This is a genomic window from Paenibacillus sp. J31R109 (assembly GCF_059692055.1).
The window spans coordinates 1-42,391 of sequence record NZ_JCAUAR010000033.1 but is presented as its reverse complement, the minus strand read 5'-3'; the positions used below and the strand labels follow the sequence as shown (position 1 = coordinate 42,391).

The 42,391-nt window shown below is 45.3% G+C and carries 23 protein-coding genes; 21 read left to right on the top strand and 2 right to left on the bottom strand.

The window, feature by feature from the left end; translation table 11 throughout:
- Positions 1-479: 479 nt before the first annotated feature.
- The 16 genes from AC58QT_RS34775 (at position 480) to AC58QT_RS34700 (ending at position 34,983) form a co-directional block, all read left to right on the top strand.
- Positions 480-1,685 (top strand): glucuronate isomerase, encoded by a 1,206-nt coding sequence (locus tag AC58QT_RS34775; protein ID WP_497412932.1) that lies wholly within the window; start codon positions 480-482, stop codon positions 1,683-1,685.
- Positions 1,686-1,786: 101 nt separating this feature from the next.
- Positions 1,787-2,743, top strand: a complete 957-nt coding sequence (locus AC58QT_RS34770; protein WP_497412931.1) for an ABC transporter permease — start codon at positions 1,787-1,789, stop codon at positions 2,741-2,743.
- A 28-nt stretch (positions 2,744-2,771) separates the two neighbouring features.
- The gene (locus tag AC58QT_RS34765; RefSeq protein ID WP_497281262.1) at positions 2,772-3,641 is read left to right on the top strand and encodes a carbohydrate ABC transporter permease; all 870 of its coding nucleotides are present in this window, start codon (positions 2,772-2,774) and stop codon (positions 3,639-3,641) included.
- 268 nt (positions 3,642-3,909) lie between these two features.
- Positions 3,910-10,743, top strand: a complete 6,834-nt coding sequence (locus AC58QT_RS34760; RefSeq protein WP_497412930.1) for an S-layer homology domain-containing protein — start codon at positions 3,910-3,912, stop codon at positions 10,741-10,743.
- Between the two features lie 514 nt (positions 10,744-11,257).
- Positions 11,258-12,835 (top strand): extracellular solute-binding protein, encoded by a 1,578-nt coding sequence (locus AC58QT_RS34755; RefSeq protein ID WP_497412929.1) that lies wholly within the window; start codon positions 11,258-11,260, stop codon positions 12,833-12,835.
- A gap of 174 nt (positions 12,836-13,009) precedes the next feature.
- Positions 13,010-13,972 carry a Gfo/Idh/MocA family protein gene (locus tag AC58QT_RS34750; protein WP_497412928.1) on the top strand — a complete coding sequence of 321 codons (963 nt, stop codon included), beginning with the start codon at positions 13,010-13,012 and terminating at the stop codon, positions 13,970-13,972.
- A gap of 18 nt (positions 13,973-13,990) precedes the next feature.
- Positions 13,991-16,111 (top strand): glycoside hydrolase family 31 protein, encoded by a 2,121-nt coding sequence (locus AC58QT_RS34745; RefSeq protein ID WP_497412927.1) that lies wholly within the window; start codon positions 13,991-13,993, stop codon positions 16,109-16,111.
- Positions 16,112-16,190: 79 nt separating this feature from the next.
- Positions 16,191-17,210 carry a response regulator transcription factor gene (locus tag AC58QT_RS34740; RefSeq protein WP_497412926.1) on the top strand — a complete coding sequence of 340 codons (1,020 nt, stop codon included), beginning with the start codon at positions 16,191-16,193 and terminating at the stop codon, positions 17,208-17,210.
- Positions 17,207-19,042, top strand: a complete 1,836-nt coding sequence (locus tag AC58QT_RS34735; protein ID WP_497412925.1) for a cache domain-containing sensor histidine kinase — start codon at positions 17,207-17,209, stop codon at positions 19,040-19,042. The genes AC58QT_RS34740 and AC58QT_RS34735 overlap by 4 nt, the downstream gene beginning before the upstream one ends.
- An 11-nt stretch (positions 19,043-19,053) precedes the next feature.
- The gene (locus tag AC58QT_RS34730; RefSeq protein WP_497412924.1) at positions 19,054-21,342 is read left to right on the top strand and encodes a glycoside hydrolase family 95 protein; all 2,289 of its coding nucleotides are present in this window, start codon (positions 19,054-19,056) and stop codon (positions 21,340-21,342) included.
- 175 nt (positions 21,343-21,517) lie between these two features.
- Positions 21,518-23,413, top strand: coding sequence for a PrkA family serine protein kinase (locus tag AC58QT_RS34725; RefSeq protein WP_497412923.1), 1,896 nt, complete (start codon positions 21,518-21,520; stop codon positions 23,411-23,413).
- Between the two features lie 149 nt (positions 23,414-23,562).
- Positions 23,563-23,784 (top strand): hypothetical protein, encoded by a 222-nt coding sequence (locus AC58QT_RS34720; RefSeq protein WP_497412922.1) that lies wholly within the window; start codon positions 23,563-23,565, stop codon positions 23,782-23,784.
- Positions 23,756-24,079 (top strand): hypothetical protein, encoded by a 324-nt coding sequence (locus tag AC58QT_RS34715; RefSeq protein ID WP_497281277.1) that lies wholly within the window; start codon positions 23,756-23,758, stop codon positions 24,077-24,079. The genes AC58QT_RS34720 and AC58QT_RS34715 overlap by 29 nt, the downstream gene beginning before the upstream one ends.
- Positions 24,080-24,557: 478 nt before the next feature.
- Positions 24,558-27,632 (top strand): S-layer homology domain-containing protein, encoded by a 3,075-nt coding sequence (locus AC58QT_RS34710; protein ID WP_497412921.1) that lies wholly within the window; start codon positions 24,558-24,560, stop codon positions 27,630-27,632.
- A 99-nt stretch (positions 27,633-27,731) separates the two neighbouring features.
- On the top strand, positions 27,732-28,148 hold the full coding sequence (locus AC58QT_RS34705; protein WP_497412920.1) for a hypothetical protein: 417 nt from the start codon (positions 27,732-27,734) through the stop codon (positions 28,146-28,148).
- A 337-nt stretch (positions 28,149-28,485) separates the two neighbouring features.
- Complete coding sequence (locus AC58QT_RS34700; protein ID WP_497412919.1) at positions 28,486-34,983, top strand: polysaccharide lyase family 8 super-sandwich domain-containing protein; 6,498 nt, start codon at positions 28,486-28,488, stop codon at positions 34,981-34,983.
- A 220-nt stretch (positions 34,984-35,203) separates the two neighbouring features.
- Here AC58QT_RS34700 and AC58QT_RS34695 read toward each other — a convergent pair whose 3' ends face one another.
- On the bottom strand, positions 35,204-35,749 hold the full coding sequence (locus tag AC58QT_RS34695) for a TetR/AcrR family transcriptional regulator (protein ID WP_497412933.1): 546 nt from the start codon (positions 35,747-35,749) through the stop codon (positions 35,204-35,206).
- 230 nt (positions 35,750-35,979) lie between these two features.
- Between AC58QT_RS34695 and AC58QT_RS34690 the strand changes: the two genes are divergently transcribed.
- The 4 genes from AC58QT_RS34690 (at position 35,980) to AC58QT_RS34675 (ending at position 39,272) form a co-directional block, all read left to right on the top strand.
- Complete coding sequence (locus AC58QT_RS34690; RefSeq protein ID WP_497412918.1) at positions 35,980-36,594, top strand: NmrA/HSCARG family protein; 615 nt, start codon at positions 35,980-35,982, stop codon at positions 36,592-36,594.
- Entirely contained in the window at positions 36,542-36,847 is a 306-nt protein-coding gene (locus tag AC58QT_RS34685) for a hypothetical protein (RefSeq protein WP_497412917.1), read from the top strand. The genes AC58QT_RS34690 and AC58QT_RS34685 overlap by 53 nt, the downstream gene beginning before the upstream one ends.
- Before the next feature lie 156 nt (positions 36,848-37,003).
- On the top strand, positions 37,004-38,098 hold the full coding sequence (locus AC58QT_RS34680; RefSeq protein WP_497412916.1) for an NADH:flavin oxidoreductase: 1,095 nt from the start codon (positions 37,004-37,006) through the stop codon (positions 38,096-38,098).
- Positions 38,099-38,213: 115 nt separating this feature from the next.
- Positions 38,214-39,272: a zinc-dependent alcohol dehydrogenase family protein gene (locus AC58QT_RS34675; protein WP_497412915.1), complete on the top strand. Its 1,059-nt coding sequence runs from the start codon at positions 38,214-38,216 to the stop codon at positions 39,270-39,272.
- 821 nt (positions 39,273-40,093) lie between these two features.
- Here AC58QT_RS34675 and AC58QT_RS34670 read toward each other — a convergent pair.
- Positions 40,094-41,296 (bottom strand): IS110 family RNA-guided transposase, encoded by a 1,203-nt coding sequence (locus AC58QT_RS34670; RefSeq protein WP_497412914.1) that lies wholly within the window; start codon positions 41,294-41,296, stop codon positions 40,094-40,096.
- Between the two features lie 385 nt (positions 41,297-41,681).
- Between AC58QT_RS34670 and AC58QT_RS34665 the strand changes: the two genes are divergently transcribed.
- Positions 41,682-42,242: a group-specific protein gene (locus tag AC58QT_RS34665; RefSeq protein WP_497412913.1), complete on the top strand. Its 561-nt coding sequence runs from the start codon at positions 41,682-41,684 to the stop codon at positions 42,240-42,242.
- Positions 42,243-42,391: the final 149 nt, after the last annotated feature.

Genomic DNA, 42,391 nt, shown 5'->3' with positions numbered 1-42,391 from the left:
ACAAGGTCGAATAGCACAATTGGTTACATATCTCCCGCTCAATTTGAGCAGCTATACTACCAGCAGGTGGCTTAACTTAGTGACGTCCACTTTCTTGACAGAAGAGCAAAAAGGGCCTTAAATCCAAGCGAGCCACGCTCGGTGGTGGAAATAGCGCCCCAAAAGGGCGCTAAAGCCTTGCTTCGCCCACCGAATGGGCGAGACCACAGGATTTAAAGCCCGAAAAGGGCCTTAAATCCAAGCGAGCCACGCTCGGTGGTGGAAATAGCGCCCCAAAAGGGCGCTAAAGCCTTGCTTCGCCGACCGAATGGGCGGGACCACAGGATTTAACGCCCAAAAATCGACCAACTCGCCTGCAGGCAAGTATCCTCGTTTTCAACGATCATAAAAAATCACAACCCAGTGGAAGTTATCCCATGTAACAGATCAGGTAATCCATGTACCATCAGAATATAAGGCTTGTAGAAGGAGGAAGAGAAATGAATAGGCAGATGAAGCAGGGGAAGGAAATCTTAGAGGCGCAGATTATGCAGCTACCCGTTGTGGATACACATACCCACCTAGTGGGGGATCGGCTCTGTGCTGGCGACTTCTGGGAGATTGCTCATTATTTCTGGTTATTTCGTGAGCTGCAGGCTGCCGGTTACCCGGCGAATGCGATGGAGCTCCCTGAAGATGAGCGGATTGCGGCCTTTTTGGAAGCTTATCATGGGTCAAGAAATACGATGATGAATATTGCGATGACGAACATGTTCAAACATTTGTATGGCATCGTCATCGATGACGCGTCTTCGGTTAGAGAAGCTGATGCTGCCGTTAAACAAAGTGCTGGGCGGGAAACGTGGGCGCAAGAGGTAGCAGACCGATTGCATGTTAGCCGATTTGTCGTCAATATCCCCGAACATGCAGCATTTCAAGGTATGCGGGATAACGCCATTCTCATCCCGCGAATTGATGGCAAATTGGGCGGATGGACCAAAGAAATTCAGATGTCTCCTAACCCTGCTGAAGCATTCGTTCAAGTGAGTGAGCAGCTGTCGCAGCTATTGGATAGCTATAAGGAAGCGGGTTACGTGGGCATCATGACCACATTGCCGAGCTATGAAGCGAGCGCTAACCGCAAGGTTGAGATTGGGCCAGACAGCACCAAGGACGAAATATTAATGATGCTGCTGCACGAATTAGGAGCCGCTGCTGAGCAAAGGGGACTTCTCATACAGCTTTTCCTCGGAGTGGAACGTTCCTGGTGTGGAACAGCCACGCCGGTCAATGATCCAGCTCGCATCCTTAAGCTGTCTGCCTTGTTTGACACGTATGCGAGATGCACATTTGAGCTTGTAGTGGCTTCAGAGCTTAACAATTTGGATATTGTACAAGCGGCTTGGAACTTTCCGAATGTGCATGTAGGTGGACATTGGTGGTTTAACTTCCGGACGAGTACCTATCGAGATAGTATGCAGTATCGTCTTGAGGCGCTTCCGGCCATCAAAAGCTCACTCATCGTCTCCGATGCCAGGTGCATAGAGTGGAGCTACGGCAAGATATGGCTTGTTAAAAAAATCGTGAGCGATTTTTTATGGGGACAAATCGAGTCTGGCTGGATCGATTACGATACGGCAATCTATGTGGCAGAGAATTGGCTGTACACTAGTGCAGCAAAGCGTTATGGCATTTCCAAATCGTAAAAAAACACAAAGCGCTATAAGTTTCACCATGTCTACTTTGACATAACCCCAGTAAGATGAAGAAGTCAAATTGATGCAGCATGCAAGAAGGGGAGGACAACATGGCCAGTAAAATACAACCATCCGATCATACCATGTATACGTTTTCATCGCAGGGTCAAAAATGGGCATTTATGCGAAAACATTGGCCGATTTATGTGATCTCATTACCAGGGATTATTTATTTCTTACTATTTAAATATATCCCCTTATTCGGTTCGGTCATCGCGTTTCAAAACTACAACATCTTCAAAGGAATAAAAGGTAGTGATTGGGTAGGTTTAGAACATTTTCAACGGATGTTTGCTTACACCGACTTCCTGCAAATATTAAAGAATACGATCATAATCGGCATTTATGATATCTGTTTCGCATTTCCGGTTCCCATCGTATTGGCGCTTCTCATTAATGAAGTACGCATTATGGCTTACAAACGGATTGTACAGACGGTGGTTTATATGCCACATTTCCTATCCTGGGTCATCGTCGGTGGCGTTGTGGTTGGGGTGTTGTCGCCTTCTACGGGGATCGTCAATCACTTGCTTTCCTTGTTTGGTGTAGAGCCCATTTATTTCTTAGGGGAAAGCAGCTATATTCGGACCATTCTCATTAGTTCGGGGATTTGGAAGGATAGCGGTTGGGGGACGATCATCTATTTAGCAGCGATTGCTGGCATTAATCCTGACCTCTACGAAGCGGCACAAATTGATGGAGCCAGTCGCATTCGTCAAGTGTTCTCCATCACGATACCTAGTATTTTACCAACGATCGTTATTTTATTTTTGCTGCAAATTGGTAATTTTCTAGATTTCGGATTCGAACGCGTCTTCGTATTTCTTAACCCGCTCAATAACGAGAATGGGGAGATTATTGATACGTTTGTGTACCGGGCAGGACTTGTTGATCGGCAATACAGCTACACGACGGCTATTGGGTTGTTCAAGTCGGTTGTGGGTCTTATGTTGATTATGATCAGTAATACGTTTAGTAAGAAAATGACCGGAGAAGGATTGTACTGATACGGAAGGAGACCGGAGGTGAATCGCTATGATTATGACAAGAAGCCATAAAATCTTTAATATATTCAACCTAGTATTGTTAGGTGCACTTGGACTTAGCATGGTGCTGCCGCTTATTCACATTATTGCGCAATCTTTAAGTAATAACGCGGCCATAAATGCGGGTGAGGTTTCCCTGTGGCCTGTAGGTTTTACGCTGGGCAGCTATAAATTAATTTTGCAGGATCCGACGATATGGCTGGGGTTTCGGAATAGTGTCATTATAACGGTTTTTGGAACATTCATTAATTTGTTCATGACGACAACACTTGCTTATCCATTATCGAGACCGGAGTATCTGTATCGTAAATCGGTTCTGCTGTTAGTACTGTTTACTTTGATTTTCAGCGCACCATTAATTCCAAACTATCTATTGATTAAGCAATTAGGGATGCTGAATACCCTATGGGCATTAATGCTTCCTATGGCGATTAGCGCGTTTAACTTGTTCGTTATGCGTTCATTCTTCCTGAACTTGCCTTCAGAACTGTTGGATTCAGCACGAATGGACGGCTGCGGCGAGTTCCGTATACTTTGGAATATTGTCTTGCCGCTCTCTAAACCAGCGATGGCTACAATGGGTATTATGTATGCAGTAGGTCACTGGAACCGATATGCGGAGGCCGTTTTCTATATCGATCATCGTCAATGGATTCCATTGCAAGTACGGTTAAGGGAAATTGTATTTACGGATCAAATGGGGCAATCGGACGTATCTTCGGAGCTCCTGCAGCTTCTGTCACCAGAAGGAATTAAGATGGCTGTCATCGTGGTAGCTACGATTCCAATCCTGTGTGTATATCCGTTCCTGCAAAGGCACTTTATCCAAGGTATGATGGTGGGTTCGGTGAAATCTTAATCATATAAAGTTGAAAAGTTGTGAAATCAGCCATCCCGTCAGCATATGTTGGGGTGGTTTTTTATCACCTCATGAATGACAGCTCATATCGTAAATAAATCAACCTCAATCGTAAATTTTTCCATCTATGGAAATAAGAATGTGATTTACACTTAGTAAGGCAAGGGAAGGAAGGAGATGATTCTTACTTTTGTTATGGAAGCGATTGCATAACAAATGAGAACCCCTTGTTTCAAGTAGGTGTAACTGACACAGAGGAGGCTTTAGAATGTTCAGTAAGATGTTGAAGCAACAAGTACTTAAAAAGGCGGTAAGCGTATTGCTTTCAGTAGCACTTGCTCTTACGTTATTCAACATGAATCCAGTAACAACGGTTCATGCAGCGCCGGAAGACAACTTGGGCATTTTGGACATACACGTGAATAAGCCAGTCAATGCAGTCGTTGATCTTCACAATGCAACAATTGACGTATCCTTGCCCTACGGTACGATCTATCAAATGCTGAATGTAACAACTAACGGAGCAAACGCATTGCTTTACAGAAGTGACGAAACGACGGGGATCTCTTTTGCAACCAGTGGATTGAACAAAGGTGATGCAAAATTGGACCAATTCTCACCAAGTGGAAATACAACTTATTATTTGGTCGTAACCGATATTCAGAATAGCAGTAATAGCAGAAAATATACGATCACGGTTACGGTAAATTCAGTAGTCCCCCCTTTAGCTGGTAATATGGGGCCCAATGATACTTACTCGCCACTGAATATTCAAGCAGGTGAAACCGCCTGGGATGTGATCGGCGCTTCCAAAATAGGCAATGGCAGTGGAACGGGCTCTATCGAGGGTCCTGGCGTCCCTTCCTCCTACAGTGGAAAACCATGGGCGGAGTCGGTATATGACCGTTCAGGGGACTATCCCGTGGCTTCGACTGTGAATGAAACATGGTTAGGAGACAATATGTATTTGCAAACGATTGGGCGCAATGATGTGAATACGCTTACCAAATATGGTATTGCAGGCGTGCCCGGTACATCCAAGCTCAACTCGGATATTTTGCGGTTTCATGAATTTAAACCTTTTGTTACGCCAGCAGGTGTAAGTCGGGATGACGGTGATCGTGGAGCCGTGGACAGCGACAGGCAGCGCTTGGAGATTAAGAGCAACACCAGTGCAGCTAACATCACTGCCAATAGTGTAGGCGGCGACATTATGACCCACCACTGGAGACTCATGCTCCCTTCGGAAACATTAAGATTCCAACAAGATGTTGGTGAGAACAAAGCCGGCGATTTTATTAACCCTCATCGGTTTTTTCACATCTTTCAGTTAAAAGAAATAGCAGGCAACGCAGCTGGTCAGCCAGTGACTACGCTGACTTTGGTTTCCAGCGAAGGCAAAGGTCAGCTTGAATTTAGAAACAATCCAGATGGCAGTGCTGCGGATCGCATTAAGCCCTTATTCACAATTCCATTCGATCAGATTGCGGATCGCTGGCTTGATATGGAAGTGACTATTTTAACAGCGGATAAAGGTTATGTATATGGGAAGCTTGTCGATCTGGAGTCAGGTGACGTGTTGTTTGAAGGCGGGATGACAGCGGAAACGTATCGAAGACCTGAAGTGACCAACCCGTCTACGGGCCGATTAGAAAGAGGTGATCTACCAGTTGAAGCGGGTCAACAAAACCGGTCCAAATGGGGGCTATACCGGGGGATGTATAATGGCGAGGCCGATGCAGCCTATGCAGATGAATGGCAATCGGCAACGATGTATCTGTCAGATGTACATTTAGTCAAAAGGGATAAAAACAGCTATATTTTCCCTAATGGCTGGAACCCCCGTGCACAATCGAAAGATGCTGTTGCATGGGCAAGACCAGCAGCAGTGTCAGCTGCCCAGGGCACGGCATTCGGTAGTTTAACTTTACCTTCACAGCTTGATGTAACGCTAAGTACGGGTGCAACTGAGCCTGTGAACGTAACATGGAGCTCAACTGGCTATCATCCAGATCAAACCGGAATTCAAAAGATTAATGGGGAATTCAACAGCCCAGGAATAACGAACACAGCTCATATTCAGCCTTATGTGGAAGTGAATCTTTCCAGTTATAAGAACTGGGCGGTAACGCCGGGGGCTGCAATTAAAGTCGTTTCCAGCAGCGGCAACAGCAAAGGCAGTTTTATTGATGATAATGCGACAACTGCTTGGCAGGCGAACAGTTCGTTAACGAAAACGGACGGTTACCAGTACTGGGCAGCTGTAAAGCTGGAGCATAAAATAGATGTGAGTAAAATTCAAATTGAATGGACGAGTAACAGTAAGTTTTTGAAAAACTATCAGGTTTACTATGCGAATGATGCGGCAGCTTATGATGAGCTAAAAGAGGGCAACGCCCTGTCGGCTACTTCAGATGCAACGCGTAAACCACTTGAGACCGCAAATGGTTCCCTCTGGCAGCCAATCCCTGATGTAGGGAAAACGACAGCATTAGAAAATAACGAAAAGGCTAGTCATACATTGGCTGTACCCGTTGCAGCCCAGTATATATTGCTTGTATCCGATGTCACGCTCGATAATAGTGCTGGCGGAATTAAAGCGAATGTATTCAATGTATATGGCGAACCTTCGGTAACGGAAGTTCCAGTTATTCCTACAAACTCTGTGAACTTGTTAGATCCATCACGCTTTACACCGCAAGCCGGCGTCAATTTCAAAGTAAGCTCGGAAGCTGTTGATCATCCGGGGATAGATGCTTTGCGTTCGGGAGGCAGCGGCTATTGGCAAAATGCAAATTCAACTGTCTATAAGGGTGACTATTCGCCATCCTCACTTGCCTTAACTCTTGACCTAGGCGCGCCTAAAGTCATTGATAAACTGTATCTTGAGATTCCCAACACCATAGCGAATATCCAAAGTAATGCAACCAGATTTGAGGTGTATTACACGAATAATCCTGCATCTTGGGCGAGTGCGCCTACGGCTGTTGATGGTGCGCAACAGTATGATTGGCAAGCTAATGGCTGGACATTAGCGGGGGGCACGGAGACCGAAGGTTTGTGGTCCTATGTGACGTACAATGGTCAACAATGGGGCTATGATACGAAGACGTTCTTATACCCGTTTACTGCTCGTTATGTCATGGTTAACACGGTATTAGTTGGCCCTAACGATCGGCGGGCAAATGAGGCTAATTCCATGATGGGGTTATCTGGTTTGACGATATACGGCAAAGACGTCGTAACGAACGCAACTGCTTTAGTACCGGCAAAAGATACTTACAGTACATGGGATCAAGTTGCACCGATAGCCACCACGATGAACCTTGGAGGGAAAGTGCTGACGAGCATCACCAAAGGGGATCATACACTTCTACTAAACACGGATTACACGTTATCCGGCAACACGATTACTTTTATACCTTCCTATCTGGCTAAATTACCGCTGGGCACGAATGAATGGTGGTTCCATTTCAACAGTGGTGCTTCTTCACTATTTGCAGTGGATGTCATTGCTCGAGGATATGGTGGAAATGACAAGACGATTAAGATGAACGCAATTGAAGGTGTATCTCCCTATAACGTGTTAGGCGGAGCCATGGGTACCGACGAACCTGTAGAAGGTATCACGAAAAGAATAAGAGATGGCTACCATGAATTTTATGGAAATCAACCACAAGCAACGGCTGCCGACGATCATATTAAGAGCGTGTGGGATAGCACCTTACAAAAGAATATATTCAAAATTACAGCCAACGGCAGAGGTCTGAATAACGAATTCCTGGATAAGGTCCGCGATGGTGAGTATGGGCACAAAGGTGTATTCGACAAAACCTTAGGTTATGTTGTTGACGGTGCGGCATTTACGGACAGACAACGTATTGAAATTCGCCCTAGCGAAGATTCCAATCGCGATTTTGTAGCGTACGAAGGTGATGTGGTTTCCTATTCGTGGCTGTGGAACATTCCAGATGGCATCCAATGGAATCAGTCAAACTTCAGGCACATCTTCCAGTTGAAGGCTACGAATCGCCAATTAGCTGATACATTACAGGGCGGGAACAGCGGTGGTGAAAACGGCGCGTATATTCTTGCGATGTCCATTTCCGGTACGACGAACAGGAATCTAGTTGTCAATCATAACCGTTATGACGGCGATAAGAACCTGATGACAATTCCATTAAAAGAAATCGATGGACACTGGATAAAAGTTGAACTGGGCGCTCTCATCTCGGATAGCGGCTGGATCACAATTAAAATTACGGATCAAGTCACGGGCAAGGTATACACCTTTGACAGCCCTGATGTGTATCAAGTATTCGGGAATCAAGGTACAGGCGATGGCGTTAAAGACTTATGGCGTAGACCAGAACGTGCTGGCGGCTTTGAGACGGAGTATCCGGCTGCTTTTGATCAATATTTGCGACCAAAGTGGGGGATTTACCGCAGCTCTGCTAACGGGACCAACTCTGCCTATGACGCTGAGCTCGGGCTATCCGACATTACCATAAGCAAAGTGTCATCTGGGATGTCATCTGTCAACCTTGCGTTGAATAAGAAGGCGTACAATGTTGGGCCGACAGTTGATGCTAACCCGATTCAGATGCAATCTGCTGCGGCTAATGGGTATGGAAATGCGAATAAATTGACCAATGGTGTCTTGCAGGATCCGACCAAATGGACGGTAACGAACGTTACCAATTTGGATCAAATCGGTAATTATTCTTGGCTGGGTACAGACGGAGAGCGCAAAGGCAGCTTTGTCATCGACCTTGGCCAGGCTATGGATTTTAGCCAAATCAGATTGTTTGCTAAATCCACGAGGTTAAAAGGTGCAACGGTGTCTGTATCTATGGATTTTGGAGATCATTCATCGGCGGTTGACTTTAACAACATGGTCTTTCAACAAGTGGAGAAACAGACAGCATTAGGGTATACGTATGAGACTGGCAATAAGGATAGCGGTGTGGACTCCGCAGATAGCTCGTACCCCATTAACCTAGGTAAGACTTACCATGCCAGATATATCAAAGTAACGGTAGAGAACGCTTCTGGTGGAAATGCAGGCACAGATCTTACTGGACCTCCACGTCTGACACAAGTACAAGTGTTCAATGCACCGCTTCCTCCGCAGCATTTGACGCTTGAAGCAAGCGAATTGGGTAATGGGCTGAAGTGGGACGCCAATGTTTTAAGTGAAGGGTACACGGTGTACAATGAGACAACGGTACTTGCTAATCTACCAGCAGGTGTAACGAGCTATATGTTACCGAGTGGGCTGACTGATCTTTCCAAAGTGACCGTAAGGTCAAAAGGGACAGACCCGTATTCACGTAAGTTTATGATTTCAGCCCCAACTTCTCTTCATATGTCAACTGACATTATCGGAATTGCACCGCTTAGTATCACTACTAATGTGGGCGTAGCACCTGTGTTACCGACAGTAGTCACAGCGGTTTACAGTGACAATTCAACAGGACAGCGCGCAGTAAGCTGGGATCCTATTCTCGCTTCCCAATATGCGGCTGTAGGGAGCTTTAGCGTGCAAGGGACCGTTACTGGCGTAACTTATAAGGCTTTAGCTACGATTACAGTTAAAGCTGGGGATATCCCATTACCTGTTATTGTTAGTTACTCACCAGTCACAATCGCAACACCAGCTGGAACAGCTCCTGTACTGCCAACGGTAGTTACAGCGGTTTACAGCGATAATTCGACTAGGCAGCTAGGTGTTGTTTGGAACAACATGGAAGCTACGCAGTACGCTTCGGCAGGCACCTTTAAAGTGCAGGGAACCGTTGAGGGGGCGTCCTTGAAGGCAGAAGCGACGATCACAGTGACAGCGCGTACGACAGATTCGGGGTCAAATTCTGGATCAGGATCAGGTACTGGGTCAAGTGCTGGGTCTAGTTCAGGAACAACGGGCATCATTGATTTGGATAAAGATGCTAAAGTAACCAAAGAAACAAGGGCGGATGGAAAGTCGGTGACCAAAGTCACCCTAGATGCGGATAAGTTGGAGAAAGCCATAGCAATTCCCGTTGTCGTGATCGAAGTGAAGGACAGTGCATCCATTGTAAATGTGGAATTGCCTGCCCAGTCGATCCTGAACGCAATCAACAAACAAGCTGGTGCGGTGATTCAGATTAAAGCGAATGGTGCCGTATATGAGTTACCAGTACAATTGTTTAAAGATATAGCTAAGGATTCTATAATAAACGTTGTCATTTCAAAAGTGACCGGTAAAGCCGGAGACGATGTCAATGCAGCGGTCAATAAACTGAACGCAAAGCAAGTGGTTGCGAATCCCGTTGATTTTACAATTACGATTAATGGGAAAGAATTAAGTGACTTTGGCGGCGTCTATGTGAAGCGCACCATCAGCCTTGGCACATGGACAGGTGACCCTAGCAAGGTAACGGCGGTTTGGATCGATGCGAATAATGGGATCCATTTCGTACCAGCTTTGATTACGACAAAGAATGGATCCTCTGAGGTTACGATTCGCTCACCGCACAACAGCATATACACAGTCATTCAATCCAATCAATCCTTTGCAGATTTAGCTGGGCATTGGGCCAAAGCGGATGTTGAGCTGCTGGCAAATAAATGGATTGTTAACGGAGTAACGGATAAGCTGTTCGCACCAGAGGCGCAAGTCACGCGTGCTGAGTTTGCGGCAATGCTCGTTCGTTCGCTTGGATTAGCTGAGAAGAAGTTGAATGCATTCCTAGATGTACAGCCAGGTGACTGGTTTGCTGGAGCTGTTAGCACGGCGCATCAAGCTGGGTTGATCAACGGCTATGAGGATGGTACCTTTAAACCTAACGCAAACATCACTCGCGAACAAATGGTAGCGATGATGATGCGTGCGATGAAAGTTGGCGGCAAAGAAATCCAAGTAGTCAACTCCCTCATAGATCGCTTCGTGGATCGTTCAACGATCGGTGACTGGTCGAAAACAGCAGTCGCACAGGCACTGACAGCTGGTCTTATTCAAGGTATGACGGACGGAGTCTTCGCACCGACGGAACCTGCAACACGTGCACAAGCGGCTATCATGCTGAAGCGAATGCTGCAATCCTTACAATTTATAAACTGATTACTATCCAGACCGCCATGCTGTTTGGCGGTCTTTCTTCAAGTAATAGGAATTGAAAAATTCAAAGAACAGAATTCCTCTTTAAGGGAGGCGGTTTTGTTTACTTTGCGCCCATCGCACGCTAGCGCACAAAAATTGTGCGCAAGGAAAGGAACCTGGCCAGCCGTCGTACGCTAGCGCACAAAAATTGTGCGCAAGGAAAGGAACCCGGCCAGCCATCGCACGCTAGCGCACAAAAATTGTGCGCAAGGAAAGGAATCTGGCCAGCCGTCGTACGCTAGCGCACAAAAATTGTGCGCAAGGAAAGGAACCCGGCCAGCCGTCGCACGCTAGCGCACAAAAATTGTGCGCAAGGAAAGAAACCCTGCCGGCCATCGAACGCGACTCTTTCTTCAATCGTATAAAATCACATAGCGTCTTAAATTTATACATTCAGTAATCAGAGAGTAATCGTTATGATAATCACAGATCGATGCAATCGCTTTCAGTAGAATGAGGAAAGAAGGGGTTTTCAATGAAAAAAATGATCAGTCTTAGTCTTGCAGTCATGATGACGGCAACTGCATTGACGGCATGTTCTTCAGATGGGAAAGTAGCTGGGGATGCTTCCCCTCAGCCATCAGCAAATGCGAAGCCAGCGCCGGTTAAGTTCTCGCTTCTTTTTCCAACGACAGTGAGTACGGGCTACCACACCAAAGTACCGGACTTAAACAAGGATAAGTGGGTTTTGAAGCTTGAAGAATTAACCAATACGGACTTGGACGTCAGGGTTGTAGAGGATGCCAAATTCGGAGTTATGTTCGCTAGTAACGATATTCCCGATGTTGTCGGCAGTATCGGTGGTCCAGGCAGTAAGTCGATGTCGGGTTCGGTTGAGAACGGTGTATTTATGCCGCTGGACGACTTGTTGAAACAGTATGGTCCTAATTTAATGAAGAATGTCCCGAAAGCAGCTTGGGAGAGTGTGTCTTATAATGGCAAGATTTATGGCATCCCGGAATATTTGAGCAATCCTTCCCGTCGTGCCACTTACATTCGTACAGATTTGCTAGCGAAAACGGGGCTTCAAGCGCCCAAAACGGTTGAGGAGTTTCTGAATGTTCTGCGTGAGTTCAAGAAGTTAGGCGTTGAGAGTCCGTATCAAATGAGGGAAAACTTCAAGTATGCTGACGTCCTTCTGGGAGCTTACGATGTACTGCCTTATAAGGATCAATTTGAACTCGTGGACGGTCAAGTGGTTCCGAAGTTCTTCGATTCCGAGAATGTACAGAAAGCACTGACAGCCTATAAAACGATGTATGAGGAAGGTTTGATTCCGAAGGAATTCGCTACCATTTCGGCTACGGATTACAACAAAAGCCTAGATGCGGGGAAAGCAGGGATCTGGTCGCAGAATGCTTCCGGATTACCGGGATCAAAAACAAAGCTGAGAGCACTCAATCCAGACTTCAAAGCGGATATCATTCCTTCTCCGAAGGGGCCAGAGGGCAAAGGTGGTTACTTCCTTTATTCACCAGTCGTACGGACGTTCTATCTTAATAAAAACGTGAAGCAAGATACGGCTGCCGGCATTATCAAAATGTTCGATTGGATGATGACGTCCAAGGATGCAGAAACATTTTTCACCTTCGGGATTGAAGGCGATACGTATACCAAGGACAGCAGCGGTGCGATTAATTATAAATTCCCAGTAACCAAAGAGGAAATTGATGAAGAAGGGTTCCGCAGCGGAACGCTTTGGGCGGTACATGACTCTACCTACAACAAACCAAGAATGCAGCTAAACGATGATGGAAAAACGACGTTGAAAGCATTCGACGAAGTCCTTTCGAAAGAAGGCTTACCTGGTATCGGATTTTATCCGGATTTGAGCAGCTTTGCTAAATTTCCGGATCTTGCAGCTCCTCAACCAGACGTAGGTCCGAAAATCATCGTCGATCACATGATCAAAATGATTTATGGCAAAGAACCGATCTCCGATTGGCCGAAAGTCATTGAAGAATACAAAGCCAAAGGCGGCACCGAAATTATTAAAGAAGCGACAGATCGTTGGAACAAGAAGCAAGGCGCGATTATGATTGACACGAAATAAAGGTATCTATAGGAGCATCCCTCTCGCGTAGCGTATTGTGCAGAGGGGTGCTTTTTTATATGGAAATCGTAAAAAAACACATGCTGCCGTAAGTTTAGACGTTTTGCTTAGGTGGATAATTACCTATAATGAAGGCAATAAAATTTCATGAAATCTTAAGGGGGTATTTGACATATGAAAGCGATATTGGTTGGTTTGGGTTCAGCCGGGTTCAGTTGGTATAAACGTTTAAGAGATCAGGGCTTAATAGCAGCTGTTGTTGAAGTTGATATATCAATGAAAGAGAAGATGCAGGGTGATCCCTTTCCCTTTTACATGTCATTAGAAGAGGCGTTGCAGAACGAACAGGCTGATTTCCTAGTCAATGTGACTTCGCCAATGATGCATACAATGGTGAACCATGCGGCATTTGACCGTAAGTTGGCTGTTTTGTGCGAGAAACCGATTTCCTTTGACTATGAGGAATCTCTTGAGATCGTAGCTCGAGCAGCTAGGGAAAACATTCCATTTATGATCGCGGAAAATTACCGCAGAATGCCTTATGTTCGGAAAATGAAACAACTTTTGGACGAAGGTGCAATCGGCAGCATTTCGTCTATGGATATTCAGTTCTACAGATACCATCATGTAGCGCGGAGATATACGGTTAGTATTCTGGATGACATCGGCGTGCATCACTTAGATATGATTCGCTATTTCACAGGCAGGGAGGGGAAATCAGTTCAATCGAAGCTGTACAATCCAATCGGCGCCTGGAAAGAGGAGGGTGCACTAATTAATGCTTATGCCTTTTTTGAAATGGAAGGGGGCATTACAGCGGCCTATCAAGCATCTATTTCTGCTAGAGGGACGGAGACACCATGGAGCGGCAATTGGCGAATCGAGGGAACAGAAGGGGCTATGGAAGTGGTTGATAAAGAGATTCGCCTAATTCGAGATGGCAAAGTTGAAGTCGTTGATGATCTAACCGGTGTAGATGAAAAAGATACGTTAGCTGAATTTTTGGCAGCACTCCGTGAAGGACGTGAAGCGGAAACTAGCGGCAGGGATTATTTGAAAACCCAAGCACTTGTTCATTACACGAAGCTGGCCAATGCGTCAGGAAGCACTATGTCGATTGAGGTTCCAACTTTATAGAGGAATGGGGATATAAGCATGAAGACAACGAATTGGCAACAAACAGCACCAGGCGTATGGAAGTTTACAATTGGAGATCCGCAGGACATGACACCTCTCTCTTTGATGGGCAATTTACCGAAAACGGATGAGATGCAGAAGTTGCCGCAAGTGGAGCCTCCTTTTGAAAGAGATAGCATTGAGATTGAAGATCTAGGCGACTATCGTATGGTATCTATCCCCCTGAATCGTACAGAGAAGCTCTATGGGACAGGTCTACAGTTACTACGAATGAATCAACGTGGAAGAAACCGTTACTTGCGGGTAAACAGTGATCCCAAGCAGGATACAGGGGAGACGCATGCTCCGGTACCTTTTTATATAAGCGATCTCGGGTATGGTGTGTTAGTGGATACTTCACGTATTGTTACGATGTACTGCGGATCAACCATGAGACAAGCGGAAACACTGAACGAGGATATTCGTGATCGTAACACCGATAAGGGATGGAAAGCGACGATGGTGGCCTCGCGCGTGGAAATCAAGATTCCTCTAGAGGGGGCAGACGTTTATTTATTTGGCGGACCAACCCTCTCGGATGTGGTGGCTAGATATAATTTGTTTTGCGGGGGAGGCACATTGCCTCCAAAGTGGGGACTTGGCTTCTGGCATCGTGTTCCGACGCTGTATACGGACGGGCAAGTGCTCGAAGAAGCTGAGCAGTTTCGTCAGCATGATATGCCCTGTGATGTGATCGGTCTCGAGCCAGGTTGGCACAGCCAAAGCTACCCGGTTAGTTATGAATGGGAGAAGAATCGATTCCCTGAACCTGAACAGTTTGTGAAAGCACTGGATCAAAAAGGCTTTCGGGTGAACCTATGGGAACATCCTTTTGTAGCACCGGAGAGTACATTGTACGATCAATTGAAGCCACTATCGGGGAGTCATTCCGTGTGGGGAGGACTTGCTCCTGATTATTCCTTGCCTGAAGCTGTGGAACTTTATACCAAGCAGCATGAGGAGCAGCATGTCAATATCGGGGTAGCGGGATATAAGCTGGATGAATGTGACGGCAGTGATTTGACGAACAACTCGTGGATGTTTCCTGGACATGCTCAGTTTCCGTCCGGACTAGACGGCGAACAGATGAGACAAATGTATGGATTAATGTTTCAAAAGATGACGGCAGACCTATTCCGCAGCCAAAATCGGCGAACCTACGGCCTTGTAAGAGCTTCGAATACAGGGGCATCTTCCATGCCTTATGTGTTATATTCGGATCTTTATGATCATAAGCAATTCATTCGTGGGATATGCAGCGCCTCGTTCAGCGGACTGCTGTGGACGCCGGAAGTGCGAAGAGCTAGGAATGCCGAAGATTGGGTCAGACGGATGCAAACGGTTATTTTCTCGCCACTCGCGATGCTTAATGCATGGGGAGATGGAACGAAACCGTGGTCTTTCCCTGAGGTGGAGGACACCGTTCGTCATTATATTAAGCTGCGGATGAGACTGCTGCCTTATTTATATACGGCGTTTGCAGCTTACCGAGAAAAGGGAATACCTCCTTTCCGTGCCATGCCATTCGTGATGACGCCATCCGAAATCATTGCAGCCGAGGTTCTTCAAGCTGAAGCAGCTGAGCAAACCTTAAATACGACAGACGGCGCTTACGGCAAGAAAAAGGTGAGAGAATGGGATGACCAATATATGGTTGGTGATGCCTTGCTCGTAGCTCCTCTAGTCGAGGGAGAGTATGAGAGAGAAGTCTTGCTCCCTTCGGGAGTCTGGTATGGATTAGAAAATGGTGAACGATACACGGGTGGCTGTATCGTTCGGATTCATTGCGATTTGGAACATATTCCAGTATTTGTTAAAAGTGGATCCGTAATTCCGATGATGCCTGCTCTGTCGCATGTCCCACGACTGGGTACACAAGTCCCGCTTGAGATCATTCATTTCGGTGATGAAGCGGGTGAAGGCCATGTGTACGACGATGACGGGGAAACCTTTGACTATGAGGCAGGTGTATGCGGCGTCTGGAAAGCAAGCGTCACCAAACAGACGGATGGCTCTTACAAGGGGCAGCTTACTGGACCGACGGATATGCCGCAAGCTTACAGTACGGTCACGTGGCGCTTGGCACAAACGCACTTGTAATTCCTTCCGTTGAAGAACCTATAAGGGTGAGTTATCATAATTGAATATTGATTGGGAAACATGGGAAGGGGGCCAGGACATGCATGTATTGATTGTAGATGATGAGCCGGTTATACGCAGAGGAATCGTTAAGATGGCGGAAATGTACCAACCTGCTTTCTCACGCATTCAGACAGCCGAGAATGGCGTGGATGCTTTGGAACAAATTCGTGCCTGTGAGCCAGATCTTGTACTGGTAGATGTTCGTATGCCGAAAATGGACGGATTAGAGCTCTGCCGAATCATTCATGAGGAATTCCCGCAAATCAAAACAGTTGTGATATCTGGTTATAGTGATTTTGAATATGCTCAAAAAAGTGTCAATTATGGTGTTCGTCATTATATGTTGAAACCAGTCACGACATCGGATGTACATGACATACTGAATCAGTTAATCAAGGAGCCTTCTCGCGGCTACATGCCGCCTTCCCGTTATATTGAGTGGATTGATCAGATGGAGCAGCAAATATGGGCTTTGCAGATGGAGGAGTTAGGCAGCCTCATCGACCGTTGGCGCGACTATTGTCTCTCTGTGCATCTCTCGTTGGCTGGACTTAAAGAGTTACTGGATGATTGCCATTCCATGTTGGTCAAGCGCTTTCAAGCGCGCAACTACTCACCTTCAATTACGCAAGCGTATATGCAGGCAGATAGTGTGAGGGATGCCTTAGACATGTTTAATAAAGGATTAATTCAAATGGCCAAGGGATTGCAAGCTGTACGAAGCGGAAGCTTTAAAGATCCGATGGAAGAGGCCAAAAGTTATATTGACAGCCGACTATCGGAAGACATTTCGCTCGATCAAGTTGCGGCTATGGTCGGATTGACACCGACTTATTTCAGTTCGCTTTTTAAAAAAGTAACACAAGAGACCTTCGTGCAATACCGGATTAACAAAAGAATGATGAAGGCGAAGGAAATGTTGGCTATTCCGTATGTTCGCATTGTGGATGTGGCCGCTGATGTAGGGTACGACGATTATCCGCATTTTACCAAAACCTTCAAAAAGATCGTGGGCGTATCCCCTTCTGAATATCGTGCAGGCCTAGGTATCAAATGAAAATTAGAGGGCTAACGAAGAAGATTTTCGTTTATTTCTTGATTGTTATCATTCTGTCTCTAAGCAGTGTCGGCATCTTCTCCTACATGACTTCTTCCGGTGAATTAACGGAAATGGTGGAGAATCAGATGAATCAAATCGTCGGAAATGCCGTTCATCATACGGATCTGTATTTGAAAGACTATGAGCGCTCGATTGTATCACTTTTGACGAACAGACAGATTATGGAGTTTATAGATTTGAAGGTTGATCGGGAGGAATACGACTATTATATGTATCGGAAAACGATTCTCGAGACGAGCGTCGAGCCGTTATTTATTCGTAATCCGAAGTTGGCATCCGTCTATGTGATCAGCGATAAACTGAATGCGGTCTATTACTATAACGGTGTGAGTGAGCAATCCTTCAATGCAGAAGATAAACGGAAGCAGCGACAATATTTGCTTGCCAATACAGCGGCAGACGGCAAATTGAGTATTTTGAACCATACGATTATTGAAGGTCAAGAGAATCAAATGTTAACGCTTGTTCGCCGGTTTCGAGGTTTTACCTCGCCTGAATTGAGTGGCATACTCGCAATTGAGATGCGATCAGCGGATCTGTCGGCCCTATGGAAAGGGATAGATTTAGGTAAATACGGTTACCTGTTCATCATTGATAATAAGGGACGATATGTCTATCACCCCGATGGGAAGAAAGTCGGATTGGATGTGCCGAACGAGTTTGTAAAGAAACTAGAAAAGGCAGGGAAATCCTCTTTCATCGATACAAGTGAGGGTGACGAGCGCATGTATGTGAGCCGAAAGTCCGATTATTCGGATTGGCAGCTTGTCGTCTCTATGCCGCTAAGTGAGCTACGTAAACCTTTAACTAACATTCGTTCGACAACACTAATCGTCGGGTTATTTACGTTGATTCTGGCGATTTTATTAGCCTATCGATTCGGAAAGTCGATTGCGAAGCCGATTCAAGTGTTAAAAAATGGGATGAGAGAAACGGAGAAAGGGAATTGGGCAACGATTCCGTTACCCCCTCACAAGGATGAGATTGTTGAGCTGATGGTGCGCTACAATCTGATGGTTAAGCGGCTATCTGAAGCTGTGGATCGAGTGGTTCAGGTTGAAATCAGCAACTCTGAGATTCGAATGGAGCGTCAGCAGGCGGAGTTTCAATCCTTGCAGCTGCAAATCAATCCTCATTTTATGTACAACACACTTGAGACTATTGTTTGCTATGCCACGATTCAAGAATCAGAAGAGATATCTGAAATCGTGAAGGCGTTGGCTTACATGCTGCGATATTCGGTTCAAACCAATCTTGAGGAAATTACCGTTGCGAACGAATTGAAGCACGTTTTGTATTATATTGTTGTTTTGAAGCACAGAATTGGTCGTGAATTCGAGATTGATGTGGCCATAAAGCCGGAGTACTTGCTTCATGTCATGGTTCGATTAACCCTCCAACCGTTAGTGGAGAATGTGTTCCAGCATGCGTTCCCAGACGGGTTGGAAGATTATCACTTCGTTCGTATTGACGGAGGTGTTGTTGATGGCATCTTCTGGATCAGCGTTGAGGATAATGGTTCGGGGATGACGGAGGCGAAGTTAACGCAACTTCAAGAGAAATTGAGTGCTAACCGGCTAGCGGATGCCGAAACAGATGAAGCGGGTAAAAAGGGTGGCATTGGTGTGTTGAACGTCCATCGCCGTATTCAAATGGTTTATGGGGAGAGCTATGGCCTGAGGATTGAAAGTGTACCTGAGCAAGGTACAAAGATGATTATGGTGATGCCAGCATCCCCTAAACAGGGTGCTAAGCCAATTGGTAAATAGGGGGCATATTCTTGAACAATCGTGAGAAACTGTGGTATCTGCAACCCGCACAATTGTGGGTAGAGGCGCTTCCGATCGGGAACGGTCGGTTAGGTGGGATGGTTTTCGGCCATGTACAGGAGGAACGAATTCAGCTCAATGAAGATTCCATCTGGTACGGAGGACCTAAGGATGGACTGAATCCTGATGGGTCTCGTTATTTGGAACAAATTCGGGAGCTGCTTTTTGCTGGGAAGGTGGAAGAGGCCACGCGATTAACGCGTATGGCTCTTTTTTCCACGCCTAAATATTATAATCCCTATCAGCCATTGGGACATCTGAGGATTTATTTTCATGGTCAAAAGGGGGAGGTTGAAGGATATCGGCGCGAGTTGGATATCAAGAATGCCATAGCTCGGACAAGCTATCGGGTAGATGGTGTCACCTATCATCGTACGATGTATGCCAGCTATCCCGATCAAGTGATCGTCATGCGGTTGGAGTGCGATCAGCCTGGGAAGCTTGCCTTCTCAGCGAATTTGAACCGCAGGCCCTACGAAGGAGAATCGGGCAGGTTATCGGCAGACAGCATCTGGATGAGCGGCGATTGCGGGAAGCACGGTGTCGACTATGCCTGTGTGTTGAAGGCAAGGACTGAGGATGGTTCTGTCTCGGTCGTTGGCGATTTCCTGTCTGTGGAAGGGGCTAGCTCCGTGACGTTGCTGCTTGCCGCAGCCAGTACGTTTCGAGAGCCGGATCCATTAGCTGCATGCCAAGAGCATATCGCTTCAGCAGAGGCGTATAGTACGAAAGAACTGGAGAGCCGGCATATTCACGATTATCAAGCGTTGTACAATCGGATCAGTCTGCGTCTGACGGAACAGGATCCGTTAGATGATGTAGCAACCGATCAGAGATTAAAGCTGCTGCAAGAGTCACATGCCCATGTGGACATTGGATTGACGGAGCTTTACTTTCACTACGGCCGGTATTTGCTGATCGCGAGCTCCCGCCCAGGATGCTTGCCAGCCAATCTTCAGGGCATATGGAATGACAGCTTTACACCCCCTTGGGAGTCTAAATACACGATTAACATCAATACGCAAATGAATTATTGGCCAGCGGAGGTATGCGGGTTATCCGAGTGTCATGAGCCTTTATTTGATCATATTGAACGCATGCAAGTAAGTGGTCGACAAACCGCCAGGGAGCTATATGGCTGTTCCGGCTTTGTCGCACATCACAATACGAATATCTGGGGAGAAACACGACCAGAGGGCTTGTTTCCGACTTGTGTGATTTGGCCAATGGGAGCGGCATGGCTGAGCTTACATTTGTGGGAGCAATTTCTGTTTACAGCAGATCAGGCGTTTTTACGGAGGAGAGCCTATCCGATCTTGAAGGAAGCCGCGGCATTTTTCGTTGATTATTTGGTGGAATCTCCGAATGGGCAGCTTGTAACAGGCCCCTCTGTTTCGCCAGAAAACCTCTATGTATTGGCCGATGGAACTAGAGGGGCATTGACGATGGGACCGGCTATGGATTCGCAGATCATCTATGCGTTGTTCACGGCATGTATTCAGAGCTGCGATCATCTGCAGGTGGATGGCGAGCTGCGAGATCAGCTTACAGCGCTGTTAGAACGCCTGCCTAAGCCTCAGATCGGCAGACATGGTCAGATCATGGAATGGCTGGAGGATTATGAGGAGGTGGATCCAGGGCATCGTCACATTTCACAGTTGTTTGCCCTTCATCCTGGGACGCAAATAAGCCCTCATCGCACACCGGAATTAGCCGAGGCTGCAGCAGCAACCCTTCAGCGCAGATTGGATAACGGAGGCGGTCATACGGGCTGGAGCAGCGCGTGGATCGTCAATATGTATGCGCGACTTGAAGATGGTGAACAGGCGTATACCCATTTGAGTCATATGCTGCGCAAGTCAACGTATCCCAACCTGTTTGATGCGCATCCTCCTTTTCAGATTGACGGTAATTTCGGAGCGACAGCGGGTATTGTTGAGATGCTGCTGCAGACGCATGCAGGTGAGCTGAGTTTGCTCCATGCCCTACCTACTGCGTGGCAACAAGGGACTGTGAGCGGCCTGAGAGGACGTGGTGGCTATGTAATTGATCTTACGTGGAGCGATGGTCAATTATCGCAAGCAGTTATTCGTGCAGCCTTATCTGGCTCATGTAGAGTTCGCACACGTGAAGCCGTTCTGGTGTTCTGTGGCGGAAAAGAAGTGCTAGTCAACAGGGAGCAAACGGTTATTGAATTTGGAGTTGAAGCTGGCTGCAAGTATGAAATTTTCAGAAAATAGGGAACATCGACTGGGATTCCTAGTCATTTCCATTTTCAAAAATCGTTAGAGAGAAATACGTGACAATTTAAAATTTCGGGCAAGTTCTCCTTCTTGGGTGCATAGGATTGTAGTACACAATTCACCATCACGAGCTGACCAATATCCATAGAGGCAGCAGTGAAAGGAGGTACCCATGGACATATTCAAAAGAATTTCAGAGCATCGTACGGAGAAGGATTCATTGAGCTGGACCGGTACGTTCGCGGAGTACATAGAATTGCTTCGCAGTAATCCTGGACTCGCGAGAACTGCGCATTCAAGGGTCTACGATATGATTGCTTCCCAGGGGATTAACGATCAGAGTGGCCACAAATCTTACAAGTTTTTCAACCAAGAGATTTTCGGTCTAGATCGTGCCGTTGAGAAGCTAGTGGAAGAATATTTCCACTCCGCTGCCCGTCGATTGGATGTTCGTAAACGTATTTTGTTGCTAATGGGTCCTGTAAGCGGTGGGAAATCCACAATTGTGACCATGCTGAAACGCGGATTAGAGCAATTTGCCAAGACCGATCTAGGGGCCGTCTATGCGATTAAAGGGTGTCCGATGCACGAAGAGCCGCTTCATTTGATTCCGATGGAGCTGCGGTTGGAGATTGAGCGTGAGCTCAATGTGAAAATCGAGGGCAGCCTGTGTCCTTCCTGCCAAATGCGTCTGAAAACGGAGTACAACGGTTGTATTGAAGATGTGCATGTGGAGCGTGTATTTGTCTCCGAAGAAGGTCGTGTGGGGATTGGTACGTTCAGTCCGTCTGATCCTAAATCGCAAGATATCGCAGATTTAACGGGAAGCATTGACTTCTCAACCATTACAGAGTTTGGTTCTGAGTCTGATCCGCGGGCGTATCGATTCGATGGCGAGCTCAATAAGGCGAACAGGGGGATCATGGAGTTCCAGGAAATGCTGAAATGTGATGAGAAATTCCTATGGAATTTGCTCTCACTTACCCAGGAGGGGAATTTCAAAGCGGGACGCTTCGCCTTGATCAGTGCCGATGAGTTAATCATTGCGCATACGAATGAAACGGAGTATAAGTCTTTTATCGCGAATAAGAAAAATGAGGCCTTGCAGTCTCGTATGATTGTCATGCCGATCCCTTATAATCTGCGTGTATCAGATGAAGAAAAGATTTACACCAAGCTTATCGGACAGAGTGATATGTCCCACATCCACATTGCACCGCACGCGCTGCGCGTAGCTGCCATCTTCTCGATCCTTACTCGTTTGAAGGAAACGAAGAAGCAAGGTATGGATCTGATTAAGAAAATGCGCATGTACGACGGTGAAGTGGTTGAAGGCTACAAAGAAGCTGATCTAAAGGAAATGCAAAATGAGTACCAGGAAGAAGGCATGAGCGGCATTGATCCGCGTTATGTTATTAACCGGATCTCTAGTGCCTTGATCCGCCAGGATCTGCAATGTATTAATGCACTAGATGTGCTGCGTGCTTTGAAAGACGGCTTGGATCAACATCCATCCATAACCAAGGATGAGCGGGAGCGCTTCCTCAATTTCATCTCCGTTGCTCGTAAGGAATACGACGATATTGCCAAGAAGGAAGTGCAGAAGGCGTTCGTGTACTCTTTTGAAGAGTCTGCCAGAACGATTTTCGATAACTATTTGGATAATATTGAAGCCTATTGCAACTGGGGTAAAATTAAAGATCCATTAACTGGTGAAGAGATGGATCCAGATGAGCGCCTCATGCGTTCCATTGAAGAGCAGATTGGGATATCGGAAAATGCGAAAAAAGCATTCCGCGAAGAGATACTAATTCGGATCTCCTCTTACTCACGCAAAGGAAGAAAATTTGATTACAGCAGCCACGAACGCCTGCGTGAAGCGATTGAGAAGAAGCTTTTCGCTGATTTGAAGGACATCGTGAAGATTACAACCTCAACGAAAACACCGGATGAGAAGCAGCTGAAGAAAATTAACGATGTTTCGAAACAGTTGATCGATGAGCATGGTTACTGCCCGGTTTGTGCCAATGAATTACTACGATATGTAGGAAGCTTATTGAATAGATAGGCTAACGTGCTTGAAACTAAAGACCTGAGCGGGTGACGACCCCTTAGGTCTTTTTTACTGTGCGAAGGATGCCGATTGTTGCCTAACACGTAATCTATTAATCTCTCATATACTACTTTAGCTTCATAATAGAGGAGGTGTAGAAGATCATGGCAGGGAACTCAATGAAAATAACAGGCGCTTATCTATTAATCTTAGTAAGCTTTGTAGCTATCATCTTAACATGGGAGTTGAAGCTATTGACACCTTTGGGGGGGATTTTCATTGCAGGTGTAAGCTTCATAGGGGCTGTTCTGATGTGGCAGGATGCCGTCGAGTCATTGCAAGGAGTTGGCGCGGAGAATGTCAACCGAGCCAAAGCTGATCGCTGATAAACAAGAGGAAAAGGACCATACCCCCCAAAAGTCGAAGTCTGAATCCGGGAAGTGGAGTGATCTTTTTGGTTTCGGTAAAATGATGGACAAACTCCCACTTCATAAACTCTCAGCTAGAATGGCATATTGCATGTTTTTCGATTTGGTTTTATTGTTTTTTATTCTCATTCTACGTGTGACAGATACCAAAATGAATGAGTTTCCGAATGCTTGGGATTTCAGACTGATCGTGCTTACAACGATTGTTATTTTCTTCGTGGGGTTGTGCGATTTGATGAAATTAAAGAAATAGTTTTAAAAAGAATAGTTCAAATTACTTCCAGCCTCTACTAACTTTTTGGTGGGGGGCTTTTTTAAATGAATTTTGTATGCTTCATATTACAGAATATTCTGTGAATTGGATATTGGATAATTTTGTCGAATATGCACGAATGTTTGTTGGGTCATGTCGATTAAAAGGGGAATATAGGAGTTAATGTATGGAAAGATCAATAATAGTTCTTTAAGCCTAAATTTAATGAAGAATTCGGATTTATTACAAATATAATACAGGTAATTAAGATTAGATAAAGATGAATTTATGGTTCTTTTTTACTAATTTTTTACATAGGCAATTTGTAATATATATGCTACGATCTCCTCATCTCATTACAGACCTGAAGGAATAAATTCATCCTACTTGTTCTGTAATATAAATATTACAATTACAATGGAGGCAACAAGGCATGAAGAAAACACTTCTTGTTTCATCACTATCTGCTGCAATTTTAATGGGGACTATATCTGCTTATGCTGATACAACTAATCCATTTACGGATATTACGGGTTCATACGCCAAGGATGCGATTATTCAACTGCAAAAAGAAGGCATTCTAACTGGTATTGATGCCGAACACTTTGACCCGCAGGGTACTTTGACAAGAGCTCAATTTGTTACCATTTTAGTTAAAGCACTTGGACTACCGATTGACCAACATGCCCTTTCCACATTTACTGATGTAGACGACTGGGCTATTCCTTATATCGAAGCCGCTAAAAAAGCAGGTATTATTGACGGGCTAGGTGGAGGACTATTTGGGCCAAACGCTAACATCACGCGTGAACAAACAGCAGTTGTGATGGTGAAAGCATTAATTTCCCAGGGAGTGATCAAGGACGAGGATGCTAAAACAACATTCACAGATGCTGATAGCATTTCTGACTGGGCTTTGAAATACGTTGCATTAGCACAACAACATGGATTACTCAGTGGTAACCCTGATGGTTCTTTCAATCCTCAGGGCGAAGCTACACGGGAACAAGCCGCGGTCATGGGTGCGAACTTAATTAAAACAGTGGAAGAAATAACGGATGGACAAGTAACAACCCCTACTCCTACTTCCACTCCACCTGTAACTCCTGCTCCAACTACAACTCCTGCCCCTGTTGGTGGTGGAGGCGGTGGTGGTGGTGGATTTACAGCTGACACAACGGCACCAACCGCACCTACTAATGTAATAGCTTCAAACGTAACACAGACGGGTATTACATTGACCTGGACTGCTTCTACTGACAGCGTAGGTGTGACTGGGTATGACGTGTATCAAGGTACAACAAAGCTAGGATCTGTTAACGCTTTGAGCTATGAGGTAACGGGTCTGACAGCTAATACTAGCTACAGTTTCACAGTAAAAGCTAAAGATCTTGCGGGTAACGTATCTGTGGCAAGCACAGCTGTAGCGGTAACTACGGCGGCAGTAACACCACCCGTGATCACAAACCCACAAGACTTCATCCAGGTACAAGACTTCGGATACTGGGCAGATGCTACACCTACTAGTGGAGCCTATAACGTTGGATTTAAATTAGATCTAACAAAGCTTCCATATGAGAACATCAAGAAGATTGAGGTAGCTCTAGTGGATGCAGGTGGAACCGTGCTTGGAAAGCGTACAGCTACTGGAACACAGATCACAAAGCTTGCGGAAGATGATGCGCTGTATGGTAATGATCTTAATGGTGAACTTAGTGCTGCATTTACTAAACGTGATGCAGGGACTAATGATTATTGGACCAGTATTGCTTATGATTTCACAACACCATCCAAAGCGATCATTACGATCACTGACAATAATGACAGTATCTACACAGTAGAGAACAGTAATTTATCTTCTTCTTCAGGTGAGATTGCAAATCCACAAGCATACATTCAAACACAAGACTTTGGCTATTTTATTGACGCAACTCCTGAGAGCGCAGGGTACAATGTAGGATTCAAATTGGACCTGTCCAAACTTGACTATAGCAATGTCCGTAAAATTGAAGTAGCACTTGTTGATGCAAACAACGCAGTTTTAGCTACTCGTACGGCTACTGGCGCTCAAATTGATAAATTAAAGGCTGATGATATTCAGTATGGTGGTCCTGATGGTCAACTGAGCGCAGCGTTCATTAAACGCACAGAAGGTGCTACAAATGCTTGGTGGACAAGCACCGCGTATGATTTTACTACACCAGCAAAAACGGTAATTACTATTACAGATAGCACGAATCGTATTTACAAAGTGGAGAACAGTAACCTGTCTTCATCTTCAGGTGAAGTTGCAAACCCACAGGAGTACATCCAAACACAAGATTTTGGCTATTTTATTGACGCAACTCCTGAAAGCGCAGGGTACAATGTAGGATTCAAATTGGACCTGTCCAAACTTGACTATAGCAATGTCCGTAAAATTGAAGTAGCACTTGTTGATGCAAACAACGCAGTTTTAGCTACTCGTACGGCTACTGGCGCTCAAATTGATAAATTAAAGGCTGATGATATTCAGTATGGTGGTCCTGATGGTCAACTGAGCGCAGCGTTCATTAAACGCACAGAAGGTGCTACAAATGCTTGGTGGACAAGCACCGCGTATGATTTCACTACACCTGCCAAAGCGGTCATTACCATTACAGATAGCACGAATCGTATTTACAAAGTGGAAAACAGTAACCTATCTTCATCTTCAGGTGAAGTTGCAAACCCACAGGAGTACATCCAAACACAAGATTTTAGTTATTGGAATGATCAACATGCTTTTAATGTAGGTTTCAAATTCGATGTGAACAAGCTTCCATATACCAACATCCGCAAGATCGAAGTGTCACTTGTTGATGAAAACAATAATGTTCTAGCTACACGTACTGCTACGGGAGCACAAATCGGTAATTTGAAAGATCAAGATGCTCAATATAGTGGCGGTATTGATGGAGAACTAAGCAGTGCTTTCACCAAGCGTACAATTTCAGGTGAAAACCAATGGTGGAGTAGCACAGTCTATGATTTCACAACACCTGCAAAAGCTGTAATTAAAATTACAGACAGCACGAACCGCATCTACAAGGTTGAAAACAGTAGCGCACCTGTAGTAGCACCACTAGTTACTACAATTAACCATGTTGCTACGGATGCATCAACACCTATATTCGCTCCAAGTGGTGGCTATTTCTTAGCCATGCAATTTCAAGTTAGCAGCAACTTGGACTTAACAAATTCAAATGTACAATTTGCTTCTTACTACGAATACTCAACTGTAGGGTCAGAAGTTTATGCGGTAAAAGATAGCAGCAATAATGTGTTCACAAGAACCAAAGAGTGGGGATTTGTAAGATATACGTTAAATGGTGAGTTACAAGCACAACCCACTACGTTAGTAACTGGCACAGATTATGTGTTTGTAACTTCGGGGAATACGACTGCGAGACTAGCATCTCTTGAACAGCTACCTGTTGGAACTGAATACGATGTCAGAGTAGTCTACGTAATTACCAATACGGATGGCGTTGCAACAACATCTTATTCCCCTTGGGTACATTTCACAAGATAGAAAACGCCCATTTTTGGGCTTTCGTTCACAGAGTAGGCAATCGCACACATACAGTATAGGAAGAAATCAAACTATACACAGAATGTGAGTGATTCCGATATGACGAAGCGTGAAGATCAAGAATTTCGTCCACCAATTGGAGGGCACGGCGGCCCTGGACATGGACCAGGCGGACCTGGTGGACCCGGTCACGGTCCGGGAGGCCCCGGTGGCCCTGGTCACTTCCCGGGAGGCCCAGGAGGACCTGGTCATTTCCCCGGTGGCCCTGGCGGACCCGGTTACTTTCCCGGCGGAATTGGAGGTCCAGGCAAATGGCCTGGTCACGGACCTGGCTGGTATGGGCACGGCGGCGGCTTTAATAATGTACTGCCATGGGTAGTAGCGCCATTGTTATACGGTGCGGCGACACAGCCTTATTACCCACCGTATTACCCATATCCGTATCCATACCCGCCATACTATCAGCAATATCCCCCTTACACACAGTATCCTGTAATAAGGGAAGAAAATTTGTAGTCACATCGTGTTAAAAACAGAGCTGCTAGAACCTTGAGAGATCAAGGTTCTTTTTTCATTTTTAAATGCCAACTTTGAATCACCTACTCTCAAGATGTTACGTGTTAATCTAACAAAATTTTGTATATTGATTCCATCGAATCATACATATTTATTGGATATTTTCGCATTAACTTAGGCCTGTTAACTAATTGGAATCATGTATATTGTTCCAGCAAGAGCTGTCAAGTAAGATGAACGAGTTCATACGTGGACTGTTCCATAGCTTCGGAGGATTGAAGCTGCCCATGGAATGAAGGAAATTCAATTTACTTTAGGAAAGGGGCTAAGAGGTTATATGACTATAAACTTACGAAATTTGAAAGCGCTTTTGTTGGTGGTAGCCATGTTAGTTAACTTAGCGGCGCTGCCAATGACTCCTGCTCATGCAGCCGATGCTTCGGGGGATGAGTATGACTTACTCCGGGCCAGAATGTATGACATGTTGACGGGCGGACCGGACTATGATTCAGCAGACCCGGTCATAGCTGACAAAATTACGAACATTACGACCATTGCTCAGAATAATTGGGACACCATGAATAAAAGTGAGGGAAGGGCCTACCTCTGGAGTGATATGGCTACTACAACGGAATCGGAGCATGTTTCCGGCAGCTATCAGCGGCTGGAAGCCATGACGCTAGCTTACGCGACAAGAGGCTCAGCCTTAGAGCATAACGCAGATATGTTGGCAGATATCATCAGCGCTATGGATTGGATGTATGCCAATCGATATAACAAGAACGTGGTGTATCGAGGCTATGACAACTGGTTTGATTGGCAAATCAGCTCTCCGTTAAGTATTAACAACATCACGACGATGATATATGCCAGTCTAACACCGACGCAGATTAGTAATTGGCATGCGGTAATCGACTATCAAGCACTTACGTGGGGTGCTGGACTGACAGGAGCCAATCGTGTGTGGGCCTGCAACATTAAGATCTCAAGCGGGATTGTCGTTAAGAACAGTGCGAAGATCATTGAGGGAAGAGATCAGCTTAGCTCGGTATTCGATTATGTTACTTCCGGCGAAGGCATGTATAATGACGGTTCATTTCTTCAGCATACGGCACTTATAGCTTATAACGGTGGATATGGGATTAACCTTATCGATAATTTGACTAAGGTCATGTATATTATAGCGGGCTCATCTTGGGACATTACGGATCCAGATGTAAACCATATTTATCAATGGATTTATAATGCCTTTGAGCCTCTCTTTTACAATAATTCCATGTTCGACATGGTCAGAGGAAGAAATATTGCAAGAAAAGCCAGCGATGATAACGGGGCTACTTCCATGGGAGCTCTTGGTGCGGCGGTGGTGAGGATGTCCTATTCCGCGCCTTCGGTCGAGGATCGGGCAGCTTTTAAGTCTATGGTTAAAAAGTGGATGTTGGAGTCTACTTCGCCTACCAAATATGCAGATTTGAGCTCGATCATCATTATTATTCAGACGAAACAAATTGTAAACGATTCCTCTGTTATTCCGAGAGCAGCATATATAGGAAATAAACAATATCCCAATATGGCAAAAGCCGTACACCATAGACCAGGATACGTCTTCGGAATCAGCATGTCCTCCGACAAAGTCGGTAATTTTGAAATCGTGAATGAGGAGAATCTTAAAGGATGGCATACCGGAGACGGGATGACGTATCTATATAATTCAGATTTGGGACAATACAAGGATTCCTTCTGGCCTACGGTAAACAGCTACCGCTTACCAGGAACCACGGTCAATCAGAACACGACGGCTGCACCCAACGCCAAAAATCCCAATAACTGGGTTGGAGGCACGGAGATAGATGGACTGTACGGGGCTACAGGCATGCAATATACGGCCAATGGATACAATCTCAAAGCGAAGAAATCGTGGTTCATGTTCGATGACGAGATCGTAAGTCTTGGCGCTGGCATTACATCCACAGATAACAAGATCGTGGAAACGATTGTTGAGAATCGTAAGCTGAACGAAAGCGGGAACAATGCGCTCACGGTGAACGGCTCAACGAAGCCAACGGAACTAGGCTGGAGCGAGACTATGGACGGAGTGAATAGTATCCATCTGACTGGCAATGTGCCAGGCTCGGACATCGGCTACTATTTCCCTACGGCATCGTCTGTTCATGGGTTGCGAGAGTCGAGAACAGACACATGGTCGAGTGTGAACCAATATTATCAAGGCTCTGATTATGAAACCGAATATACTCGCAACTATATGAATTTGTGGTTCGATCACGGTACGAATCCTGCCAATGGAACGTATGATTACGTTCTACTTCCTGGGAAGTCAAGCGAAGAAGTTGACCAATACGCTCATCTTCCGGATATTGAAGTGCTGGCCAATACACCGAATGTACAAGCTGTCAAAGAAAAGAAGCTAGGCATTACTGCAATAAATTTTTGGAATGATGGCTTGACGACAGTAGATCAGATTACAAGCAATAAGAAGGCTTCCGTCATGATTAAGAAGACGGAAGAGGATATCGAAGTGTCCGTCTCTGATCCAACGAAGGCTAATACGGGCACGATTGATCTTGTGTTGGATACAGATTTTGGCGATATCGTTTATTTGGATCCAGGAGTTTCCTTAAATCACGTTGACGGAAAAGCGAAATTGTCCGTTAATGTCAAGAACGCTTTAGGAAAAAATTTCAAGGTGAAATTCCGTTTGCCGGGGAACAACCAAGCGCTTCATACGCCTACTGGTTTGACGGCAGTAGTAAATTCCGCCAATGGTGTCAAGCTGACGTGGAATGGCGTTGATCGAGCCAATACAGTTCCTTCCGCACCTACAGGGCTAACGGTTGATGGGAATACGGTTAGTAGTTTGAACGTGAACTGGGATGCCGTTCCAGATTCCGCAGATTACAGGCTGTATCGTTCCACTTCGGAGGACGGAGATTATTATTCAATTTCTGATCTTCCGAGTGGGGCCTTAAGCTATACGGACACGAAGTTGAATAGCGGCAGCCAGTATTTTTATAAAGTAGCAGCTATGAACAGCAAGGGCATGTCCGCTTATTCAGCCGTTACTTCCGGATGGACGGTTTCTGCTCCGCCTTCCGGCTTGAAAGTCGTGAATGTTGCGGGAAATAGCATAACACTCACATGGAATGAAGTGCCAGGAGCTACGGAATATCGGCTTTACCGATCTGCCACGTTGACTGGTGAATACGAGTCTTTGACGGGGCCATCCGTCACAGCAGTGACCTACACCGATACAGGGATTGCAGAGGGGACGAATTATTATTATAAAGTCGCTGCATTAAATCCTGGGGGCTTGTCTGATGTTTCGGCCCCGATAGCAACTTTATTTAATATCCCGGCGTATGCCCTTAATGAAAGCTTCGATGATATGACTCGAGGCGAGTTAAACGGGCAACGAGGCTGGAATGTGACCGTCCCAGCGGGAACAGTCGGCGGCGAGATTACGGTCACGGAAGATTCGGCAACAAGTGCGAATGTGGTGATGAAAAAAGAAAGCACAGGCGATCCTCTTGTTAGCCATACATTTAGCGTACCTGCTGGAGCTTATGTAACGGCAGAAGTAACCGTGTCTGCCTCAAATGCGGAATACAAAACCGTTCTTGATGTTCGAGACAGTGTGGCGGGTAAAAGAGCGGTTAATATCATTATGCAGAGCGGAAAAATTTGGGGATACAGCGGCTCAAGCAAGGTGGATTTGGTGAATCCCATGGAATTTAATCGAGCCTATCATTTGAAAGCTGTTATCAATACAGTAACTAAAAAATTTGATATGTATGTAGATGATCAGCTGTTAGGTTCAAATTGGTCTTACAGAGAAAGTCCAGTTAACAATCTGGATGCGGTGATGTTTGCTTTAGCTGGTACGACCAGCGCCATGACACTGGATGATATCAAGATTTCTTATATTCCAACTGCTCCTGCGAACTTAGCGGTCGCTGAGAGAACTGGAACAGGCATAAAGCTGACATGGAATTCCGTTACGGGCGCTACAGGCTACCGCTTGTACCGTTCCCAGAATCCGACTGCTGGCTTCACACAAGTAGCGGAGGTAGCTTCCGGTACCACCTTTACGGACAGTGGTCTAACGCCGAAAACGAACTATTTCTACAAAATCGTAACGTTAAGCAGCGGTGCAGTCTCGGCAGAATCGAGCGTGCTGACAACGGCAACAACGAATGCATCGGGGACGGACATCCCTAAAGCGCCGACAGGCCTTTACGCCAGTGATTTCACAGGCTCGACTATCAAGCTAAACTGGAATCCCGGCAAGGATGCTTCCGCCTATGAGATCTATAGATCTACAGCAAGTGGTGACTTGTTCGAGATGATCGGCAACACAGCTTCACTATCCTATGTGGATTCGGGGCTGAACGGTACGACGAGCTATAACTACAAGGTCATTTCAGTCAACGATGAGGGCGTTTCACCGGATTCGAACATCGTCTCATCCACGTTTGGTGTCGTGCAGACGCTCGTTGACGATAATTTCGATAACGATGCGCTCGGAGCAGATCCGGCGGGCTGGACAATTGTAGAAGACACCGGCAGACCGGTATCGGTTGTCGAAGCGACCTATGCTGCTGCGCCAGGACATGCAGTAAGAGTTACGGGCGGTAACAAGCTCGCGACGAGTGCGGAGAGAAGATTCGGAGATGCACAAGGATATCAAGGAATCGTTACGGTAGAAACGAGTGTGTTACCGAAAGATACTAACTGGAAGAATATACCTGTTGTAATAGATGCTAGTAATAATGCAACCGCTCACGTGTATTTTAGTGGAGGCCAAATTATTGCCTACAATTCCAGCGCCAAGGTAACGGTTTCTCCGGTTGTTAGCGATGGAACCTGGTATAAAACAAAGGTTGTAATGAATACAAACACGAAGAAATACGATTTATTCTTAAATGATGCAGCTACGGCGGCTGCGAGCCAATTAGCGTTTAGATCTACTGTCACATCCACAGTTTACAGCGTGAGAATGGCCGTCGACAATGTGAGCAGCTTCGACTTTGACAATGTCAAAGCGTATTTTAAGCCTTTTGCACCAACGTCATTAGCCGCGAGTCAGAACACCAATTCAAGTATCAAATTAACGTGGGGTACTTCTGCTGGAGCTTCGAGCTACAAGCTGTACCGTTCCACTAGCGCTAACGAAGGCTATCAGATGGTATACACTGGTTCAGCATTGACCTATACCGACACAGGACTCCAAAGTGGGAAAGCTTACTTTTATAAGGTTGCAGCGGTAAAAGGAACAGCCACATCCGATGCATCCAACATGGTGACTACAGCAACGACAGGCACACCGGTTGCTAGAATGGCTATGCCAAGTTTGAAGAGAGAAGTGAGTGTCCTCTCAGCAACAGTTGATCCCGGTCAAGTAGGTTACATCGTGTATCGGGATGGGGTAGAAGTGGGCCGAACCTTTGATACCTTCATTATCGACGCTCCTCTGGAAGCGGGAAGAACGTATCAATTCACCATTGCTGCCTATGATAATTTGGGGCATACCTCACACGTGAGCTTACCTGTGGCGTATACAGTTCCAGCGATAACCGAAGAGAACGATTCTTCTTCGTCTGATTCGGATGTTTCACCACCCGCAACTGGAACACCTTCTACGGATGCTACTCTAAAGCCTCAGCTTGACATCCAGACAGGCGATGCGAAGGTCATTGTGGAAAGTAAGGTCATTGCGGATGGATTCGGACAGCTAACGACGGATACCGCCGGCACCAAAGTACTTCCAATTGAAGTGCCAATCGTAGAAGGCGCCACAAGCTATACGATTGTGCTGCCGGCTCAAGCACTCACAGCAGATAATACAGAAGCTCAGCATCTTGCGATAAATACAGCTATAGGTAACGTAGTTGTATCTTCCAACATGCTCGCACAAAGCGATGCAGTCGGCGCAAAAGAAGTAAGTTTAACAATCGCTATGGTTGATCCATCTAAGCTGTCTGAAGCACTGAAAGCGCAGAACGGTAACCGGCCTGTGATTGAACTTCATATAACCGTAGACGGCAAACAAGTTGTCTACAATAACCCCGATGCTCCAGTTAAAGTATCCTTACCGTATAAGCCGTCGGCAGAGGAGCTCAAGAATCCTGAGCATCTGGTCGTGTGGTATATTGACGGAGCCGGTAAAGCAGTTTCCGTTCCTAATGGGAAATACGATCCGGCAACGGGGATGGTTAGCTTTTCAACGACTCACTTCAGCTTGTATGCTGTAGCGTATGTGTTCAAAACCTTTGACGATATCTTGGCGTATGACTGGGCTAAAGATGCCATCGAGGTGATGGCGTCCAAAGGGATTATTAACGGAACGAGCGAAGTTACGTTCACTCCAGCGGCTAATATCTCCAGAGCAGACTTCTCCTTACTATTGGTAAAAGCGTTAAGTCTGTCAGCCCGTGGAGATTCGAACTTCAAATTAAACTTCAATGATGTAAGTAAGGATGCTTACTACTATGACGCAGTGGCCACGTTGAAGAAGCTAGAAATCGTGCAAGGCAGCGGCGAGAATAAGTTTAATCCGAATGAAACGATTTCCAGACAGGATATGATGGTGATTGCGGCAAGAGCCCTACGAGTGGCGAAAAAGCTTAGTGCAGATGCTATTAGCGCTGACTTGAACGCATTCACAGATCAGTCAACGGTAGCTGCCTATGCGGTTAGTGATTTGGCAGTCATGGTGAAAGAAGGACTGATTCAGGGAAGTGGAGGCTTTTTGAATCCTGCAGGATTTGCGACGAGAGCAGAAGCTGCTGTGATGATGGATAGAATATATCATAAGTAATTAGCGTAAAAGGACCGCCAGATCTGGCGGTCTTTTCGTATTTTCGCATGAGTTGGAGTTACTAAATTGGTTAGGACTGGCTTGTTAGTTACTACAATGGAAAGGTTTAATACACTACAGTATTTTAATGCAGTACAAATTATTACTAATAATCTGACGACACAAATGTTCCTACATATTTTTATTAATAACACTGGTCTAACGCCTGCATCTCCTTTTTCTATAGATTCCGTTCTAATAGAATCCCCACCTGTTCTGCCACCACTTTAGGTGATTCAGGTACTCCATTCGTAACATACGATTCCACTAATCCCACGATAGCGGTTCCGAAAAATTTTAGAATCACATCTTTATTTAACCCTTTATTTATACCTTGGGTTATATCTACGTCATTTTTTAATTGTTCAATTATAAACTCGAGGAGACGGTTACGGAAAGTAGGTGATGCACTGCTTGATAACATGATAGAAAAGAAAAGAAAATATTGTTCAAAGTATTCGAAGATGATCAAATTTGATGCTATGAAACCTAGATCTGATGATGATTCACAGATTTTCCTTAATTCATGTATATGTTCTTCAATAAGTTTATCCAGTAGATCGAACTTATCCAAATAATGATGATAAATTGTTCTTCGACCGACATTTGCTCTATCGGAAATATCTTGGATCGTAATTTCATTAAAATTCTTTTCAGACATCAGGTCAATAAAAGCGGTTTTAATTGCTTCTTGAGACTTGAGAATTCTTCTATCCATCACTCGCATCATAGTTAATACCAACTTTCTTAATATTAATTGCACAATATGAAGCGGCATGTGCAATTGGGCACAGAACGCATTCTTTTGATTATTGTAGATAGCATTATTTGATTCTATATTATACACATATGTGCGATATCGCATCAATGTGCAATAATGTAAGCCGAGTTAAAGGATATCACAATAATGATTAAATTTGTACATTTTAGCAATAAATTGAGGAGGATATCACAACAATGACAAACTCTAAAACCATTCTCGTCACCGGAGCGACCGGGCAGCAAGGCGGTGCAACTGCACGGTATCTGCTCGGCAAAGGATTTCAGGTGCGCGCCTTCGTTCGTAATCCGAATGCACCCGCGGCGCAACAGTTGGCTAATGCCGGAGCCAAATTAATTGTCGGAAATATGGATGAGCGCGAATCGCTTGACGAGGCAATGAGAGATGTTCACGGTGTATATAGCATCCAGCCATCTTTGCTCCCACCCGACTTTGCGGAGAACGAACTCCAACGTGGCATCAATGTCGCCGACGCTGCGCTGGCAGCAGGCGTTCACCATGTAGTATTCGCGTCGGTGGGCAGCGTCGATCGTAACACTGGAATACCGCACTGGGAAATCAAGTGGCAGGTTGAGCAGTACATTCGAAAACTCGGACTCCCGGCCACATTCTTGCGACCGACCATGTTCATGGAGAACTTTGCGGATGCCACATGGGGACCGAAAAGAAATTATTCGGTACTAGCTCAAATTCCTCCTGACAGCGGTACAGCTTATTGCATTGGAAGATATCGGGGCGATGGCCGCGCTTGTATTCCAACATCCGGAGCGATTTATTGGACATGCGATTGAGTTGGCTGGCGATGAGCTAACCCTTGGGCAGATTTTATCCGCGATCAATCATTGGACAGGTGTTAAGCTGGAAGGTCATGCGAAGCCAAGCAACAGGGCGATTGAGAGCAATAACGGTAACGTGCGCTATAGTGACTGGCAAGCGGATATTCCGGCTTTGCAAGCGATGTATCCGTTGCTCATGAATTTCGACACTTGGCTTTCCCGAGGCGGGGCATTGAAAATTAAGGATATGCTTGCATTTACACCATGACATACGTGCATACAGATTGACAGCCCCTAACTTGGATGAACTCCGGAGTAATAAAGAAGATCAATATTTCTAATCGATGGTACAACGATTCTAACGAATTTCGAGCCCATGTTTCTGTGTATTCAGCAAAATGTAGCATATCGGAGGTTAAATGCAATGGACAAACCCTATTTATTTCGTCCCCTATCACTGAGGAACTTGAACTTACCCAATCGTATTGTCATGGCACCAATGACAAGAAACTTTTCTCCTAATGGAGTTCCTGGCACAGACGTTGCCGCTTATTATCGCCGTCGCGTGGAGGGCGGGGTCGGACTGATTATTACCGAAGGGACAGTCATCAATCACCGCGCGTCGGCTGCAGACCATAACATACCGCATTTCTACGGAGAAGACGCACTGAACGGTTGGTCGCAGGTTGTAAAAGAAGTACATGCGGCAGGCGGCAAAATCATGCCTCAACTTTGGCATGCGGGCATGGCACGCAAAATGAGCGACTTTCCGGATTCTGATGCCAATCCGGTGGGGCCTTCCGGACTAAACCTTCAAGGAGAACAAGTGTCGGAAGCTTTGAGCGAGTCGGAAATTGCCTCCATTGTTGATGCTTATGCGCAAGCAGCCGCCGACGCGAAGCGGCTAGGGTTCGACGGGATAGAGCTTCATGGCGCTCACGGTTATCTAATTGATCAGTTCTTTTGGGAGAAGACAAATCACCGTTCGGACGGATACGGAGGCGACTTGACGACACGCAATCGATTCGCTGAGATGGTTATTCAGGCTTGCCGGGAAAAGGTTGGACCGGACTTTCCAATCGTGCTTCGTATTTCGCAGTGGAAGGCGGACAACTACGATGCGAGACTTGTCGATACTCCGGATCAGCTCGCACAATGGCTGACGCCGCTTGCGAAAGCAGGCGTTGATATTTTTCACTGCTCGACTCGCCGATTCTGGGTACCGGAATTCGAGGGATCCGAATTGAATTTGGCGGGATGGGTCAAGAGAGTGACCGGGAAACCAACTATTTCCGTTGGTTCAGTGGGTCTTGAGGTGGACGTTCTTGGCTCCGAGAACGACGGTAACCCCTCAGAACGTCTCGATGCATTGAACGAGCAAATCAAGCGGGAGGAATTCGATTTGATTGCAGTGGGACGCTCATTGTTAGCCGATCCTGCTTGGGTAAATAAAGTTCGTGAGGGACGATTTAATGACATTATACCCGTATCGGCGGAAGTTTTTGCAAAGCTGACTTAACTGGTTTACGGGACAGAGTAGATAACAATACAAGAAAACTAGACAGTTGAACAAATAGGAATAAGGTTTCAGGTTTCCGGATTACTCTCAAATAGAATAGGAGGATATGAGAACAATGACAACTACAAAACCAATGAGTCAAGAGAGACGCGACATGCGTGCATACCGATTGACGGCTCCTACCCTGGATGGACTCCAAATGAACACTGAAGAAGTACCCGAAATTTCGTCTTATGAAGTCCTCGTTAAGCTTCACGCGGCTTCGCTCAACTACAAAGACACATTCTACATTGCGGGTGACAAGGGGATTCAATTGCCCCGGCCAACAATACCGCTGTCGGATGGAGCGGGGGAGGTCGTGGCCGTAGGTTCTCGCGTGGATCGCTTCATACCTGGCGACCGCGTTGCGGGCGCACTCGTTCAGGATTGGCTCTACGGTCCCATTCCTACGCATGCGGTTAATTCCAGCACATCCCTTGGCCATGGACTCGACGGTAATTTGACGGAATATCGCGTGTTCAACCAAGAGGGTTTGGTCCACTTACCGAAAAACTTGTCTTACGAGGAAGGTGCGACGCTTCCTTGCGCGGCCGTTACGGCTTGGAATGCGGTCCGGGGCATTCGCTCCTCGCAGACGGTTTTGATTCTCGGCACCGGAGGGGTTGCTCTCTTCGCACTCCAGTTTGCAAAAGCGCTCGGAGCAAAGACAATCATCACCTCCTCCAGCGACGAAAAGCTCGCTAGAGCTGTTGAAGCCGGTGCCGATCATGTGATTAACTATCGAAGAAACCCGAATTGGCATAAAGCAGTACGCGACTTGACTGAGAATATCGGGGTTGACCATGTGGTGGAAACGGTAGGTTCGAATACATTGGAGCAGTCGATTCTCGCTGCTAGAATCGAGGGTACAGTCCACTTGGTAGGAATCGTTCCGCCTGCAGGAAAATTAGATCCGATGCCTATCATTCTCGGAGCGATCACCGTCCAAGGCGTACGCGTAGGTTCGCGCCAGTTGTTTGAAGAAATGAATACTTTCATCGAACGAAAGGATATTCATCCCATTATAAGCCAGCGCTTTGCCTTTGAGGACGCTAAGTCAGCATTCATTCAGCAACTGAATGGACCTGACTTTGGCAAAATCGTCGTTAACATCCATGGTGAGAACGAGTCTTGAAATCATTCATTCAACGGGAAACGTTACTTAAATAGGGATCGTAGGTTGTGTGCAGTCGACGATCCTCGGCAAAACGCCAGAAGAAATCATTGAACTATCCAGAACCAAATATCATGGCAACATATCCGGTCCGCCGCTTCAAAAGAAATAACACACACTTTTAATTCAGCAAAAATGAGGGTGTCCCATAAGCCATGAAAATGGCAAGGGGCACCCTCTTTTCGTATTTCGCATGAATGGGAGTTTCTAAATTGGTTAGGACTGACTTGTTAGTTACTACAATGGAAAGGTTTAATACACTACAGTAAATGCATTCAAGTACGACGACAGGATAATCCCGCTTTAAAACCTTGTCAAATCAAGCTTTATTATGTTTGTAGGGATTTTCTTGTCGTTTTTTTTATGACAAGATAATCCCTACAAAGCGTGAGACTGACAAGAAAATACCTATAAAACGTGCTAGAGACGAGAAAATCCCTATAATACATGAAAAACGAAGAATTTCGAGATGATGATTGGCTATGATTTGATTTTGTAGGAGCAAAGAGCTTAAGTCATATCAAAAAAAGTCTTGAAGGATACGATATTATTTGAGTATCCGGTGTCCCATTAAAATAAAGTTTTAGACTCAGAAATAAAGTATTGGACCAGAAAATAAAGTTGTAGACTGGCCGCGGGCATTAAGCTATTCCAGCTAATAGCTTGTCAATATTTAATTATTAATAGTAGGTTCATGAGGTGGTATACTAAAAAAAGTGCATGAGAAAGAACCGTCCTATTAAGCACGGAAGTAAATTCCATATATTTCTATTTCTTGTTGCTCACTCTAATCGGGTTGCTTCTTTAGTAGTTAAGATGGCAAAAATCCAGTGGATGAGTTTATTTACACATGCAATTACTGCTACTTTGAATAGCTTTCCTTCAGCACGTTTCTTATCATAATAAGCCCTTAATTTCTTATTTCTATTACTGCGAATACCGCATCGTACAGCTTGATACAAGGCAGTACGGAGCCTCCTGGAGCCGTGCTTAGTGATTTTATTGTGGGTAGCTACAAACTTACCTGAAGAAAAAACACTTGGATCAACACCAGCAAAGGCCACCAGTTTCTTTGCATGATCAAACCGATCGATCTCACCAATTTCAGCTAAAATTGTTGCAGCAATCTTAGTGCCAATTCCGGGTATCGATTGGATTAAATCATATTCAAGTAGCTCTTCAGCCAGGCCATCTACCGATTTATTGAGGGTTGATAGATGATCCTGGTATTGAAGAAGCAATTTGATGAGCAGCTGCATGGAGATTAAATGGCTTGAAAAAGCCGTCTCCCTAAAGGGATTTCGCTTTGCTGCCGCTACTAAGATTTGAGCACGTTCCAAGCACCATGAGACGGATTTGCCGCGTCCAGTATGACTTTGAATTGCAGTAGTAATCTCCGACTCGGACATTTCTAGGACTTCTTTTGATGTTGGGTGTAAAGCCAAAAATCGAAGGGACACCTTTGAATAAAGATCACCAAACACGCCATGATATTCAGGAAAAACTTGATCAAGAATAGCCTGGAACTGTAGTTTTACTTGGACATACATACCTGTTAAAGCTTCATATTGGCGTGTTAGAAAGCGTAAATTCATGAGATGCTGCCCCCGCTTTTTGTAGGGTTCAAACTCTTCTTTATAGAACAGTGTCCCTAATAAATGGGCATCTGCGGCATCCGTCTTTAACCGTCGCAAATTGGTTTTCTTAGCGTTATGTGAGATTAAAGGATTAATGACGATGTTCAAATACTGGTGCTCATCCAGAAACTGAACAACGGGGCTTTGATAATGACCAGTTGCTTCCATAACAATAGTAGGACGAATCCCTGCTACCGATTCAACACTTCTAATATAACTTAGAAAAGACGCTAGACCTTCTAGATCATGATTAAACCTAAAGATCTTCCCATGAGGTACTCCACGGTCTAAAAAAGCTTGTGCATGGCTCTCTCCCTTTGAAACATCCACACCAATGACTGGATTCATGACATCACTCCTGTAATATTTTCACCGGTAACCCCTAACCTTCTTGTCTTCCACACTATCGCATGTGATACGGGATTCATTTCCCAACCAGCCTAACCATGGTTGAACAAGTAGGGGGGATGAACTGAATAGCTCTCGGAATCCAAGTCCCACGGGCAGAAACGTTCGATCCCCGGCTACCGCTATAATAAGACCATACAAAAATGAGGTCTACCAGAAAGATCTGGTGACCTCATAATACGAACGGGCAGGATACTACGAATTTGTATAGAATTAATATACCAAAAAAGGAGAATTTTCCTTTTTAAATAATGTTTATTCGTTAACTTCTTATCTCTCAAAATTTGATGTAATTTAAGAGAAATGAAACGGAGTGTTTAAAATTATGTTCATTTATCATGCAGTCCCAAAGCAAATGATTGGAACTAAACTAGAGACTCTGAACGAAATAAAGAAAACAAATCCTGAACTTTACGAACTGTATATTGACAAATACAAACCTAATAGGTTATCACTCCTTGAAAGAAAGATTCCTATACTAGATTGTTTATGGAATGACGTGATTCATTTTCTTCCAATACATCCAAAATTGGTTTACAACGGTTTAATTGAGGCAGGCGCAAAACCTGGTGTTCATCGTTTATTTTATAAGATTCCACTTTCAACAATTAGCAGTGAGGCATCTATTGCTCTTTATAAATACAGTAAAGATAAATTCAAAGGAATAAATGATGATGTGGATATTTCCGAAATAGAACTGTTAGAAGTCCAAGGATATAGAGAACTTGAACAGTTACCACAAGAAACAATTGACTATTATAAAATTCAAATAAACTCAGGGAATAAGTTTTTTGGCTTATTTCACTTTGTTCCTCATGTTTTTATCAAAGGAAAAGTTGATATCGAGCATGCAGAAATCATCGATTGGAACGAGCAACAAATATAAATCTTCGAGATCTTGATAATGAAACTTAAGTAATTACGCTAACGGGACAGTACGACAAGTTCTGCTATAAGCACCAACAGTGTGAAAAGCAGGAGATTACATCAGTAATCTTAACTTTACAACCGAGGATGGGAACGACGGAACCATGT

What these genes read in the sequence shown, in the direction of transcription:
- AC58QT_RS34775 (WP_497412932.1), top strand. Translation starts at nt 480, where the DNA reads ATGAATAGGCAGATGAAGCAGGGGAAGGAAATCTTAGAGGCGCAGATT.
- AC58QT_RS34770 (WP_497412931.1), top strand. Translation starts at nt 1,787, where the DNA reads ATGGCCAGTAAAATACAACCATCCGATCATACCATGTATACGTTTTCA.
- AC58QT_RS34765 (WP_497281262.1), top strand. Translation starts at nt 2,772, where the DNA reads ATGATTATGACAAGAAGCCATAAAATCTTTAATATATTCAACCTAGTA.
- AC58QT_RS34760 (WP_497412930.1), top strand. Translation starts at nt 3,910, where the DNA reads ATGTTCAGTAAGATGTTGAAGCAACAAGTACTTAAAAAGGCGGTAAGC.
- AC58QT_RS34755 (WP_497412929.1), top strand. Translation starts at nt 11,258, where the DNA reads ATGAAAAAAATGATCAGTCTTAGTCTTGCAGTCATGATGACGGCAACT.
- AC58QT_RS34750 (WP_497412928.1), top strand. Translation starts at nt 13,010, where the DNA reads ATGAAAGCGATATTGGTTGGTTTGGGTTCAGCCGGGTTCAGTTGGTAT.
- AC58QT_RS34745 (WP_497412927.1), top strand. Translation starts at nt 13,991, where the DNA reads ATGAAGACAACGAATTGGCAACAAACAGCACCAGGCGTATGGAAGTTT.
- AC58QT_RS34740 (WP_497412926.1), top strand. Translation starts at nt 16,191, where the DNA reads ATGCATGTATTGATTGTAGATGATGAGCCGGTTATACGCAGAGGAATC.
- AC58QT_RS34735 (WP_497412925.1), top strand. Translation starts at nt 17,207, where the DNA reads ATGAAAATTAGAGGGCTAACGAAGAAGATTTTCGTTTATTTCTTGATT.
- AC58QT_RS34725 (WP_497412923.1), top strand. Translation starts at nt 21,518, where the DNA reads ATGGACATATTCAAAAGAATTTCAGAGCATCGTACGGAGAAGGATTCA.
- AC58QT_RS34720 (WP_497412922.1), top strand. Translation starts at nt 23,563, where the DNA reads ATGGCAGGGAACTCAATGAAAATAACAGGCGCTTATCTATTAATCTTA.
- AC58QT_RS34715 (WP_497281277.1), top strand. Translation starts at nt 23,756, where the DNA reads ATGTCAACCGAGCCAAAGCTGATCGCTGATAAACAAGAGGAAAAGGAC.
- AC58QT_RS34710 (WP_497412921.1), top strand. Translation starts at nt 24,558, where the DNA reads ATGGGGACTATATCTGCTTATGCTGATACAACTAATCCATTTACGGAT.
- AC58QT_RS34705 (WP_497412920.1), top strand. Translation starts at nt 27,732, where the DNA reads ATGACGAAGCGTGAAGATCAAGAATTTCGTCCACCAATTGGAGGGCAC.
- AC58QT_RS34700 (WP_497412919.1), top strand. Translation starts at nt 28,486, where the DNA reads ATGACTATAAACTTACGAAATTTGAAAGCGCTTTTGTTGGTGGTAGCC.
- AC58QT_RS34695 (WP_497412933.1), bottom strand. Translation starts at nt 35,749, where the DNA reads ATGCGAGTGATGGATAGAAGAATTCTCAAGTCTCAAGAAGCAATTAAA.
- AC58QT_RS34690 (WP_497412918.1), top strand. Translation starts at nt 35,980, where the DNA reads ATGACAAACTCTAAAACCATTCTCGTCACCGGAGCGACCGGGCAGCAA.
- AC58QT_RS34685 (WP_497412917.1), top strand. Translation starts at nt 36,542, where the DNA reads ATGGCCGCGCTTGTATTCCAACATCCGGAGCGATTTATTGGACATGCG.
- AC58QT_RS34680 (WP_497412916.1), top strand. Translation starts at nt 37,004, where the DNA reads ATGGACAAACCCTATTTATTTCGTCCCCTATCACTGAGGAACTTGAAC.
- AC58QT_RS34675 (WP_497412915.1), top strand. Translation starts at nt 38,214, where the DNA reads ATGACAACTACAAAACCAATGAGTCAAGAGAGACGCGACATGCGTGCA.
- AC58QT_RS34670 (WP_497412914.1), bottom strand. Translation starts at nt 41,296, where the DNA reads ATGAATCCAGTCATTGGTGTGGATGTTTCAAAGGGAGAGAGCCATGCA.
- AC58QT_RS34665 (WP_497412913.1), top strand. Translation starts at nt 41,682, where the DNA reads ATGTTCATTTATCATGCAGTCCCAAAGCAAATGATTGGAACTAAACTA.